General features: G+C 60.8%; 49 protein-coding genes and 1 pseudogene (1 of these 50 running past the window's edge). 19 read left to right on the forward strand and 31 right to left on the reverse strand.

The window, feature by feature from the left end:
* Positions 1-223: 223 nt before the first annotated feature.
* A complete protein-coding gene (locus tag V5E99_RS24795) occupies positions 224-796 on the forward strand; it encodes a PadR family transcriptional regulator (RefSeq protein ID WP_499804869.1) in 573 nt (190 codons plus the stop codon).
* The gene (locus V5E99_RS24800; protein ID WP_499804870.1) at positions 793-1,578 is read left to right on the forward strand and encodes a siderophore-interacting protein; all 786 of its coding nucleotides are present in this window, start codon (positions 793-795) and stop codon (positions 1,576-1,578) included. The genes V5E99_RS24795 and V5E99_RS24800 overlap by 4 nt, the downstream gene beginning before the upstream one ends.
* Before the next feature lie 89 nt (positions 1,579-1,667).
* Here V5E99_RS24800 and V5E99_RS24805 read toward each other — a convergent pair whose 3' ends face one another.
* The 3 genes from V5E99_RS24805 to V5E99_RS24815 form a co-directional block, all read right to left on the reverse strand.
* Positions 1,668-2,273 (reverse strand): Pr6Pr family membrane protein, encoded by a 606-nt coding sequence (locus V5E99_RS24805; protein ID WP_499804871.1) that lies wholly within the window; start codon positions 2,271-2,273, stop codon positions 1,668-1,670.
* A 47-nt stretch (positions 2,274-2,320) separates the two neighbouring features.
* Entirely contained in the window at positions 2,321-2,551 is a 231-nt protein-coding gene (locus V5E99_RS24810; RefSeq protein ID WP_499804872.1) for a VF530 family protein, read from the reverse strand.
* Between the two features lie 152 nt (positions 2,552-2,703).
* Positions 2,704-4,095 carry an aminotransferase-like domain-containing protein gene (locus V5E99_RS24815; protein WP_499804873.1) on the reverse strand — a complete coding sequence of 464 codons (1,392 nt, stop codon included), beginning with the start codon at positions 4,093-4,095 and terminating at the stop codon, positions 2,704-2,706.
* A 348-nt stretch (positions 4,096-4,443) separates the two neighbouring features.
* On the opposite strand from V5E99_RS24815, the gene V5E99_RS24820 reads away from it, so the two are divergent.
* From V5E99_RS24820 to V5E99_RS24850, 7 genes are all read left to right on the forward strand, one after another.
* Positions 4,444-5,649: a benzoate/H(+) symporter BenE family transporter gene (locus V5E99_RS24820; protein ID WP_499804874.1), complete on the forward strand. Its 1,206-nt coding sequence runs from the start codon at positions 4,444-4,446 to the stop codon at positions 5,647-5,649.
* Positions 5,646-6,818: an NAD(P)/FAD-dependent oxidoreductase gene (locus V5E99_RS24825; protein ID WP_499804875.1), complete on the forward strand. Its 1,173-nt coding sequence runs from the start codon at positions 5,646-5,648 to the stop codon at positions 6,816-6,818. The genes V5E99_RS24820 and V5E99_RS24825 overlap by 4 nt, the downstream gene beginning before the upstream one ends.
* A 28-nt stretch (positions 6,819-6,846) precedes the next feature.
* A complete protein-coding gene (locus V5E99_RS24830) occupies positions 6,847-7,278 on the forward strand; it encodes a Rid family detoxifying hydrolase (RefSeq protein WP_499804876.1) in 432 nt (143 codons plus the stop codon).
* Positions 7,279-7,373: 95 nt separating this feature from the next.
* On the forward strand, positions 7,374-8,627 hold the full coding sequence (gene thrC, locus V5E99_RS24835; RefSeq protein WP_499804877.1) for a threonine synthase: 1,254 nt from the start codon (positions 7,374-7,376) through the stop codon (positions 8,625-8,627).
* Between the two features lie 11 nt (positions 8,628-8,638).
* A complete protein-coding gene (gene glyA / locus V5E99_RS24840) occupies positions 8,639-9,877 on the forward strand; it encodes a serine hydroxymethyltransferase (protein WP_499804878.1) in 1,239 nt (412 codons plus the stop codon).
* A 355-nt stretch (positions 9,878-10,232) separates the two neighbouring features.
* Entirely contained in the window at positions 10,233-11,570 is a 1,338-nt protein-coding gene (locus tag V5E99_RS24845) for a carbohydrate porin (protein WP_499804879.1), read from the forward strand.
* Positions 11,571-11,776: 206 nt separating this feature from the next.
* On the forward strand, positions 11,777-14,188 hold the full coding sequence (locus V5E99_RS24850) for a glucose/quinate/shikimate family membrane-bound PQQ-dependent dehydrogenase (protein WP_499804880.1): 2,412 nt from the start codon (positions 11,777-11,779) through the stop codon (positions 14,186-14,188).
* 72 nt (positions 14,189-14,260) lie between these two features.
* On the opposite strand, the gene V5E99_RS24855 is transcribed toward V5E99_RS24850, so the two are convergent.
* The 5 genes from V5E99_RS24855 to V5E99_RS24875 all read right to left on the reverse strand — a co-directional run bounded on the left by V5E99_RS24855 (position 14,261) and on the right by V5E99_RS24875 (position 18,842).
* A complete protein-coding gene (locus V5E99_RS24855; protein WP_499804881.1) occupies positions 14,261-14,446 on the reverse strand; it encodes a hypothetical protein in 186 nt (61 codons plus the stop codon).
* Between the two features lie 91 nt (positions 14,447-14,537).
* Positions 14,538-14,957 (reverse strand): group I truncated hemoglobin, encoded by a 420-nt coding sequence (locus V5E99_RS24860; RefSeq protein ID WP_499804882.1) that lies wholly within the window; start codon positions 14,955-14,957, stop codon positions 14,538-14,540.
* Positions 14,957-15,820: a DUF3034 family protein gene (locus V5E99_RS24865; protein WP_499804883.1), complete on the reverse strand. Its 864-nt coding sequence runs from the start codon at positions 15,818-15,820 to the stop codon at positions 14,957-14,959. The genes V5E99_RS24860 and V5E99_RS24865 overlap by 1 nt, the downstream gene beginning before the upstream one ends.
* Before the next feature lie 3 nt (positions 15,821-15,823).
* A complete protein-coding gene (locus V5E99_RS24870; protein WP_499804884.1) occupies positions 15,824-18,181 on the reverse strand; it encodes a putative bifunctional diguanylate cyclase/phosphodiesterase in 2,358 nt (785 codons plus the stop codon).
* Positions 18,165-18,842, reverse strand: a complete 678-nt coding sequence (locus tag V5E99_RS24875; RefSeq protein ID WP_499804885.1) for a methylamine utilization protein — start codon at positions 18,840-18,842, stop codon at positions 18,165-18,167. The genes V5E99_RS24870 and V5E99_RS24875 overlap by 17 nt, the downstream gene beginning before the upstream one ends.
* Positions 18,843-19,276: 434 nt before the next feature.
* On the opposite strand from V5E99_RS24875, the gene lon reads away from it, so the two are divergent.
* The 5 genes from lon (at position 19,277) to cmoB (ending at position 24,813) form a co-directional block, all read left to right on the forward strand.
* Positions 19,277-21,694 (forward strand): endopeptidase La, encoded by a 2,418-nt coding sequence (gene lon, locus V5E99_RS24880; RefSeq protein ID WP_499804886.1) that lies wholly within the window; start codon positions 19,277-19,279, stop codon positions 21,692-21,694.
* A gap of 218 nt (positions 21,695-21,912) precedes the next feature.
* Positions 21,913-22,305 carry a protease inhibitor I42 family protein gene (locus V5E99_RS24885; protein ID WP_499804887.1) on the forward strand — a complete coding sequence of 131 codons (393 nt, stop codon included), beginning with the start codon at positions 21,913-21,915 and terminating at the stop codon, positions 22,303-22,305.
* 2 nt (positions 22,306-22,307) lie between these two features.
* Entirely contained in the window at positions 22,308-22,949 is a 642-nt protein-coding gene (locus V5E99_RS24890; protein ID WP_499804888.1) for a lysoplasmalogenase, read from the forward strand.
* A 167-nt stretch (positions 22,950-23,116) separates the two neighbouring features.
* Entirely contained in the window at positions 23,117-23,860 is a 744-nt protein-coding gene (gene cmoA / locus V5E99_RS24895) for a carboxy-S-adenosyl-L-methionine synthase CmoA (RefSeq protein WP_499804889.1), read from the forward strand.
* Positions 23,857-24,813, forward strand: coding sequence for a tRNA 5-methoxyuridine(34)/uridine 5-oxyacetic acid(34) synthase CmoB (gene cmoB / locus V5E99_RS24900; RefSeq protein ID WP_499804890.1), 957 nt, complete (start codon positions 23,857-23,859; stop codon positions 24,811-24,813). Before cmoA ends, cmoB begins: the two co-directional genes overlap by 4 nt.
* 90 nt (positions 24,814-24,903) lie before the next feature.
* Here cmoB and tadA read toward each other — a convergent pair whose 3' ends face one another.
* The 7 genes from tadA to treP form a co-directional block, all read right to left on the reverse strand.
* Entirely contained in the window at positions 24,904-25,398 is a 495-nt protein-coding gene (gene tadA, locus V5E99_RS24905; RefSeq protein WP_499804891.1) for a tRNA adenosine(34) deaminase TadA, read from the reverse strand.
* A complete protein-coding gene (locus V5E99_RS24910) occupies positions 25,398-26,774 on the reverse strand; it encodes a multicopper oxidase family protein (RefSeq protein ID WP_499804892.1) in 1,377 nt (458 codons plus the stop codon). The genes tadA and V5E99_RS24910 overlap by 1 nt, the downstream gene beginning before the upstream one ends.
* A 211-nt stretch (positions 26,775-26,985) precedes the next feature.
* Positions 26,986-27,276: a PTS sugar transporter subunit IIB gene (locus tag V5E99_RS24915; protein ID WP_499804893.1), complete on the reverse strand. Its 291-nt coding sequence runs from the start codon at positions 27,274-27,276 to the stop codon at positions 26,986-26,988.
* Positions 27,277-27,278: 2 nt separating this feature from the next.
* On the reverse strand, positions 27,279-29,807 hold the full coding sequence (gene ptsP / locus V5E99_RS24920; RefSeq protein WP_499804894.1) for a phosphoenolpyruvate--protein phosphotransferase: 2,529 nt from the start codon (positions 29,805-29,807) through the stop codon (positions 27,279-27,281).
* 162 nt (positions 29,808-29,969) lie between these two features.
* Positions 29,970-31,193, reverse strand: a complete 1,224-nt coding sequence (locus tag V5E99_RS24925; protein ID WP_499804895.1) for a maltoporin — start codon at positions 31,191-31,193, stop codon at positions 29,970-29,972.
* Positions 31,194-31,287: 94 nt separating this feature from the next.
* Positions 31,288-32,937 (reverse strand): alpha,alpha-phosphotrehalase, encoded by a 1,650-nt coding sequence (gene treC / locus V5E99_RS24930; protein ID WP_499804896.1) that lies wholly within the window; start codon positions 32,935-32,937, stop codon positions 31,288-31,290.
* Between the two features lie 146 nt (positions 32,938-33,083).
* Complete coding sequence (gene treP, locus V5E99_RS24935; protein ID WP_499804897.1) at positions 33,084-34,526, reverse strand: PTS system trehalose-specific EIIBC component; 1,443 nt, start codon at positions 34,524-34,526, stop codon at positions 33,084-33,086.
* 237 nt (positions 34,527-34,763) lie between these two features.
* Between treP and treR the strand changes: the two genes are divergently transcribed.
* Positions 34,764-35,468, forward strand: a complete 705-nt coding sequence (gene treR / locus V5E99_RS24940; RefSeq protein ID WP_499804898.1) for a trehalose operon repressor — start codon at positions 34,764-34,766, stop codon at positions 35,466-35,468.
* A 72-nt stretch (positions 35,469-35,540) separates the two neighbouring features.
* On the opposite strand, the gene guaA is transcribed toward treR, so the two are convergent.
* The 4 genes from guaA to V5E99_RS24960 form a co-directional block, all read right to left on the reverse strand.
* Complete coding sequence (gene guaA / locus V5E99_RS24945; RefSeq protein WP_499804899.1) at positions 35,541-37,118, reverse strand: glutamine-hydrolyzing GMP synthase; 1,578 nt, start codon at positions 37,116-37,118, stop codon at positions 35,541-35,543.
* 82 nt (positions 37,119-37,200) lie between these two features.
* Positions 37,201-38,667: an IMP dehydrogenase gene (guaB, locus tag V5E99_RS24950; protein WP_499804927.1), complete on the reverse strand. Its 1,467-nt coding sequence runs from the start codon at positions 38,665-38,667 to the stop codon at positions 37,201-37,203.
* Between the two features lie 245 nt (positions 38,668-38,912).
* The gene (locus tag V5E99_RS24955) at positions 38,913-39,461 is read right to left on the reverse strand and encodes a hypothetical protein (RefSeq protein WP_499804900.1); all 549 of its coding nucleotides are present in this window, start codon (positions 39,459-39,461) and stop codon (positions 38,913-38,915) included.
* 185 nt (positions 39,462-39,646) lie between these two features.
* The gene (locus V5E99_RS24960) at positions 39,647-40,414 is read right to left on the reverse strand and encodes a sulfite exporter TauE/SafE family protein (protein ID WP_499804901.1); all 768 of its coding nucleotides are present in this window, start codon (positions 40,412-40,414) and stop codon (positions 39,647-39,649) included.
* 100 nt (positions 40,415-40,514) lie between these two features.
* Here V5E99_RS24960 and V5E99_RS24965 point away from each other — a divergent pair, with 100 nt between their 5' ends.
* From V5E99_RS24965 to leuA, 4 genes are all read left to right on the forward strand, one after another.
* Complete coding sequence (locus V5E99_RS24965) at positions 40,515-41,399, forward strand: LysR family transcriptional regulator (RefSeq protein WP_499804902.1); 885 nt, start codon at positions 40,515-40,517, stop codon at positions 41,397-41,399.
* Positions 41,400-41,527: 128 nt separating this feature from the next.
* The gene (gene xseA, locus V5E99_RS24970) at positions 41,528-42,916 is read left to right on the forward strand and encodes an exodeoxyribonuclease VII large subunit (protein ID WP_499804903.1); all 1,389 of its coding nucleotides are present in this window, start codon (positions 41,528-41,530) and stop codon (positions 42,914-42,916) included.
* 3 nt (positions 42,917-42,919) lie between these two features.
* A complete protein-coding gene (locus tag V5E99_RS24975) occupies positions 42,920-43,741 on the forward strand; it encodes a peptidoglycan DD-metalloendopeptidase family protein (protein ID WP_123410243.1) in 822 nt (273 codons plus the stop codon).
* Between the two features lie 442 nt (positions 43,742-44,183).
* Positions 44,184-45,857 (forward strand): 2-isopropylmalate synthase, encoded by a 1,674-nt coding sequence (gene leuA / locus V5E99_RS24980; protein WP_499804928.1) that lies wholly within the window; start codon positions 44,184-44,186, stop codon positions 45,855-45,857.
* A 162-nt stretch (positions 45,858-46,019) separates the two neighbouring features.
* Here the strand turns inward: leuA and V5E99_RS24985 are convergent, their stop codons facing one another.
* The 12 genes and pseudogenes from V5E99_RS24985 to iscX all read right to left on the reverse strand — a co-directional run.
* A complete protein-coding gene (locus V5E99_RS24985; protein WP_499804904.1) occupies positions 46,020-46,811 on the reverse strand; it encodes an amidohydrolase in 792 nt (263 codons plus the stop codon).
* Positions 46,799-47,947, reverse strand: a complete 1,149-nt coding sequence (locus V5E99_RS24990; protein WP_499804905.1) for a pyridoxal phosphate-dependent aminotransferase — start codon at positions 47,945-47,947, stop codon at positions 46,799-46,801. Before V5E99_RS24990 ends, V5E99_RS24985 begins: the two co-directional genes overlap by 13 nt.
* 336 nt (positions 47,948-48,283) lie before the next feature.
* A pseudogene (gene der, locus V5E99_RS24995) lies at positions 48,284-49,666 on the reverse strand (ribosome biogenesis GTPase Der); the annotation flags it as partial.
* Between the two features lie 135 nt (positions 49,667-49,801).
* Positions 49,802-50,953 carry an outer membrane protein assembly factor BamB gene (gene bamB / locus V5E99_RS25000; protein WP_499804906.1) on the reverse strand — a complete coding sequence of 384 codons (1,152 nt, stop codon included), beginning with the start codon at positions 50,951-50,953 and terminating at the stop codon, positions 49,802-49,804.
* On the reverse strand, positions 50,946-51,587 hold the full coding sequence (locus V5E99_RS25005; protein ID WP_499804907.1) for a tetratricopeptide repeat protein: 642 nt from the start codon (positions 51,585-51,587) through the stop codon (positions 50,946-50,948). The genes bamB and V5E99_RS25005 overlap by 8 nt, the downstream gene beginning before the upstream one ends.
* Before the next feature lie 40 nt (positions 51,588-51,627).
* Entirely contained in the window at positions 51,628-52,917 is a 1,290-nt protein-coding gene (hisS, locus tag V5E99_RS25010; protein WP_499804908.1) for a histidine--tRNA ligase, read from the reverse strand.
* 37 nt (positions 52,918-52,954) lie between these two features.
* Positions 52,955-54,064, reverse strand: coding sequence for a flavodoxin-dependent (E)-4-hydroxy-3-methylbut-2-enyl-diphosphate synthase (gene ispG, locus V5E99_RS25015; RefSeq protein WP_499804909.1), 1,110 nt, complete (start codon positions 54,062-54,064; stop codon positions 52,955-52,957).
* Positions 54,065-54,067: 3 nt separating this feature from the next.
* The gene (locus V5E99_RS25020) at positions 54,068-55,084 is read right to left on the reverse strand and encodes a RodZ domain-containing protein (protein WP_499804910.1); all 1,017 of its coding nucleotides are present in this window, start codon (positions 55,082-55,084) and stop codon (positions 54,068-54,070) included.
* Entirely contained in the window at positions 55,084-55,842 is a 759-nt protein-coding gene (gene pilW, locus V5E99_RS25025; RefSeq protein ID WP_499804911.1) for a type IV pilus biogenesis/stability protein PilW, read from the reverse strand. Before pilW ends, V5E99_RS25020 begins: the two co-directional genes overlap by 1 nt.
* A 12-nt stretch (positions 55,843-55,854) precedes the next feature.
* Positions 55,855-57,003, reverse strand: coding sequence for a dual-specificity RNA methyltransferase RlmN (rlmN, locus tag V5E99_RS25030; protein WP_499804912.1), 1,149 nt, complete (start codon positions 57,001-57,003; stop codon positions 55,855-55,857).
* Positions 57,004-57,031: 28 nt separating this feature from the next.
* Positions 57,032-57,457 (reverse strand): nucleoside-diphosphate kinase, encoded by a 426-nt coding sequence (gene ndk, locus V5E99_RS25035; RefSeq protein ID WP_007916882.1) that lies wholly within the window; start codon positions 57,455-57,457, stop codon positions 57,032-57,034.
* 88 nt (positions 57,458-57,545) lie between these two features.
* A protein-coding gene (iscX, locus tag V5E99_RS25040) for a Fe-S cluster assembly protein IscX (protein WP_201206454.1) crosses the window boundary here: on the reverse strand, positions 57,546-57,671 show its 3' portion. The gene runs 75 nt beyond the window's last position; only the last 126 of its 201 coding nucleotides appear in the window; the start codon falls outside the window, past its right edge; it ends in the stop codon at positions 57,546-57,548.

Genomic DNA, 57,671 nt, shown 5'->3' on the forward strand with positions numbered 1-57,671 from the left:
CTAAAGGCACTTGGCAAATATAAACCTTACATTAATAGAGTGATAACTTTAACTTCGAAGTTACCCTCTTCAAACTGAAAAAATATCGGTCGGTTATGTCGCGTTCGTCCGTGCAGCGCGTTTCACCGCTCGTCGGCACACGCCACGGCGCTGAAAAAAACGCCTTGCGCTCGTCTTAAGATATATCTTAAGTTGTATCTAAACATGACGAGAGAACACAAAAATGAGAGACCATCATTCCCACCGCGAACACGGTGACGGCCGCGACGGCTTCGAGAAACGCCCTGGCCGCGAGCGCGGCGGACGCGGCCCACGGGTCTTCGCCCCCGGCGATTTGAAATTGCTGCTGCTGGCGCTGATCGCCGAACAGCCATGCCACGGCTATGACCTGATCCGCCAGATCGAGGGCATGTTCGACGGCGCCTACAGCCCCAGCCCCGGCGTGATCTACCCGACCCTGACCTTTCTGGAAGAAAGCGAAATGATTACCGGCGATGCCGAGGGCGGCAAAAAACGCTACAGCGTGACCGACGCCGGGCGCCTGTCCCTGAGCGACCAGGCGATTGCCCTGGAAGGTGTGCGGATGCGCATCGACGTGAGCAAACGCTCGCTGCGCGGCCATGATCGCCCGGCGGAAATCCACGAAGCGGTGCACAACCTGCGTCACGCACTACAACTGCATCACGGGCGCTGGAGTGCGGCAGAAATCCTGCGCGTCGCCGCCCTGCTCAACGACACCGCCAAAGCCATCGTCGACGGCCCCGCCGTTCAAGCCGCCCAGGAGACAGCCGAATGACTGCAGTCCAGACCCCAACCATTCACCGCGTCATGCACGAAATCAAACGCCGTCGCCTGGAAGTGCTGCGCGTGGTCGACCTGACCCCGCGCATGCGCCGCATCACCCTCGGCGGCCCGGAGCTGGCGGGTTTTGTCAGCCTCGGCAGCGACGATCACGTCAAACTGATATTCCCGCAGAACGCGGCGGAAACGGCAGCGCTGGAAAACCTGATCCTCGGTGCCGGTAAAACCGACCAGCCGATGCCGACCATGCGCGACTACACGCCACGGCGCTATGACCTGGACACGCTGGAGCTGGACATCGATTTCGTCCTGCACGGCGACGGCCCTGCCTCGACCTGGGCCGAGCAGGCTACGCCGGGGCAGTTCCTGCACATCGGCGGGCCACGGGGCTCGATGATCGTCCCGGACATCTTCGACAGCTACTTGCTGATCGGCGACGAAACCGCCCTGCCCGCCATCGCCCGGCGCCTGGAAAGCCTGGCGGCCAATCGGCGGGCGCTGGTGATCATTGAGGTGGAGAACGGCAAGGAACAGCAGCACCTGGAAAGTGCCGCGCAGGTGCATGTGATCTGGGTGTTACGCGAGGGCGGCAAGGACAACCTGCTGACCACGGTCAAACAGATTCAGGTGCCGAGCGGTGATTTGTACGCCTGGGTGGCGACCGAGACCAAGGTGTCACGGCAGATCCGCCGGGTACTGCTGGATGAACATGGGCTGGATGATCAGTTCGTCAAAGCGGCGGGTTACTGGCGGGCTGATGGCAGCGACGAGGAATAACGCTTGAAAGATCGCAGCCTGCGACAGTGCCTACAGATGCGGGTAATTCCCCTGTAGGAGCGCCGCAGGTTGCAATCTTGGCTTTGCAGTCAGCGACGACGGTATCGATCCAAGCCCACGATCACCAACGCAATCACCACAAACCCCGCCAATATCCCCCCGGCATTGATAAACACCTGTGGATAACCCAGGGTGCCGACATCAATGAACGGATACGGGTAAGCACTCAGCAAATGCCCGCGCAGCAGCGCATAGGCGAAATACACCAGGGGATAAATCACCCACAACCCGATGTGCCCCAGACGCAGCGTGCCTTTGGGCACACACCACCACCAATAGAGCAGAAACAGCAGCGGCATGATGTCGTGCAGCAATTCATCGGCGAGCAATTGCCAGCCTTCGGGGTGCCACAGATGGCGTAATAACAGGCTGTAGGCGAGCCCGACCACGGCAATGCTCACCGCGATCCCGCTGCTGACCGCCGGCCGCAAAAACCAGCGCCGCGCCGCCGAATCCCGCGACGTCACTTCACAGGTCAGCACCACGGCCACCAGGGTGTTGGTCAATACGGTAAAGAAGCTGAAGAAGCTCATCAGCCCGCCCATCAGGCTGGCGCCGATTTCCCAGCGTGTGCCGAGAATCAGGTACAGCTGAACACTCAAACCCACCCAGCCCAGTACCGCCGCCACGTTCACGCAACGACGCCTCGCGGCAGACCCCGGCGTCGATAAGGCGAACATGCTCAGAGCGGACGCTTGGTGCGCATCAACTTGACGTACAGGCGTTCGACCTTCTCCCGCGCCCACGGGGTTTTGCGCAGGAAGGTCAGGCTCGACTTGATGCTCGGGTCACTTTTGAAGCAACGAATATCGATGCGCTCGGCCAGCCCCGACCACTCGTAGTGTTCAACCAGGCCGTTGAGGATCTGTTCCAGGGTCACGCCGTGCAGCGGGTTGGTGTTCTGTTCGGTCATGCCGGGCCTTTGCGCGAAGAAAGAATAAGAAGCCGCGCACCTTAGCCGAGGGGTTCGCCGGGTGGAAGCGCTCTGTTAACTGTAGGTGAAGCTGAAAAGATCGCAGCCTTCGGCAGCTCCTACGGTTTGCGTTCGCGTGCGACCGTGGCGGCTCAGTAATAACGGCGCGGGTCGGAGTCGATCAGGCTGGCCAGTTTGGTCAGGGCAAAACGCAATTCGTCCTGGCTGGTGGGCGACATCAGCACCAGCCGCACACAGCGGGTAATCCCGGAGCGTTCGGCCTGGAACTGCGTGCCGCTCAGCACCAGCACCCCGTTGGCCCGGGCGAGCATGGTGAACTCGTCGCTGGTCCACGGCTCGGGCAGCGTCAGCCAGACGTGGTAGGAGTAGGGCTGGGTCTTCATTTCGAAATTGGCGAAGATTTCCCGGGCGATCGCCTGGCGCCCGGCGGCTTCGTTGCGCTGGATGCGGATCAGTTTTTTGTCCAGGCCTTCGGTGATCACATTGCTGGCCAGTTGCGCGGTCAGCGGCGACGGCATCCACACGCTGCTGCGCACCATCGAGGTCAGGCGCGAGAGCAATTTGGGCGGGCTGTAGATGTAGCCGACGCGCAACGCCGGCATCACCGATTTCGACAGGCTGGTCAGGTACACCGAACGGTCCGGCGCAAACGCCGACAGCGGCTTGATCGAAGGGTCGGTGGCGAGGAAGCCATAGATGTCATCGTCGAGGATGATGAAGTCGAACTCTTCGGCCAGTGCGGCAATTTGTGCCCGGCGTTTTTGCGACATGATCGCCGCCGTCGGGTTCTGACAGGTCGCCACGCACACCAGCATCGCCGGTTTCTCTCGCTGGCACAGTTCACGCAACGCTTCGGGGATGATCCCTTCGCCGTCCATCGGCACGCCACGCAAGCGCCGCTCCAAGCCATGGGCCAGGGAAATGATGCCGGGGTAGCAAAGCTCTTCGCAGAGCACCAGGTCACCGGCGTTGGTCAGCGCGCTCATCGCGACCATCAAGCCATGCTGGGCGCCGGCGGTGATCACCACTTGCTGCCATTGCGCGTCGGGCAACGAATGGCGCAACCACTGTGCGCCGGCCTCGCGGTGCGCCGGGTGACCACCGTCCGGCGCGTAATCCAGGGCGCGGGCGAAATCGGTGCTCTTGGCCATGCCCACCAAGGCGCCGCGCAACCAGTATTCGAGGGTTTCGCTGTAGGGCTTGATGATCGACAGGTCGAGCAGCTCGGACTGCCCCAGGTTCAATGGCGCGGCGGCACTGTTGCTCGCGGGCAGTTCCAGTTGCTTCTGGTTGAGCACATAGGTCCCGCGCCCCACTTCCCCCTGCACCAGACGCCGCCGATGAGCTTCGCTGTACGCGCGGCTGATGGTGCCCGGCGTGACATTCAGGGTCGTGGCCAGCTCCCGCAAGGTCGGCAGGCGATCACCTTCGTTCAATACGCCATTGCTGATATCGCGCGCCAATGCATCGGCAATCGACAAATACATCGGCTGGCTGAACTCGCTTAGTTGGGGAACCCACATGAATGATCACTGCCCATCGTAGAAATGATGAATATCCGAGCATATCACATGGAGGTTAGGCAACTAATAAATCGACCCAATCGATAAATTGAGTCGATTGATGCAGCGATTGAATCGATAGACATCCCTAAGAACAGAAATTTTCATAATAATTAATAGTCTTATAAATCAATAAATTAAGCGCCTAATAGCAAAAAAAACAGGCACTGATAGCAAAAAAACATCTCGTAACAACCCCACCAGCTATTGAATCAACTCAATTCATTCAAATACACTCATCTCGAATCGAAGCAATCGACTCAATCCCCCTGATCACTGCGCGACTCTGCCGCGCCAAGTCGAGACATCATGGACACACTCAGAAAGGATCTATCCCTGTCAGCCGTCATTGCGGGCTTTATTGCCGTGATCATTTCCTATGCCGGCCCGTTGATCATCGTGTTTCAGGCTGCCAAGGAAGCGCACCTGCCCAACGACGTGGTGTCTTCGTGGATCTGGGCGATTTCCATCGGTAGCGGCCTGACAGGCCTGTTCCTGAGCTGGCGCCTGCGGGTGCCGGTGATCACCGCGTGGTCGACACCGGGCGCAGCGCTGCTGGTGTCGATGCTGCCCACCGTCACCCTGCCCCAGGCCATCGGCGCTTATGTGGTTGCGTCGGTGATCATTGCCGTGGTCGGTTTGTCCGGCGCCTTCGACAAACTGATGAGTCGTCTGCCCAAAGCCATTGCCGCCGCCATGCTCGCGGGCATCTTGTTCCGCTTTGGCGCCGAGCTGTTCACCTCGATCAAGCTGCAACCGGCGCTGGTGCTGTCAATGATCGCGGCGTACCTGATCTTCAAACGCTTTTCGCCGCGCTACGCGATTCTCTCGGTGCTGATTATCGGCTGCGCGGTGGCCGCCTCGTTCGGTGAACTGAACAGCGGTGCAATCACCATCGCCGTGGCCCACCCGGTATTCATCGCGCCGGAATGGAGCTGGCACGCGATCATCAACATCGGCCTGCCCCTGGCGCTGGTGACCCTCACCGGCCAATACGTACCGGGCATGGCGGTGTTGCGCACCTCGGGCTACAACACCCCGGCGCGTTCGATCATTTCGGTCACCGCGATTGGTTCGATCCTGATGGCCCCGTTCGGCTCCCACGGCTTTAACCTGGCGGCGATTACCGCCGCCATCTGCACCGGCCGCGAAGCCCACGAAGACCGCGACAAACGCTATATCGCCGGCATCGCTTGCGGGGTGTTCTACATCCTGATGGGCACCTTCGGCGCGACCCTGGCCTCGGTGTTCTCCGCCCTGCCGAAAGAGTTGATTGCCTCCCTCGCCGGCCTGGCCTTGTTCGGTGCAATCAGTGCCGGTTTGACCGGTGCCATGGCCGACGAGAAACAACGGGAAGCAGCGCTGATCACCTTCCTGGTCACCGCTTCGGGCATGAGTTTCCTCGGTCTGGCGGCGGCGTTCTGGGGGTTGATCTTCGGCCTCGTCGCCCACTTTGTGCTGACCTACACCCGGGAAAGCAAGGCCGCCGCACTCGCCGAGGGCAGCCGACCATGACCGCTCGTTACGATTTCATTGTGGTCGGTGGCGGCATTGCCGGGGTATCGGCGGCCTATGAACTGGCGGCCCACGGCAGCGTCTGCCTGCTGGAACAGGAACAGCAACTGGCGTATCACACCACGGGCCGTTCGGCGGCGATCTCGATGGAAAGCTACGGCAACCAACAGATCCGCTCACTGACCTGCGCCTCGCGACGGTTTTTCGAAAACCCGCCCGAGGGCTTGGCCGAGCATCCGCTGTGGTCGCCACGGGGTGCGTTGATCGTGGCCCAGGCAGCGCGGATGGACAAACTGGCGACCCGTTTCAACGCGGTACTCGGGCAAGTCCCGACGGCCAAGTTCCTCGACGACAAACAGGTGCTGGAGTTGGTGCCGTATCTGGCCGAAGGCGCCTGGAGCGCCGGGATCTACGAACCCAGCGCTTTCGATCTGGATGTGCACGGCATTCACGGCGCCTACCTCGGCGGCCTGCGCGCTCGCGGCGGGGTGATCAAGCGTGAAGCCGAAGTGCTGCGCGGCGAACACCGCGCCGGTCACTGGACGTTGCACACCCGCGATGGCCAGCAATTGGAAGCGGCCATTGTGGTCAACGCCGCTGGCGCCTGGGCCGATGAATTCGCCGAGCGCTGCGGCGTGCCCAAGGTCGGTGTGCGCCCGTTGCGCCGCACGGTGCTGGCGGTCGATCCGCAATGCGACGTGCACCACACGCCGTACCTGGGCACGGTCGACGAAGACATTTTCATCAAGCCCGAAGCCGGGCGCCTGATCGTTTCACCCTGCGATGAAAGCCCTTCGCTGCCCTGCGATGCGCTGCCGGAAGAGCTGGATTTGGCCATCACCATGGATCGCCTGCAAAGCACCACGCGCCTGCGTCCACGGTCGATCATCAACAAATGGGCGGGCCTGCGCACGTTCGTCGCCGACCGCTCGCCGGTGCTCGGCCAAGACCCGCAACAAGAGAGTTTTATCTGGCTCGCCGCCCTCGGTGGCTACGGCATTCAAGCCGCGCCCGCCATCGCCCGGCTGTGCAGCCACGCGGCGTTGGGCATCGCCATGCCGGCGGACCTCGCCGCCCTGCAACTCAATTACCAGCATTTTTCCCCGGCCCGTTGCCGCGACGCGGAATTTTCGAGCCTGGCCGTCAAACAGGTTGCCGATTTGCATTAACCCCACCCACTTAACAAGGAACGTCACCATGCAAACCAACGCTCAACTCAAGACCGCCGCCAAACCTTTCCTTGGCGAAGAAAACGTTATTTTCACCGACAAGGCGCCACTGCCGCTGGGTACGTATTCCCAGGGCATCAAGGTCAGCCACGGGCAGACCATCTACCTGTCGGCGCAAACCCCGGTGTCGGCGCTGAACAACGAGGTATTGGCCACGGATTTCGAAGGCCAGTTGCGCCAGACCCTCGACAACCTGCAGCAAATGGCCGAAGCGGCCGGCGGTACCCTGGCGAACGTGGTCAAGGTCACCGCGTTCATCACTGACTTGAGCGAATTCCCGACCCTCAACCGCGTCATGGAGGAGTACTTCACCAAGCCCTATCCGGCCCGCACCACGGCCGGCGCCAGCGCCCTGGCGCGCAATACCCTGGTCGCCATCGACGCCATCATGGTGGTCTGAAACACCTTCTGTCAGCGGAGTGCCCGTCGGTCCGGCGTAATGGACCGACGTCGGCAGGGAAAGCACCAGCACAGCGTACTTTCAGGGGGTTGGCCATGAAGAATTCGTACAGAGAGTATGTGTTGCAGTGCCTGGTTTGCGATCGCAGTTACCAGCCGCATGAGGTCAGCTATTTCTGCCCTCATTGCAAAATCGATGGTGCCCTTGATGCGCTTTACGATTACCCGACGCTCAAGCGCGAATGGTCCAGGGACAGCCTGGCCCACGACCACGCCCGTGGCATGTGGCGCTATGACCGGCTGATGCCGTTGAGTTCGACGCAGTTCATTCCGCCGTTACTGGTGGGCAACACGCCGCTGTATTCGCGCCCCGAACTGCTCGGCAAGGGTGCGCGGATCAAAGTCTTTATCAAGGATGAATCCCGCCAGCCCACCGGTTCGCTGAAGGATCGCGCCAGCGCCCTGGCGGTGGCCCACGCCATGCAATCCAGGGCGCGCACCGTGGCAGTGGCCAGCACCGGCAACGCCGCGTCGGCCCTCGCCGGGATGAGCGCCAGCCTGGGTTTGCACAACGTGATTTACCTGCCCAAAAGCGCGCCCCGGGAGAAGCTGGCGCAGATGCAGGGCTACGGTGCCGAGATTGTGCTGGTGGACGGCCAATACGACGAAGCCTTCGAGCAATGCCTCAACGCCTGCGAAACCCACGGCTGGTACAACCGCACCACCGGCATCAATTCGTACATGAGTGAAGGCAAGAAAACCGTGGCCTTCGAGATGTGCGAGCAACTCAACTGGCAGGTGCCGGACCTGGTGTTCGTGCCGGTCGGCAATGGCTGCATTCTCGGCTCGGTGTACAAGGGCTTTTTCGACCTGCTGCAACTGGGCTGGATCGAGCGCATTCCCCGCTTGATCGGCGTGCAGGCCGAACACAGCAACTTCATGTACCGGGCCTGGCGCAGTGATCGGCCGATGCAGCAGATCGAACGCATTGCGCCCACCAGCCTGGCCAGCAGCATCAACGTGGCGTTGCCGCGCGATCGCCTCAAAGCCATGCGCGCAGTCACCGCCAGCGGCGGCGAGTTCATCTGCGTCAGTGACCCGAGCATCGTTGCCGCCGCCTCGCGACTGGCCGCCAGCACCGGCGTGTTTCCCGAAGCCGGCGCCGCCAGTGCCTTCGCCGGCCTGCTCAAATACGCCGAAGAACACCCCGACACCCCGCAGACCGCCGTGATCCTGATCACCGGCAGCGGCCTGAAAGACACCTCCATTTTTCTATCCGACTCGACCAGAAGCCAGCCACGGGTGCAGCCGCATCACGCGCCGGCAGCGCTGGCCGAAGCGCTTACCTGAGGAATCACCCCATGAGCCTGCAAAATTTCGACCCCGCCGTTGCCCGCCTGATTGACCGCGAACGCAATCGCCAGGAAACCCACCTGGAGCTGATCGCTTCGGAAAACTATGTCAGCGAAGAAGTGCTCCAGGCCCAGGGCTCGGTGCTCACCAACAAATACGCTGAAGGCTATCCGGGCAAGCGTTACTACGGCGGTTGCAAGGTGGTCGACGAGATCGAAAACCTGGCCATCGAGCGCGCGCGCAAACTGTTCAACTGCGAATACGTCAACGTCCAGCCGCACTCCGGCTCCCAGGCCAACCAAGCGGTTTTCCTCGCCGTGCTGGAGCCCGGCGACACGATTCTGGGGATGTCCCTGGCCCACGGCGGTCACTTGACCCACGGCGCCTCGGTGAATTTTTCCGGCAAGTTCTACAAGGCGTTTTCCTACGGGCTGGAGAAGGAAACCGAGACCCTCGACTACGCCGAAATGGAAGCCCTGGCCCGCGAACACCGGCCGAAGATGATCATTGCCGGCGCCTCGGCGTATTCGCGGACCATCGACTTTCAGCGCTTTCGCAACATCTGCGATGAGATCGGCGCGTACCTGATGGTCGACATGGCGCATTACGCCGGGTTGATCGCTGCGGGCGTGTATCCGTCGCCGGTAGGCATTGCTGACTTCATCACCTCCACCACCCACAAAACCCTGCGCGGCCCGCGCGGTGGCCTGATCCTGGCCAAGGCGCAATACGCCGCGCTGCTGGATAAGACGATTTTCCCGGTGTACCAGGGCGGGCCGCTGATGCACGTCATCGCCGCCAAAGCCGTGGCGTTCAACGAAGCCTTGAGCGATGGCTTCAAGCATTACCAGCAACGGGTGATCAACAACGCCCGGACCATGGCCGACATCCTCACCCGCCGTGGTTTGCGCGTGGTATCCGGCGGCACCGATTGCCACATGTTCCTGCTCGACCTGCGCTCGATGAACATCACCGGCAAAGACGCCGAAGCGCTGCTGGAAAGCGCCCACATCACCCTGAACAAAAACGCGATCCCCGATGACCCGCAAAAACCGGCGATCACCAGCGGCATTCGTATCGGCACCCCGGCCCTGACCACTCGTGGTTTTGGTGAAGCGGAATGCGCCGAAGTGGCGAACCTGATCGCTGACCTGCTGGAACAACCGAACAACGCCGCGCTGCTGGACAACACCCGGCGCCGGGTGATGCACCTGTGTGAATGTTTTCCGGTGTATCTGTTGAGCTGATCAACACCCGCCCCCCCAATCCCCGTAGGAGCGAAGCTTGCTCGCGAAGGCGCCGGTTCAGTCAACATCAATGTTGAATGTCGGGACGCCTTCGCGAGCAAGCTTTGCTCCTACCGGGTGTATTTTCTGCCTGCGGCGCCCTGTCGCAGACGACTGTTACCAAATCCGAAACGATCCATGTCAGTAAAAGCGCTTTCTCTCTTTGTTACAGATCATTATCCTGCCGCCCTTAGCTGAAACGCTTCACCGCCCGTTTCAACGCCTTGCGTTCAGTTCATCCCTTCAAAAAAAGACCCAGAATCAATTCTCTATGCCTTATTTTCCAGCTCCGCGAGACAGCGCTGTCTTAACCCCCGTGCCCCAGCGAAAAGCCCTGAACCTGATCGGCGGCCTCAGCGCTTTCGGCCTCGCCACCTGCGTTCACGCAGCCCCGGCCTTCGATAGCGAATCGCCGTGGATGCTCGGCGACTGGAACGGCACGCGCAGCGAACTTTCGGAAAAAGGCTACGACTTCAAAGTCGATTACACCGGCGAAATGGGCAGCAACCTGCACGGCGGCTACGACCATGACCGCACCGCGCGCTACAGCGACCAGTTCGGCCTCGGCACACACCTGGACTTGCAGAAGATCCTCGGTTGGGACGCCGCCGAATTTCAGTTGACGATCACCGAGCGTAACGGCAACAACATCAGCAACGACCGGATCAACGACCCACGGGTCGGCGGCTTCACCTCGGCCCAGGAGGTCTGGGGCCGTGGCCAGACCTGGCGCCTGACGCAGATGTGGTATCAGCAGAAATTCTTCGACCAGACGCTCGACATCAAGGTCGGCCGCTTTGGCGAAGGCGAGGACTTCAACAGCTTCCCCTGCGACTTCCAGAACCTGGCGTTCTGCGGCTCCCAGGTCGGGAACTGGGTCGGTGGCATTTGGTACAACTGGCCGGTCAGCCAATGGGCGCTGCGGGTCAAATATCACCTGACCCCGGAGCTGTACGCGCAGATCGGTGCTTATGAGCAAAACCCGTCGAACCTCGATCGCGGCAACGGCTTCAAGCTCAGCGGCAGCGGTACCCAAGGCGCGATTCTGCCGGTGGAACTGGTGTGGTCGCCCAAGCTCAACGGCCTGCCGGGCGAGTACCGCGCCGGTTATTACTACAGCAACGCCAACGCCACCGACGCCTACAAGGACAGCAATGGCCAGCCCGCCGCGCTCAGTGGCGAGGCGTATCGCAGCGCGTCGAGCAAGCACGGTGTGTGGCTCGGTGTGCAGCAGCAGGTCACTAGCCGCGCCAGCGATAACTCCCGGGGTTTGAGCGTGTTCGCCAACGGCACGATGCACGACAAGAAGACCAACGCCATCGACAACTATGTCCAGGCCGGCGTCGTCTACAAAGGCTTGTTCGATGCCCGCGCCAGGGACGACATCGGTTTCGCCCTGGCCCGGGTCCACGTCAACCCGGCCTATCGCAAGAACGCCGAGGCGACCAACCAGGCCCGCGCGGTCTACGACTACGACGACCCGTCGTTCCTGCCGCCCCAAGACACCGAATACAGCGCCGAACTCTATTACGGCGTGCACGTGACGAATTGGCTGACCGTGCGCCCGAACCTGCAATACATCCGCCATCCCGGTGGCGTGGACAAGGTCGATGACGCGCTGATTGGCGGGATCAAAATCACTTCGTCGTTCTAACCAACACCACAACCCTTGTAGGAGCGAGGCTTGCCCGCGATGGCGGAGTGTCAGTCGACCCATGTGTTGAATGGGCCGACGCCATCGCGGGCAAGCCTTGCTCCTACGGGAAAAGTTTCACTTTTCTAACTGAACCATGCCCGCGCCGGATCGTCATCTACAGTGAACTTGCGCGGGACTACTTAAACGTCACGGAGAACCACACTATGAGCACTGATGGTGCTTTGAGTCGAAGCCGCCTGCTGCCGAGCCTGCTCGGTATCCTGCTTCTGCTAATGGGCCTGGCCATGCTGGCCGGGGGGATCAAGCTGAGCATGCTCGGCGGCTCGCTGTATTACCTGCTGGCCGGTATCGGCTTCGCACTGAGCGGCGTGTTGCTGATTGCCGCCCGCCGCGCTGCCCTGGGCCTGTACGCACTGGTGCTGTTCGCCAGCACCGTTTGGGCGCTGTGGGAAGTCGGCCTCGATTGGTGGCAACTGGTGCCGCGTCTGTCGCTGTGGTTCGCCCTCGGTGTCGTCCTGCTGTTGCCATGGTTCCGCCGTCCGTTGCTGCGCGATGGCGCCGCACCGCTGGGCACTGCGGCGCTGAGCGTTGCGGTGATTCTGTCGGGCGCCACCGCCGTGGCCAGCCAGTTCACCCATCCGGGTGAAGTCTTCGGCGAGTTGGGCCGCGACACCACTGACCTGACCAGCACCGCCCCGGCCATGCCCGATGGCGACTGGCAGTCCTATGGCCGCACCGAATTCGGTGACCGCTACTCGCCGCTGAAGCAGATCACCCCGGCCAACGTCGGCAAGTTGCAGGAAGCCTGGCGCATCCGCACTGGCGACCTGCCGACCGCCGATGACCCGGTTGAGCTGACCAACGAAAACACCCCGCTGAAGGTCAACGGCATGCTCTATGCCTGCACCGCCCACAGCAAAGTGCTGGCGCTGGACCCGGACACCGGCAAGGAAATCTGGCGTTTCGACCCGCAGATCAAGAGCCCGGTGGGCTTCAAGGGCTTCGCCCACATGACCTGCCGTGGCGTCTCTTATTACGACGAGAACGCTTACGCCAAGGCTGACAATGCTTCGGCCGCCGTCATCTCCGACGCCGGCAAAGCCGTTGCCCAGGCTTGCCCGCGTCGCCTGTACCTGCCGACCGCCGATGCACGCCTGATCGCGATCAACGCCGACACCGGCAAGGTCTGCGAAGGCTTCGGCACCCACGGCACGGTTGACCTGACTCAAGGCATTGGTCCATTCACTGCCGGTGGCTACTACGCCACCTCCCCGGCGGCGATTACTCGTGATCTGGTGATCATGGGCGGCCACGTCACCGACAACGAATCGACCAACGAGCCGTCCGGTGTGATCCGTGCGTTCGATGTGCATGACGGTCACCTGGTCTGGAACTGGGACAGCGGCAACCCGGAGGCCACCGAGCCTTTGGCGCCGGGTAAAACCTACACCCGCAACTCGCCGAACATGTGGTCCCTGGCCAGCGTCGACGAGAAACTGGGCATGGTCTACCTGCCTCTGGGCAACCAGATGCCTGACCAGTACGGCGGCGACCGCATGCCGGGTGCCGAAAAGTACAGCGCCGGCCTCGTTGCGCTGGACCTGTCCACCGGCAAGGTGCGCTGGAACTATCAGTTCACCCACCACGACCTGTGGGACATGGACGTGGGCAGCCAGCCAACCCTGCTGGACCTGAAAACCGCCGACGGCGTGAAGCCGGCGCTGATCGCACCGACCAAACAGGGCAGCCTGTATGTGCTCGACCGTCGCGATGGCACGCCGATTGTGCCGATTCGTGAGATCCCGGTCCCGCAAGGCGCGGTCAAGGGCGACCATACCGCACCGACCCAGGCCCGTTCGGACCTGAACCTGCTGGCCCCGGAACTGACCGAAAAAGCCATGTGGGGCGCCAGTCCGTTTGACCAGATGCTGTGCCGCATCCAGTTCAAGGAACTGCGCTACGAAGGCCAGTACACCCCGCCGTCGTTGCAGGGCAGCCTGGTCTATCCGGGTAACGTCGGTGTGTTCAACTGGGGCAGCGTGTCGGTCGATCCGGTCCGCCAACTGCTGTTCACCAGCCCGAACTACATGGCGTTCGTGTCAAAAATGATCCCTCGCGCCGAAGTCGCGGCGGACAGCAAGCGCGAAAGCGAAACCGCGGGCATCCAGCCCAACACGGGCGCGCCCTACGCCGTGACCATGCACCCGTTCATGTCGCCGTTCGGCGTACCGTGCCAGGCACCGGCCTGGGGTTACGTGACCGGGATCGACCTGACCACCAACAAAGTGGTGTGGAAACGCAAAAACGGCACCAGCCGCGACAGCTCGCCACTGCCAATCGGCCTGCCGATCGGCGTGCCAAGCATGGGCGGCTCGATTGTGACGGCGGGCGGCGTCGGCTTCCTCAGCGGCACCCTCGACCAGTACCTGCGCGCGTATGACGTCAACAGCGGCAAGGAACTGTGGAAGTCGCGCCTGCCGGCCGGCGGCCAAGCCACCCCGATGACCTACACCGGCAAGGACGGCAAGCAATACGTGCTGCTCGTCGTTGGCGGCCATGGCTCGCTGGGCACCAAAATGGGCGACTATGTGATCGCTTACAAACTGTCCGAGTAAGTTCTGGCGGCGGTTAAACGAAAGGCGACGCCCTCACAGGTGTCGCCTTTTTTGGTGCCCACTATTTCTGTCTCACCCATGAACAACTGTGGGATCGGGCTTGCTCGCGAAGACGATTTCATCTTCAACATTGATGTTGGCTGACCCACCGCTTTCGCGAGCAAGCCCGCTCCCACAAGGGATCTGCAGCGCCTGCAAAAATCGCCCGTAGGAGCTGCCGAAGGCTGCGATCTTTTGATCTTGAAAAATCAAAGTCAAAAGATCGCAGCCTTCGGCAGCTCCTACAGGAATTGTGTGCAAAAGATCGATTGGCGTTATTTCTTGATCGTGTGCGAATGATCGGACGGGGTTATTTCTCGATCACGTCCGGGCGCATGGGGGCCAGTCGGGCGATCAGGCGATTTTGTACGGGGACGCTGATGCCCTGCGCGTCCATCGCGGCGATGAGGTCCTCGACCAACGCATTGAAGTCGCTGCGGCTGACGTTCTGGCCCTTGTGACTCTCGGCCATGCTGTCGCCCGTGTACACGCAAGGCCCGCCCGCTTCGACGCAGAACTGTTCGATCAGTTTGTCCCGCAGGCGCTGGATATCAATGCGGCGGAAGCGTTCGACAATTCGCTCGTCCCGGGCAATGTTCAGCAGCATGCCCTCGACTATCCGGGTGATCCCCGGCCGCTCGCCGAGGTCACGGTAGAGGCTGTCATCTTTCGGCGGCTGTTGTGCGCAAGCACTCAATAACAACGCCAGCATCAGCGGCAACATCCGCATCAGAAACTCCCCTGTATCGACAGATACGTGCCGTTCTGGTTATCCAGCGTGGCAATCTCGCCGAGTCGCGCGTAGGCCAACACCACCGACACATGCTTGGTCGGGAAATACCCCACGAACAGATCCGCCCAATCACTTTCCCCGGCGAACGACAGGTTGTCCGGTTTCTCCCGATACTCGACGCCCACCGCCCAGCGCGGGTTGAACAGCAGCGCCACCGAGCCTTCTTTCAACAGGCTGCGGGTATCACGCCGATCACCGCCAAAGCCCAGCAACCCCAACTCATTCGCCCGGCTGTAACGCAGGCTGCCGTTGACCAACAGGTTGTAGCCAAACGCCGCGCCCATGAACAAACGACTGGCGGCCAGATACCCTTCGGTGTCGCTGTCTCGCTTGGCGCCGACCAGGCCCGGAATCAAAAAATCCCGTTGATGTTTGTATTCCAGGCCCAGGGAAACCTGCGGCAGATCGTCGTAGATCACATCGCCAAACAACCGTACTTTCACCCCGAGTACGTCCTGGCCGAGGCTGTCCTCGGGCAGGTTCAACTTATGCACCAGCGAACCGAGATCAAAGCGCTGCCGGGCGAACGACAACTCGACGCGATTGTCGTAGGCCACCGCCAACCCGGCCACGTCCAGCCGATAGTCCGGCAGGTTGACCGTGGTCGCGAACGCGGTGGCGCCCCACTCATTCTGCTCGCCATAACCGGCGAGCACCGCCCACGGCGTGATGCCGCCGCCCGCCGCGCCTTCGAGACTGCTGGCGCCGCCCGTGGCGATCAGGCGACCGTTGTCGGCCATGGCGGTTTGCAGGGTCAGGCCGACGAGGCAGCCGAACAACAGGGAAAAACGTGAGGTCATGAATCAATGAACCATGGAAGTTTGAGCATTGAGGGGCAGCGCCACCCAGGCTTCGAACGCCGCCGCACTCAGCGGTCGACTGATGAGATAACCCTGCGCCGTGTCGCATTGCCAACGTTCGAGCAGGCGCAGGCTGTGGGCATATTCGACGCCTTCGGCCACGACCTTGAGCCCCAGGTTGTGGCTCATTTCGATGGTCGAGCGGACGATCACCGCGTCCTCGCTGGTTTCGTCCAGGTCGCGGACGAAGGATTGATCGATCTTCAACTCCTGCACCGGCAAACGCTTGAGGTGCGCCAGCGACGAGTAACCGGTGCCGAAATCATCCACCGACAAACTGATGCCGCACTCGCGTAATTGATGCAGGACTTTCAACGCCCGCTCCGGCTCGCGCATCACCGCGCTTTCGGTGATTTCGAAAATCAGTTGCTCGGCGGGCAAACGGTAAACCCGCAGCAACGCCGAGACCCGTTCAGCCAAGTCATCGCTGAGCAAATCATCGGCGCAAATGTTCAACGACAACTGCAAACGCAGGCCCCGGCGATTCCATTCCGAGAGCTGGCGCATGCCCTCGCCAATCACCCAATTGGTCAGGGTCTGGATGCTGCCGGTGCGCTCGGCCAACGGGATGAATTCGCCCGGCGAGACCATGCCGAATTGTGGATGCTGCCAGCGCAACAAGGCTTCAGCCTGGCGCACGCGCCCTTGGCGGATGTCCAGTTTGGGTTGGTAATGCAGGAGGAATTCGCCCTTGCTGGCGGCGTGGCGCAAGTCGCGGATCAGGGTGATCTGGCGCCGGTGCGCGAGGTCGCGGCCCTGCTCGTAGAGTTGCAGGCGCCCGGGTATTTGCCCGGCATCTTTCATGGCGATGGCGGCGCGCTCCAGCAAGGTTTGCGCACTCAGGCCATCCACCGGATACGCGGCGATGCCGAGACGACAATCCAGCGTCAGGTCATGCCCGTTGATGCGCTGGGGCTTGAGCAGCAGTTGTTGCAACTGATCGGCCACGGCCACCGCCGCGTCACTGTCCATGCCGTCGAGCAACAGCAGGAACTCATCGGCAATCAGATGCGCGACGGTATCCCCGGGACGCAGTGCGACTTGCAGGCGCTCGCCGGTCTGGCGCAGCAATTGATCGACCGATTCAGGGCCAGCGGACTCGTTAATCGCCCGCAGGTTGTCGATGCCCAAATACACCAGCGCCATCGACCGCTGCGCCGAAATCGCACTGCCCAGTCGCTCCATGGCCAGCGCGCGGTTGGGCAGTCCGGTGAGCGGGTCGTGCAAGGCGTTGTGGGCCAGTTGCAGTTCGCGCTCGGCGATGCCGCTTTGCATGGAATTGAACGCCGTGGCGAGCAGCCCCAACTCATCGCTGCGCTTGAGGCTGACCGGGGTCTGGTAATCGCCCTGGCCAATGCGCTCGGCGGCCGCTGCCAGCGCACGCACCGGTTGCGACACACCACGGGCCAGCAACAGTGCGCCGGCCAACGAACCGAGCAACGCAACCAACGCGATGCCGAGGATTTTTTCATCCAGCGGCGCGAACGCTTGCATCGCCACATCCAGCGGACTTTGCAGCAACGCAATGACCTGGTTGTCGCGACCTTCCGGGGCACTGGCCAGCATCAACGACTGGCCGAGGAAATTCTGATCCTGAAGCTCACTCAACTGCACCTCTGCCCCCTGCCGAGCGCCGAGCATCAAGCGCACCAGGCTGTCGTTCATGGCACCCGGCTGGGTGCTGACCAGTTCGCCGACGTGCTGGCGGTCGACGGTGAGGAATGACACTTGAAGGTTGGTCAACGACTGCAATTCCGCCGCCCAACTGGCGTCCATGCTGAAACCCATCACCACCCGGGCAATCGGCAGCGGCGCCAGCACCGTGGCTTCCACCAGCAAATGCGGTTTGCCCTGCAACGGCACGATGACCATGGTCTGTTGCGTGCGCCGGGCTTCACGCAGCGCCTGGTCGTAGCGGAACGGCGTGCCTTCGACGACATCATCGAGGGTGCTGGCCAGGACCTTGCCGTCCATGCCCAGCAAAATCATGTCGCTGGCATTGATGCGTTTGCCATGGTTGAGCAGCACCGAGGCCATGGTCGCCGCGTCGCCGCTGGCCACCGCATCGCGGAAACCGAAATCCGCCGCGAGCAACTGCGCGCCATCGGCCAACCGCCGGCCGCGCACTTCCAGCAACCGTTCGAATACCCGCGTACCGACTTCCAGTTGCGCACTGGCCTGGCCGCGCACGGCAGAATTGGTCGCCGCCTTCACGCTGAAATACAGCGCGCCGACCACCACCAGCAACAGCAGAATCAGGACACAGGCGACCCGCGCCTGAAAGCTACTGCGCAGTTTCATGGGCGGCTCGCTTGAAGGCATCGCCAAACGCACTCGGTGCCGGCGTCGGTGGCGTTTGCGAAGCCTGGGCTTCGATGGTCAGGGTAAAGCGCTGTGCGAGGCCGGCAGCGGCGATCTTCACCTCACCGCCGTCGACCGGTTGCATGCCTGCCGCTTGCGGATGCCACAGCGTGGCGTGATAGACGCCGGCCGGCGCGTCGAGGGTCAGTCGGCCCTGGGCATCGCTCACGCCGAAACGCGGATCATCGGTGACATACACGTAGCCAAGCATCCAGTCATGGATGTTGCAGCCGAGCACCACCATGCCGGGTTTGTCGAACAGCACCGGATCGGACGGCGTGCCCTCATACAGCCGCAGTTCAAAGCGCTTGGCCGGGGAAAAGGAATACACCTGATGGCGGATGTTGTCGCTGTTGGGGAATTTGATCGACGTGCCGGTGTGCACCGCCAGCACGTGGGGCGCGAACTGCTGAGCGCGTTGGTCCATGTCGGCCTTGAGCGCACCGGCCGGCAAACCGACCGGGCCTTGCAGGGTGACAACCGCGTCGGCCAGCGGCGCGCCGTTTTGATCGTGCATCTGGATGTTCAGCGGCGCGGCACTGGCGGCAGTCGCCATGCAGGCGAGGGCAGTGATGAGTAAAGAGGAAATGAATTGGGCCATGGGGCTTCCAAACAGTCAGGGAGTCGAGATGGCCTGCCTTGGCGTTGTAATGCGCGACACGTGGCGATGATGCCTGAGTTAAGGCTAAGTGCCATCATTGAATACTACAGGACAGATCACCGCTCGTCCGCCAAAAACCTATGCAGACGATCAACATCTGCACAGGTTATCGACCCTGAATTCGAAAGCTTAAGAAAACGACGTAGGAGCTGCCGCAGGCTGCGATCCTTTGATCTTGATCCTCGGCATTTTTAAAGCCGCAGAAAATCAAGATCAAAAGATCGCAGCCTGCGGCAGCTCCTACCGGGGGCGTCTGGCCTTCGATGGGACGACGCTGTCAAAAACCTGAACACACAACCGGAAATATCCCCGGCCATTGAAACCACCCCCCACCTGCCCCATCTAAGACCCATACCCCATTGCGCAGGTGCCCCATGAGCGACCAGCAAGAATTCCCGGAAGACCCGAGCGAATACGCCGAAACCGATAACATCGAACACCACTCCACCGGCAAAGGCCTCGCCCTGCCTGGCCAGAACCTGCCGGACAAGGTTTACATCATCCCGATCCACAATCGCCCGTTCTTCCCGGCCCAAGTGCTGCCGGTGATCGTCAATGAAGAACCGTGGGCCGAAACCCTGGACCTGGTGAGCAAATCCGATCACCACTCCTTGGCTCTGTTCTACATGGACACGCCCCAGGAAGATCCGCGTCATTTCGATACTGCCGCGTTGCCGGAGTACGGCACGCTGGTCAAGGTGCACCACGCCAGTCGTGAAAACGGCAAATTGCAATTCGTCGCCCAGGGCCTGACCCGGGTGCGGATCAAAACCTGGCTCAAGCACCATCGCCCACCGTACCTGGTGGAAGTCGAATACCCGCACCAGCCCACCGAGCCGACCGACGAGGTCAAGGCCTACGGCATGGCGCTGATCAACGCGATCAAGGAACTGCTGCCGCTCAACCCGCTGTACAGCGAAGAGCTGAAGAATTACCTCAACCGTTTCAGCCCCAACGATCCGTCGCCCCTGACTGACTTCGCCGCCGCCCTGACCTCCGCCACCGGTGGCGAGTTGCAGGAAGTGCTCGACTGTGTGCCGATGCTCAAGCGCATGGAAAAAGTCCTGCCGATGCTGCGCAAGGAAGTCGAAGTCGCGCGCCTGCAAAAAGAAATCTCCGCCGAAGTGAACCGCAAGATCGGCGAGCATCAGCGCGAGTTCTTCCTTAAAGAACAGCTCAAGGTCATCCAGCAAGAGCTGGGCCTGACCAAAGATGATCGCAGCGCCGACATCGAGCAGTTCGAGCAACGCCTGACGGGTAAAGTGTTGCCGCCTCAAGCGCAGAAACGCATTGAAGAGGAAATGAACAAGCTGTCGATCCTTGAGACCGGTTCGCCGGAATACGCGGTCACCCGCAACTACCTCGACTGGGCGACGGCCGTGCCGTGGGGCGTGTATGGCGAGGACAAACTCGACCTCAAGCACGCCCGCAAGGTGCTGGACAAACACCACGCCGGCCTCGACGACATCAAGGACCGCATCCTCGAATTCCTCGCGGTCGGTGCTTATAAAGGCGAGATCAGCGGCTCCATCGTGCTGCTGGTGGGCCCGCCGGGTGTGGGCAAGACCAGCGTCGGCAAATCCATCGCCGAATCCCTGGGCCGGCCGTTCTATCGTTTCAGCCTCGGCGGCATGCGCGACGAGGCCGAGATCAAGGGCCATCGCCGCACCTACATCGGCGCGCAGCCGGGCAAACTGGTGCAGGCGTTGAAAGACGTCGAAGTGATGAACCCGGTGATCATGCTCGACGAGATCGACAAGATGGGCCAGAGCTACCAGGGCGACCCGGCCTCGGCGCTGCTGGAAACCCTCGACCCGGAACAGAACGTCGAATTCCTCGACCACTACCTGGATTTGCGTCTGGACCTGTCGAAAGTGCTGTTTGTCTGCACCGCCAACACCCTGGACTCGATCCCCGGCCCGTTGCTCGACCGGATGGAAGTGATTCGCCTGTCGGGCTACATCACCGAAGAAAAAATCGCCATCGCCAAGCGTCACCTGTGGCCAAAACAACTGGAAAAGGCCGGCGTCTCGAAATCCAGCCTGGCCATCAGCGACACCGCGTTGAAAGCCCTGATCGACGGTTACGCCCGCGAAGCCGGGGTGCGTCAGTTGGAAAAACAACTGGGCAAACTGGTGCGCAAAGCCGTGGTCAAGTTGATCGACGAACCGAACGCCACCATCAAGATCGGACCGAAAGACTTGGAAGCCTCCCTCGGCCATCCGGTGTTCCGTAACGAGCAAGTGCTGTCCGGTACCGGCGTGATCACGGGCCTTGCCTGGACCAGCATGGGCGGCGCGACCCTGCCGATTGAAGCGACGCGGATTCACACCCTCAACCGTGGCTTCAAGCTCACCGGGCAATTGGGCGACGTGATGAAAGAGTCGGCGGAAATCGCCTACAGCTACGTCAGCTCCAACCTGAAGTCGTTTGGCGGTGATCCGAAGTTCTTCGACGACGCCTTCGTCCACCTCCACGTACCGGAAGGCGCCACCCCGAAAGACGGCCCGAGCGCCGGCGTGACCATGGCCAGCGCCCTGCTCTCCCTCGCCCGCAACCAGGCGCCGAAAAAAGGCATCGCCATGACCGGCGAACTGACGCTGACCGGGCATGTGCTGCCGATTGGCGGGGTGCGCGAGAAAGTGATCGCGGCGCGGCGGCAGAAGATCTTCGAACTGATCCTGCCGGAGCCTAACCGTGGCAGCTTCGAGGAATTGCCGGACTACCTGAAAGAAGGGATCACCGTGCACTTCGCCAAGCGCTTTGCCGACGTGGCGAAGATATTGTTCTGATAGTCATGTAGTGCCTGGGTGATTGCTTTCGCGGGCAAGCCTCGCTCCTACGGGGTTGTGTGTCGTTCATATTTTTTGCGACCAACACAATTCCAGTAGGAGCGAGGCTTGCCCGCGAAGGCGCCAGCACTGACAACGCACATTCCCAGCGCTGTCACACTTTGTCTCATCTTCAGTTATGCTCGCCGTTCGTCGTGAATGCCGGAGCCACTGACCTTATGTCCCCCACCCGCCTGTTTGTCCCCCTCGCCCTCTCCTTGCTGGCCGCTTGTGCCACGCAGCCGAAACAGAACGTGACCGTGGAAAAACAAAGCCAGTGCCCGGTGAAACTGAGCAACGGACAAAACCTGATCCTGACCCTGCCCAGCAACCCGAGCACGGGTTACCGCTGGGCGATTCAGGACTCGGCCGGCGGCGTATTGCATGCACTCAGCCCCGAGGTCTACAGCAACCCGGAAGACGCCGGCATCGTCGGCAGCGCCGGCCTCTCCACCTGGCGCTTCCAGGCCTTCGCCGCCGGCACCGGGCGCCTGCGCCTGACGTCCCAGCAGCCCTGGGCGCCGGAAGTGTTGCCGGTGCAAACCTTCGATTGCGCAATTTCGGTTAACTGATCGTGGGTTGGCTGATTCTGGCGCTGATGGGCGCGGTGACCTTTCTCTATGGCCTGAGCGTGCATGCGGCGTTGCTCTGCCTGTTGGTCAAGCCGTTGCCGGTGTTGGCGCTGCTCGGCTGGCTGCATGACGCACCGCCCACTGAATATCGACGCTGGATCAGCCTGGGGCTGATGTTCTCTCTGCTCGGTGACGTGTTGCTGGCGTGGCCGGGGGATTTGTTTGTGTTTGGGCTGGGGGCGTTTCTGGTCGCGCATCTGGCGTATTTGAAAGCGTATTTGAGCGATTGCCGACGGCTGGCGTTGTTGCCGTTGGTCCTGGCCCTGATCGTCGGTGCCGTGTTGTTGGGGATTCTGATGTCCCATGGCTTGGGGCCGTTGCTGGTGCCGGTGATTGTTTACGGTGTGGCGATCAGCGCGATGCTCTGGCGCGCACTGGCCCGGCTTGGCAGCGATGTGCCCCGGCGCTCGGCGTGGCTGGCGGCGGCAGGTGCCGTGGCGTTTGTGTTTTCCGACAGCGTGATCGGGATCAGTCGGTTTGTCGTACCGTTCGAAGCGGCGCCTTACGTGATCATCCTGAGTTACTGGGTGGGGCAATGGGGGATTACGGCGTCGGCGTTTGGTCCGAAACCGCCTTTGGCCTGAGAGAAAAGATCGCAGCCTTCGGCAGCTCCTACAGGGGATCGCATTCCAAAGTAGGGGCTGCCGAAGGCTGCGATCTTTTGATTTGGCGGTTTATCAGGTAACCCGCGCATCCCCCGGGCAATTTGGCTAAAATGCCGGCCTTTTCCACCTACGCCGCTGGAACCGCCGTGAGCAAAGAACCCGATCGCCTTTTCGCCCAGCCTTTGGCCCAGGTGCCTGACTTCGCCTTTAACGAGGACGTGGTGCGGGTGTTCCCGGACATGATCAAGCGCTCGGTGCCGGGTTACCCGACCATCGTCGAAAACCTCGGCGTGCTCGCCGCGCAATTCGCCCAGCCCAACAGCGTGCTCTACGACCTCGGCTCGTCCCTCGGCGCCGTGACCCAAGCGTTGCGCCGGCATGTGCGCACCGACGGTTGCCGGGTCATCGCTGTGGATAACTCGGCGGCAATGGTCGAGCGCTGCCGCGAATACCTCAATGGCCAGGACTCGATGTTCCAGGAGTTGCTGCCGGTGCAAGTGATCGAAGGCGACATCCTCGCCCTCGAATTCCAGCCCGCCTCGGTGGTGGCGCTGAACTTCACCCTGCAATTCATCGCCCCGCAGCAGCGCACGGCGTTGCTCTCGCGTATCCGCCAATCGCTGTTGCCGGGCGGCGCGCTGATCCTGTCGGAGAAGCTGCGCTTCAACGATCTGGAAGAACACGCGTTGCTCACCGACCTGCACGTCGCGTTCAAACGCGCCAACGGCTACAGCGAACTGGAAATCGCCCAGAAGCGCAGCGCCATCGAAAACGTCATGAAGCCTGACAGCCTCGAAGAACACCGCGAACGCCTGTTGGCTGCCGGGTTCTCGAAAGTCGTGCCGTGGTTCCAGTGTCTTAACTTTGCCTCGTTGATTGCCTTGCCATGATTGATCTGTCCCCCCTCGCCCGCCGTTTGGCCGGCACGCCGCTGGCCGAATGGGCCAACACCCTGCAAGCGCAACTCGACAAGAAAATGGAAAAGGGTCACGGCGACCTGGAGCGCTGGCAAAGTGCCCTGGACGCGTTGCCGAAGATCCAGCCAAGCCAAGTCGATTTGCTCAACGGCCTGACCCTGGACACCGATTGCGACGATGCAACCCGCGCGCAGATGCGCACCGCGTTGATGGGCCTGTCGCCGTGGCGCAAAGGGCCGTTCGACCTGTTCGGCGTGCACGTCGATACCGAATGGCGCTCGGACTGGAAATGGTCGCGGGTCGCGCCGCACCTGGACCTCAAGGGCAAACGCATCCTCGATGTCGGCTGCGGCAACGGCTACTACATGTGGCGCATGCTCGGCGCCGGTGCCGACAGTGTGATTGGCGTCGATCCGAACTGGCTGTTCTTCTGCCAGTTCCAGGCCGTGCAGCGTTACCTGTCCGAACCGAATGCCTGGCACCTGCCGTTCCCGTTCGAAGACCTGCCGCCGAACATGGAAGGCTTCGACACCGTATTTTCCATGGGCGTGTTCTACCACCGCCGTTCGCCGATCGAGCATTTGCTGGCGCTGAAGGATTGCCTGGTCAAGGGCGGCGAACTGGTGCTGGAGACCCTGGTGATCGAAGGTGATCAGCAGCAGGTATTGGTGCCGGAAGACCGTTATGCGCAGATGCGCAACGTGTGGTTCCTGCCGTCGGTGCCGGCGCTGGAGTTGTGGCTGCGGCGGGCCGGGTTCACGGATGTGCGGTGTGTGGATGTCAGCGTGACCACGGTCGAAGAACAGCGCGGTACGGAGTGGATGAAGTTTCAGTCGTTGAACGATTTCCTCGATCCCGAGGATCACAGCAAGACCATTGAAGGGCTGCCGGCGCCGATGCGGGCGGTGATCGTGGCCCGCAAGTAAAAGCAAGATCAAAAGATCGCAGCCTTCGGCAGCTCCTACGGGGATCGCATTTTAATGTAGGAGCTGCCGAAGGCTGCGATCTTGGCGATGTCAGTCTCGACTAGCTCTTCGGGCCTTGAAGAATTCGCTCAACACCGCCCCACACTCTTCGGCCAACACCCCGCCTTCAAACAACACCCGGTGATTCAAGAAGCCCTGGGTGAAGAACTGCCCCTGACTTTGCACAATCCCGGCCTTGGGCTCCAGGGCGCCGTACACCACCCGGGCGATCCGCGAATGCACGATCAGGCCGGCGCACATGCTGCACGGCTCCAGGGTCACGTAGAGGGTGCTGCCGGGCAAGCGATAGTTGCTGGCGGCCAGGGCGGCGGCGCGGATCGCGACCATTTCGGCGTGGGCGCTCGGATCATTGCCGCTGATCGGGCAATTGAAGCCGCGACCGATGATTTCCCCGTCCTGCACCAGCACCGCGCCCACCGGCACTTCGCCCAGCGCCGCGCCTTGGGCGGCGAGGGCCAGGGCTTCGCGCATAAAGTCGCGGTCGCGGCTGCGGTCGATGATCGCGGCCGGGCGTATCTGACGCATCACGCCACCTCGATGGCGGCCATCAGGCCGGTTTCCATGTGGTCGATCACATGGCAGTGGAACATCCAGATCCCCGGGTTATCCGCCACCAGCGCCACTTGCGCCCGCTCGTTCTTGCCCAGCAGGTAGGTGTCGGTGAAATACGGAATGACCTTGTGCCGGTTTGAGGCAATCACCTTGAAGCTCATGCCGTGCAGGTGAATCGGGTGCTGGTACTGAGTCATGTTTTTCAATTCGAAAATGTAGCTTTTGCCCTTCTCAAGCTTGGCAATCGGGCGGTCGGCGCAGGTCTTGTCGGTGATGTCCCAGGCCTTGCCGTTGATTTGCCACAGGCTCGGCGGCTTGCCGTTATCGACATTGACCGACACCGAACCCACCCATTCGAAATTGAAGTTGAGTTTCTCGGCATTGGCCAGGTCCGGTTCGGCCACCGGGTTGGCGGGCAGCGCGGGCGGCCACACGGTCGGCGCGTCGCTGTTGGCCACCGAGCGGAATGTGCCGACACGCACAGGGCCGTTGCGCAAGGATAGCTCTTCACCGACCGGCGGGGCCTTGATCGCCAGGCAAATGCGCATGCCCGGACCGAGCCAGTATTCCTTGCCTAATGGACGCGGTTCGATGGGGTTGCCGTCCAGCGCATAGATCTGCGCTTCGACACCGGGAATGTTGAGGCGATAGGTCAGGGTGTTGTCGAGGTTGAGCAAGCGCACGCGGGTGATTTGCCCGGCCGGCAAGTCGATCACCGCTTGGGGCACGCCGTTGATGGTCGACAACCGCCCCGCCGTCCCGCCACGGGCCGCTTCACGGGGAATGCTGAACGCGACGAACGCGCCCTCGTCATCGACGTGCCAGCTCTTGAGGCTCAAGGTTTTTTCGTACTTGAAACCGGTGGGCTCGCGCTCTTCGATGATCAGCGGCCCGACCAGGCCACGGCCGAGTTCTTCGCTGCTGTTCACGTGGGGGTGATACCAGTAGCTGCCGGCGTCCGGTACCCGGAATTTGTAGTCGAAGTATTCCCCAGGCAATACCGGAAGCTGCGAGACGTAAGGCACGCCGTCCATTTCCAGCGGCAGGCGGATGCCGTGCCAGTGAATGGTGGTCGCCACCGGCAGGTGGTTGATGAAACGCACCCGCAGCCATTCGCCCTGACGCACGCGTAACTCGGTGCCCGGCGCCGACGGGCCGAACGCCCAGGCTTCGGTTTTGTGCCCGGCCACCAGTTCGACGTCCAGCGGCGCGGCGATCAGTTCATAGTCGTGGCCCGCCTCGGCGTCGGCCATTTTCCCCAGCCAGTAACGCGACGCGCCCCCCGCTCCGACGCCAACGACAACAAGACCGGCCAGGCCACCGAGGATTTGGCGACGGGTAAAGGACATGAACTCAACTACCTCACGTATCAGCGACGGGCCTGGGGCCCGCAAAAGGCGAATACGATACACCTGCGGTTGAGAAACAGTAAGGGTGGGGTGGCGGATGGCCGCAGTCTGCGTGAGACTTTTGAAAAAGATCGCAGCCTTCGGCAGCGCCTACATGGGATTGGCCTACACCCTGTAGGAGCTGCCGAAGGCTGCGATCTTTCGGGTTCACCTACCTCCCAAGTCCTGACAGGAGATGAACAACCCCATCATTGAACAGCATGACCCCCGGCACTCCCGCCCTGTTCAATGCCTGGCGATCCATCCGCCCCACATCCCGCAATTCCACCCGCACCCGCGTCAGCGCCACGGGCTGCTGCGACTTGAGGTTATCCGCACCGCCCAACGCGGCCACGATCTCTGGCGCCAACCCCGGAACAACCGTAACCACGGTCTTCGGCTCATCCATCACCAGGTCCGGGGTCAGTGCCTTCCAGAACGCCCGCTGCATTTTCTCGAACATGCTCAGTTCTCCAGAACCAGTGAAGTATCGACCGTCGCCGCGTGATACAGGCGCAACGCCTCGCGCACCTGCTCGGCGCTTTCCAGGCCCAGCACTTGCTGGGCGATGGCCTGGCAGTCCGTCAGGTTCACTTCACGCACCGCTGCTTTGACCGCTGGAATCAGCGGCACACTGACCGACAACTCATCCACCCCCAGCCCCAGCAACAACGGGGTCGCCAGGGTTTCCGAGGCCAGCGCCCCGCACACGCCCACCCATTTGCCATGGGCGTGCGCCGCTTTGACGGTGTTGGCGATCAGGCGCAGCACCGAGGGGTGAAAGCTGTCCGCCTGACTGGCCAGGCGCGGATGATCGCGATCCATGGCCAGGGTGTACTGGGTCAGGTCGTTGGTGCCGATGGAGAAAAAATCCACCTCCGGCGCAAACAGATCGGCCATCAACGCCGCTGCCGGCACCTCGATCATGATCCCCAGCTTCGGCAGCGCCGTAAGCCCCAACGCCAGCGCCTCTTCTTCCAGCAGTTGCCGGGCCAGTCGCAATTCCGAAAGCTGCGTGACCATCGGCAACATGATGTGCAAACGGGCCAGTGCAGCGCTGCTCAGGATCGCCCTGAACTGATCGCGCAGCAGTTGCGGGCGCTCCAGGCACAAGCGAATCCCGCGCATACCCAGGAACGGGTTGGTTTCACTGTCCATCGGCACGTAGGCCAGCGGTTTGTCGCCGCCGACATCCAGGGTGCGCACTACCAGATTGCGCGTTGGCCCCAGGGCGCGTGCGATGGCGCTGTAAGTGGACGCCTGTTCGTCGTGGCTCGGCGCGTGGTGGCGGTCCAAGTACAGAAACTCCGAACGCAGCAACCCGACGCCCTCACCGCCCAGGCTGATGGCCTGTTCGGTTTCGACCAGCGAAGCGACGTTGGCCGTCACCTCGATGTGATGACCGTCGCGGGTACACGCGGCGAGCGAGGCGTGCGCGAGGTCCTGTTGATGGCGTTTGTGGTGTCGTTCGCGGTTGGCGTGCAATTGTTCGATGACCGCCAGATCCGGATCGAGGTGCAGCTCGCCCTTGTCGGCGTCGAGCAACACCTGCGTGCCGTTGGCGAGGGTCAGCACATGGGCCGGCAACCCGCAAATCGCTGGCAGACCAGCGGCCCGGGCCAGGATCGCGACGTGACTGGTGGCGCCGCCGCCCACCGTGGCGAACCCCAATACCTTGCGGGTGTCGAGCCCGGCGGTCTGGGACGGCGTGAGTTGTTCGGCGATCACGATGGCGCCTTCCGGCAACTCCAAGGCCCGGTCCTGCACACCGAGGATTCGCTTGAGCACCCGTTGGCCGACATCCGCCAAATCCGCCGCGCGCTCCGCCAACAGGGCATTACCCAGGCTTTTGAACAAGGTCGCCGTCGACTCGGTGGCTGCGCGCCAGGCGAATCCCGCGCTTTTGCCTTCGTTGATCAGCACCTGAGCCACTTCCAGCAGACTCGGGTCTTCGAGCAGTTCCTGGTGCGCCTTGAAGATGTCGGCCTGGGCCTCGCCAGCAGCGTTGTCCCGCAACTGTTGCAGGGCCGCCAACGCCTCGGCGAGGCCCCGGGCCAGGTGGTCGCGCTCAGCCTGGGGAGTGGTGCCGAGTTCAATGACGTCCAGGGGGTGTTCAGCGATCTGCACCACGTAGCCAAACGCCGATCCGCCCGACGCGCAAACCCCACGCAACACGCTCAACGATGCCGCCGCAACCTCGTTCGTCGCCACCGGGGCCGTGACCGCTTCACCGCAGCCGCTCACCAACAGTTCGGCCAGGGTTTTGATGGCCACTTCAGCATCCGGGCCGGCCGCGCTGACTTGCACAACGTCACCGTGAGCGGTCTGCAAGGTCATGATCGCGACCAGGGATTTCGCGTTCACGCTCTCCTGCTGTTTATGCAGATAAATACTCGCGGCAAATCGCTTGGCTGCCTGGGCGAACACCGCCGCCGGACGGGCGTGCAAGCCGTTGGGGTTGGCCAGGGTCACCGGTTTGGAGAACAGCGCTTCGCCGTCCTGCGTTTTCTCGTCATCCGTGATTGGCCCGGCGGTGTCCACGCTCAGCAACGGTTGGCCGTTGTCTACGACACCCGATTCAGGCACCAGCCACGTGAACGGTTCACCGCTGACCACGAGCATCAACGTCAACAGGCTGCGGGCATTGAGCGCCACAAAATCGGCATCGAACTCGATCAGCGACTGCCCGACGTCAACCTGCTCACCCTCCTCCACCAACCGGGTGAAGCCCTTGCCTGCGAGGTTCACCGTGTCGAGGCCGATGTGCAGCAACACCTGCACCCCGTTTTCGTCGGTGATGCTGATCGCATGCCCACTGGCCTGCACATTGCTGACCACTCCCGCCAGCGGCGCGCACAAGGTGTTTGAAGTCGGATCGATGCACAGGCCATCGCCGATCACCCGACTGGAAAACACCGGATCGGGGACAAGGTCCAAAGGCATCAATACGCCGGACAGTGGCGCATGCAGCTGCAAAGGTTGGGGTGTGGCCATGACGTCACCTGCTGATCTGTTCTTTTAAAAGACGCTTGCGATACCCGTGTAGGAGCTGCCGAAGGCTGCAATCTTTTGATCTTGATTCTATGCGGCTTTAAAACGCTGAGGATCAAGATCAAAAGATCGCAGCCTGCGGCAGCTCCTACCGGGGTTATGCGTTTATTTCCACCAGTACTCGACCTGCAATCCGACGTTCGCACCGTGGCGCGCGGTACCGAAGACGCCGGTGTCGGACAACGCCGAGCCCGCCGCCAGTTCATTGGCCGCCCGTTTCGCCGCCTCGTTCCAGCTCGCATAGGTGTAATACAGACGCACCTCGGGGCGCGCCCAGAATTCCGGGCCCTTGGGCGACCAGGTCGGGGCGAAGGTGAACTTGCTCAACTTGCGCGTCCCGCCCGGTGCTTCAACCTGATCGTGGCCCAGTTCGGTCACCAGTTTGAACTGCTCGGTGATCGCATACGCCGGGCGCACGCCAAGGGAAATCCAGTTCTGGTCGGCGCCGTCCGGGCGAATGTCTTTCTGATAGACCGCTTCGATCTGCCCGCCAAAACGCGGCGTCACCTGCCAGTCGAAGAACTCCACCACCCGATAGCTTTTGTTGCTGTCGTCGAGCTTCACGTTACCGGTATAGCCCAACCCGGTGCCGGGGCCTTCACCGTACTGGAAGGCCAGTTTGTTCTTGCCGCCGAGAAAACCTTTCTGCACATGCTGGGTGGTAATCGCCCAGCCACGGTGCGCGTCGCGGCTGTCGGGTTTGTCGATGTAGCTCAGGCCCAGCTCCAGCTCGCCGCCGGGGTTGGTCTGGAACCCGGCGACGTTGAAGTCGTGCCGGTTGATGTAGTCCTTCTGGTACAGGTTGTCCTTGCGCGAGAGCGCGTAGCTGTACTTCAGATCACCGATTTTCACGTCCTCGATACCGCCGCCAGTGGCGCTCTGGTTCCAGTAATAGAAGTCGGAAATATGGATGTCATTTCGTTTGTAGTAACGCCGACCGGCCCACAACGAGCCGCCATTGAGGCTCGGCAGGTTCGACCATTGCGCATACATCTGCGGCATGCGCACCGAGCCGTTGTCACCGTTGAAGGTCAGGTCCTTGTCGTACTGGTTATACAACGACGCCATGCCGTCGACGCTCAGCACCGAACCGTCGTCCAGGGTGTAAAGATCCTGGCGCAATTCAAGCTCGGCGTACTGTTCGCATTCGTTGCCCAAACGGTATTTGGTCTGCGCCCCCGGCAGTTGGAAGCACTGCTGCTTGCCGCTGTTGACCGAGGTTCCGACGCCGCTGCGCAAGTAGCCAGCGAACTCCAGCGCCTGGGCCGACAGCGGCAACGCCAGGCAAACACCGGCGGCGACAAGGCTGCGATTTATTGTTGTTTTCAAGAACCACCCCATTATTTTTATTGTGTGATGCAGCAAAAACGGCGCGCAAAACTCCCCCGCGCAGCGTTCTGCGTGTTGTTAAAAACGCTGTTGTTTAGTGGTCGGTCAGGTGCAGCACGAACGACTCAAAGGGCCGCAAAAATACCTGCCCATTGCGCGGTGCACAGTCCGGGTAGTTGCTGATCACCCGACGTTGGGTCATCGACTCACTGATGATTTGGTCCGGCAATTCGACTTCACACGGCGTGCCGTAGAAGTTGTTCAGCACCAGCAAACGCTCACCGGCACCTTCACGCACATAGGCCCAGATTTGCAGGTGTTCGGGCAGCAACTGGCGGTACTCGCCGTCGCACATCAACGCTTCGCTTCGGCGCAAGGCAATCAGCTGACGGTAGTGATGCAGCACCGAATCCGGGTCGTCGAGCTGGCTGGCGACGTTGATCTGCGCGGCGTTGGCCGGCACGCTGATCCACGGTTCGGCCGTGCTGAAACCGGCGTTCGGTTCGGCGTTCCAGTGCATCGGCGTGCGGCCGTTGTCCCGGGACTTCTGCATGATCGCCGCCATGTTGTCGGCATCGCTGACACCGGCCTCACGCTTGAGGCGATGAATGTTCAGGGTTTCGACATCACGGTACTGCTCGATGCGCTCGAAGCCCGGGTTGGTCATGCCCAACTCTTCGCCCTGGTACACAAACGGCGTGCCCTGAAGGAAGTGCAGCGCCGTGCCGAGCATCTTCGCCGAGAGCACCCGGTGCTCGCCGTCATCCCCAAAACGCGACACCACTCGCGGCTGGTCGTGGTTACACCAGAACAGTGCGTTCCAGCCACCGCCGGCCTGCATGCCGGTCTGCCAATCGGAGAGGATGCGTTTGAGCTGGAGGAAGTCGAAATCGGCACGAATCCACTTTTGCAGGTTCGGGTAATCCACTTTCAAGTGATGAAAGTTGAACGTCATCGACAGCTCTTTCGATTCCGGCCGCGAGTAACGAATGCAGTGTTCGAGACTGGTGGAGGACATCTCGCCGACATTGATCAGGTCGTGGCCTTCAAACACTTCGCGGTGCATTTGCTGCAAGTACTCATGGACGTTCGGGCCGTCGGTGTAGAAGCGCCGACCGTCGCTGTTGTCCTCGGGGAAATCCGCCGGTTTGGAGATCAGGTTGATTACGTCGAGGCGGAAACCACCCACGCCTTTGTCGCGCCAGAACCGCATCATCTTGAAGACTTCGGCGCGCACCTGCGGGTTGTCCCAATTCAGGTCGGCCTGGGTGTGGTCGAACAGGTGCAGGAAGTACTGGCCGGTTTGGGCTTCGTACTCCCAGGCCGAACCGCCGAACTTGGATTCCCAGTTGTTCGGCTGGTCGCGCCAGATGTAGAAGTCGCGGTACGGGTTGTCGAGGCTGCTGCGGGCCTGCTGGAACCAGGTGTGCTCGATGGAGGTGTGGTTGACCACAATGTCGAGCATCAGCTTGATGCCGCGCTTGCCGGCCTCGGCGATCAGCAATTCACAGTCGGCCATGGTCCCGTAACTCGGGTCGATGGCGTAGTAATCGCTGATGTCGTAACCGTTGTCGCGCTGGGGCGAACGCAGGAACGGCGTGATCCACAGGCAATCGACGCCCAGCCAGTGCAGGTAATCGAGCTTGGCCACGACGCCGAGCAAATCACCTGTGGGGTTACCGGCGTGGCTGTGAAAACTCTTCGGGTAGATCTGGTAGATCACCGAACGTTGCCAGTCTTGCATGGCGTGATTCCTTCTTGAATTTTGTACAAACCCGGTAGGAGCTGCCGAAGGCTGCGATCTTTTGATCTTGATTCCCGAAGCAATCAAGATCGCTGAAGATCAAAAGATCGCAGCCTTCGGCAGCTCCTACGGGCAATAGCAATCGGTCAGGCGACCCGGTATCCGGGCCGGACAATCTTCATGCTCAACCCGCAGGTCAGAACAAATGGCACGACGATGGCAATCAACATGCCGATCACGAACATCGGAATGAATTGCGGAATGATCGAGATAAAACCGGGCAAGCCACCGACGCCAATGGCCGAGGCCTGGACCTTGTTCAGCGACAGGAAGATGCAGCCCAGCGCCGAGCCTATCAGCGCGGCATAAAACGGAAATTTGTAGCGCAGGTTGACGCCGAACATCGCCGGCTCGGTGATGCCGAAGTACGCCGAAATCGCCGAGGTCGAGGCCATGCTTTTGTCCCGCACGTTGCGGGTCATGTAGAACACCGCCAGCGCCGAACTGCCCTGGGCGAGGTTGGACATGACGATCATCGGCCAGATAAAGGTGCCGCCCTGTGTGGAAATAAGCTGCAAGTCCACGGCGAGGAACATGTGGTGCATGCCGGTGATCACCAGTGGCGCATAGAGCAGGCCGAAAATTGCGCCGCCAACCATGGGAGCCAGGTCGAACAGCGTGACCACGCCTTCGGTGATCAGAATCCCCAGATGCCGGGTGACCGGACCAATCACCGCCAGTGCCAGCACGCCGGTGACGACGATGGTGGTGATCGGCACGACCAGCAATTGAATCGCGTTCGGCACCCGTGCCCGCAGCCATTTCTCGATGACGCTCATGACGTAGGCCGCCAGCAGGATCGGCAGGATCTGGCCCTGATAACCGACCTTCTCGATCTTGAACCAGCCGAAAATATCGAAGTACGGCAGGCTCTGACCGTCGAGCCCGGCCACGGCCTTGCCGTAGTTCCAGGCATTGAGCAAGTCCGGGTGTACCAGCATCAGGCCGAGGACGATGCCGAGGATTTCGCTGCCGCCAAATCGCTTGGCCGCCGACCAGCCCACCAGCGCCGGCAGGAACACAAACGAGGTGTTGGCCATCAGGTTGATCAGGCTCCAGACGCCATCGAGGCTCGGGTAGGCCTCAAGCAGCGTCTTGCCCTCGATGAACATGCCTTTGGCGCCGATCAGGTTGTTGATGCCCATCAGCAGGCCGGCAATGATCAGCGCCGGCAGGATCGGCATGAACACGTCGGAAAACACCCGCACCAGACGCTGCATGGCGTTGATTTTGTCGGCGCTCTTTTGTTTAACGTCGGCGATGGTCGACGCGGCGAGACCGGTTTGCCGGCGCAGTTCGGCGTAGACCTTTTCCACTTCGCCAGGGCCGATGACCACTTGGTACAGGCCACCGGTAAAGAACGAGCCCTTGACCAGATCGATCTGGTTCAGCGTAGCGCTGTTGACCAGGCTCGGGTCCTTGAGGGCCAGGCGCAGGCGCGTGACGCAGTGCGCGGCCTGCTCGAGGTTGTCGCTGCCACCGAGGCTGCGGAGCAGCTCGCTGGCGATATTCGGATAGTCGTGGCTCATGCTTGTTCTTCCGCTGTAGTTTTTTGTTATTGGCAGCACGCCGAAGCGAAAAGTACTCGTCTGTACGAGTTAAAGCAACAACTCGTACAGACGAGTTTGAATTTGTTTATCTTGAACCCGACCGGCGGCGACATTTCCTACCTCCGAAGTCAAAGAAACCTATTGCCGCATGGACAAAGCCCTACCCTGCCCTTAAGGTTCGAAACCTTGAGTACAGCGCGGCATAGAGCCATCCCCATGAGTAAATACAACCAGATCTACACCGATCTGCTTGCCAGCATTACCACCGAACGTCTGGAACGCGGCGCCCGGTTGCCCTCCGAAACCGAACTGATGGACAGCTACCAGGCCAGTCGCGGCACCGTGCGCAAGGCGATCGAGCAATTGCAGGAGCGTGGCTTCGCCCAGAAAGTCCACGGCAAGGGCACCTTCGTGCTGTCGACCAACCCGATCGAATTTCAATTGGGCGGCATCGTCAGCTTCCAGGAAACCTACCCACGGTTGGGCAACGACGTCAGCACCGAAGTGGTCGAGTTCGATCAGATCCCCCTTGAGGGCGCGCTGCTGGAGCACATCCAGGCCGACGAGGGCAGCCTGATCACGCGGATCAAGCGCGTACGGCGAATCGACGGCAAACGGGTAATCCTCGACATCAACCATTTCGTCAGCGATGTGATTCCGGGCCTGACCCGGGACATCGCCGAACAGTCGATCTACGCCTTCATCGAACAGACCCTGCAACTGCAAATCGCCTACGCCCAGCGCACCATCGAAGCGGTCAAACGCAGCAAGGACGATCAGCAGCATCTGGACCTCGACGGCCAAAGCCATGTGATCGTGGTCAGTAACCAGACGTTTTTGCAGGACGGCCGGCAGTTCGAGTACACCGAATCGCGGCATACGCTGGATAAGTTTTACTTCTCGGATGTGGCGCGGCGCTGAAACGCAAAAGGCCCCGTGAATGTGCATTCACGGGGCCTTTTGGGTGTTACGGACGATCAGTTACAGCGGGGATCACTCCCACTCAATCGTCGCTGGCGGCTTGCTCGACACGTCGTAAGTGACGCGGGAGATGCCTTCGATTTCATTGATGATGCGGCCGGACACGGTTTCCAGCAGTTCGTAAGGCAGGTGTGCCCAACGCGCGGTCATGAAGTCGATGGTTTCCACGGCACGCAGGGCCACGACCCAGGCGTAACGACGGCCATCGCCCACCACGCCAACCGATTTCACCGGCTGGAACACGACGAACGCCTGGCTGACTTTGTGATACCAGTCGGCCTTGCGCAGTTCTTCGATGAAGATGTGGTCGGCGCGACGCAGCAGGTCGGCGTATTCCTTCTTCACTTCACCGAGAATCCGCACGCCCAGGCCCGGGCCCGGGAACGGGTGACGGTAGACCATGTCGTACGGCAGGCCGAGTTCCAGGCCCAGACGACGGACTTCGTCCTTGAACAGTTCGCGCAGCGGCTCGACCAGTTTCAGGTTCATCTCTTCCGGCAAGCCACCCACGTTGTGGTGCGACTTGATCACGTGGGCCTTGCCGCTTTTGGCGCCAGCCGACTCGATCACGTCCGGGTAGATGGTGCCTTGGGCGAGGTACTTGATGTTGTCCAGTTTATTGGACTGGGCATCGAAGACGTCGATGAAGGTACGGCCGATGATTTTGCGCTTCTTCTCTGGGTCGCTTTCGCCAGCCAGGTTGTTCAGGAACTGGTCTTCAGCGTTGGCGCGGATCACCTTGACGCCCATGTTCTCGGCGAACATGGCCATCACTTGCTCGCCTTCGTGCAGACGCAGCAGGCCGTTGTCGACGAAGACGCAGGTCAGTTGGTCGCCAATGGCTTTGTGCAGCAGCGCGGCAACCACCGAGGAGTCCACACCGCCGGACAGGCCGAGCAGGACGTTGTCGGTGCCGACCTGGGCGCGAATGTTGGCGATGGCGTCTTCGGCAATTTTCGAAGGCGTCCACAGGGCTTCGCAGCCGCAGATGTCGAGGATGAAGCGCGAGAGGATGCGACCGCCCTGCTTGGTGTGGGTCACTTCCGGGTGGAACTGCACGCCGTAGTAGCCGCGCTCGTCGCTGAACATGCCAGCGATCGGGCAGCTCGGGGTGCTGGCCAGGATGTGGAAGTCCTGCGGCATCTTGGTGACTTTGTCGCCGTGGCTCATCCAGACGTCGAGGCCGAACAGGCCGTCAGCGTCGATGTGGTCTTCGATGCCGTCGAGCAGGCGGCTCTTGCCAACCACGTCAACGCGGGCATAACCGAACTCACGCAGCTCGGAACCTTCGACCTTGCCACCCAGCTGTTCAGCCATGGTTTGCATGCCGTAGCAGATACCGAAGACCGGCACGCCCAGGTCAAACACGGCTTGTGGGCAGCGAGGGCTGTTGGCTTCGTGCACGGACTCGGGACCGCCGGCGAGAATGACGCCTTTTGGAGCGAATTCGCGAATCGCTTCGTCGTCCATGTCGAACGGATGCAGTTCACAGTACACGCCGATTTCACGCACGCGGCGGGCAATCAGCTGGGTGTACTGGGAACCGAAGTCGAGGATCAGGATGCGGTGGGCGTGAATGTCGAGGGCCATGAAGTCAGTCTCGTCTAGTGAATCAGAAACAACTCGGGGCTGAATAGAACAGCCCCGGTTACTTAACTTATTGCTGGAAGGCTCAACCTACGCGGTAGTTTGGCGCTTCTTTGGTGATCTGTACGTCGTGAACGTGGGACTCGGCCATGCCAGCACCGGTGATCCGCACGAACTCAGGCTTGGTGCGCATTTCTTCGATGTCGGCACTGCCGGTGTAGCCCATCGAGGAACGCAGGCCGCCCATCAGTTGATGGATGATGGCGCTCAGGGTGCCCTTGTACGGAACACGCCCTTCGATGCCTTCCGGTACGAGCTTCTCGGCGCCTGCCGAGGAATCCTGGAAGTAACGATCGGAGGAGCCTTGAGCCTGGGACATGGCGCCCAGCGAACCCATACCACGGTAAGCCTTGTACGAACGACCCTGGAACAGTTCGATCTCGCCCGGCGCTTCTTCAGTACCGGCGAACATCGAGCCCATCATCACGCAGGAAGCACCGGCAACGATGGCCTTGGACAGGTCACCGGAGAAACGGATGCCGCCGTCGGCGATCAACGGCACGCCAGTGCCTTCAAGGGCAGCGGCAACGTTGGCGATGGCACTGATTTGCGGGACGCCGACACCGGCGACGATGCGGGTGGTGCAGATCGAACCAGGGCCGATACCGACCTTGACTGCGTCGGCGCCAGCGTCGGCCAGGGCCTTGGCGGCAGCGCCGGTGGCGATGTTGCCGCCGATGACCTGCACTTCAGGGAAATTCTGTTTGACCCAGCGAACGCGGTCGATCACGCCTTTGGAGTGACCGTGAGCGGTGTCGACCACCACCACGTCAACGCCGGCAGCAACCAGTGCCGCAACGCGATCGCCGGTGTCTTTACCGGTGCCGACCGCAGCACCAACACGCAGACGACCTTGATCGTCCTTGCTGGCCAGCGGGTAAGCCTTGGCTTTTTCGATGTCGTTGACGGTCATCATGCCTTTGAGGGCAAATTTGTCGTCGACGATCAGAACGCGTTCGATACGGTGTTTGTGCAACAACTCGCGGACGTCGTTCTTGTCGGCGCCTTCCTTGACCGTGACCAGACGCTCTTTAGGCGTCATCACTTCGCGGACAGTGGCTTCCAGACGATTTTCGAAACGCACGTCACGGGAAGTGACGATGCCGACCAGGTCGCCATCGTGCAGGACCGGAACGCCGGAGATGTTGTGCAGGCGGGTCAGTTCGAACAGTTCACGAACCGTGGCGTCAGCCTCGATGGTGATCGGGTCCTTGACCACGCCGGCTTCGTAACGCTTGACCTTGCGAACTTCGGCAGCTTGCTGCTCGATGGTCATGTTCTTGTGGATGATGCCGATGCCACCTTCCTGAGCCATGGCAATTGCCAGACGGGCTTCAGTGACGGTGTCCATGGCAGCGGAAACCAGAGGAATATTCAGCTCGATGCCACGGGTTAGGCGGGTCTTGAGACTGACTTCGTTAGGAAGCACCTCGGAATAACCAGGCACTAGGAGAATGTCGTCGAATGTCAGAGCTTCTTGGCTGATACGCAGCATCGCGGGGGCTCCCGAGCGGGAAAATGGAAGCGCGCCATTATAGTCAGACACCCCCTCGGGTTCAATGTAAAACTCTGTCTATTATTGGCATTACTGATATACGGGAATTATCGAGCGGATATGCGCGTCCTCTAGCTTTTCGTAGGAGCTGCCGAAGGCTGCGATCTTTTGATCTTCAGCAATTTCAATTACGTCGAGAATCAAGATCAAAAGATCGCAGCCTTCGGCAGCTCCTACGGGGATCAGAGTTCGACTTTCACCCAGCTCACGGGCTGGTCGAGCCAATCGGCGAACTCATCGATAAAGCTCTGCTTGAACCCCGCCTCGGCCCAGTTGTTGAAGATGAAACCGAGGTTGGAAAATCCGCACTCCTGCAAAAACAGAAACCCGTTGATGTCATCTTCATGCCCGCACTCGGGGCAGGTGAAGTTATCGGTGCGCCCCGGCATCCACTCTTCCAGGCTTTCAAACAGCGCTTCGCCGACTTCCTTGCGGCACTCGGCGCACCCTGCTTCTCCCAGGAAACCCTTGGCCGGCGTGTAGATGCAGCGCTTGGTGATGATTTCCAGGCCATTGATCGGCTCGCCGAACGGCAACGCTTCGGGGTGCAGGACCACCGCTCGCGCGCCGTCGGCCAGCGCGTAACCCATGCGATTGCCGGTACGGCCACAGGTGGTCAGTTCTTCTTTGACAATGTTCTTGCGCACCAGCCACCGCACGATCGCCCGGGCCCGGGGTTCGTGCACCGGCAGTGTGGAGATTTTCGGGACGATGATGCTTTGGGAATTCATGGTGCAAGCCTGCTGCGTCGAATGGGATGTTTCTGCGGCGTGGCGGATGACGCCTTCGCGGGCAAGCCTTGCTCCTACAGAATGTATATCGTCGCCAATTGATCGAGCGACTCCGAATCTGTAGGAGCAAGGCTTGCCCGCGATTCGATCTGACGGCCGGCAGCTTAATCCCTGACACGTTCAGGTCAAGTACTCAAATACCGCCCGATCAAGGCAATCCCGCTGGCCAGCACCAACCAGGTCACCAGCCGCACGAACGCCTCCCGGGACAGTTTCATCGTCAACCGCCGACCAATCCACAACCCCAGCGCCATGGCCGGCAACAAGCACACGGCCAATACCAACAAGGGTAGCTCGGCATACACCCCCGCGACGGCAAACAGGCTCAAACGCACCACGGTGCTGCAACTGATCAGCGCACTTTGGGTCGCCCGGGCCGCGTCCTTGGGCAGGCGACTGTTCAAATAGATCGCATATAAAAAGCCGCCACTGCCAAACAACGCGCCGAACATCCCGCCCACCGTCCCCATCGGCACTGCCCAACCGGCGGACAACTGCGTCGGACGGGCTTTGACCCACAGGCTGTAAACCGCATAGGTACTGATAAACAGCCCCATCAACAGCAGCAATAGATCGGACTTGAGGTTCAACAAAAAAATCACCCCCAGCGTGCAGCCCACCGCCATGCACGGCAGCAGTCGCAGCAGCTCGGGCTTGGCCACGTCCCGCCGCGAGGGCAGCAGATTGCCGAACGCCGCGACGAAATCCAGCAGCACCAGCAACGGCACGATTTTCGACAGCGGCATAAACAGGATCAGGATCGGCCCCGCCACCAGCGCGGTACCAAAACCGGCAATGCCAAACACGATATAAGCCAAGGCAATGCCCAGCCCGATCACCAGCCAGTCCGTCGCGGTGAACGGCCATTGGCTCAACATCTCAAACACATTCATTGGCAGGCGTTCCTTGAATTCCTCTGATGACTTTAGCCAGCGCCGAGGGTTGCGACTAATATCTTCAACGTCGCCAACCCATCTCGAAAAGGCATGCCTCGTGCTTTCAACCCGCCAATTGCGTTACTTCGTGGAAATCGCCGAGTGCGGCAGTTTCAGCGCTGCGGCCGAACGCCTGTTTATTGCGCAGTCGGCCCTGAGCCGACAGATCAAGGACATGGAAACTCGCCTGCAAACGCCCCTGTTCGAACGCACCGCACGCCAGCCGCGACTGACAGCCGCCGGCGAAGCATTTTTGCCCCGGGCCAGAAACCTGTTGCTTGAGTTGACCAAAGCCAGCGACCTGGCGACCCAGGTCGGCAACGGCCAACTCGGCACCTTGCGCCTGAGCCATTCCAGCACCGTACCGATGAGCGGCCGCCTGTTGAAAGGCATCAGCGCGTATCTGGATCAGCACGCCGGCGTGTCCATGGACATCGTCAAACTGTCCTCCGAGGCGCAATTGGAGGAGTTGGCCGAAGGTCGGCTGGATGTCGGCCTGCTGCGCTTGCCGGTTCTGCGTCAGCGTGAAGGTGTACAGATTGTGCCTTTATATAGCGAGCGCTTGCTGCTGGCCGTGCCGCCCAATCATCGACTGGCTGTGGATAACTCAGGGCAAGGCATCGATCTGGCGCAGTTGAAGGATGAGGCGTTTATTTCCATTCCCCACCCACAGCGCGGCGGCTTGAGCTATTTGTCTGCCGAGTTGTGCATGCGCCAGGGCTTCTTCCCCAAGGCTGCCCGGGTGGTGTCGCGCAAAACCACGCAACTGCAATTGATCCAGGCCGGGTTCGGTATCGCCCTGCTGCCGGAATCCATGCGCGACATCGCGCCGCCCGACATCCATTTCCTGACGCTGGCCAACCCGGATTGCCAAAGCACGGTCGCCCTCGCCTGCCGGCAAAACCCCAGCGCATTGGTCCAACAATTCATCCAATCCCTGTAGGAGCTGCCGAAGGCTGCGATCTTTTGATCTTCAGCGATTTCAATTGCGTCGAAAATCAAGATCAAAAGATCGCAGCCTTCGGCAGCTCCTACCGGGGATCGTGCAATCCCTTGGAGAATGCCTTTATCATGCGCCCCATGATTAAAGATCCCTTTGCAAGACTCGGCCTGGACCGTGAAGTCCTGACTGTCAGCCAGCTCAACGGCCGCGCGCGGGTGTTGCTCGAAGACGTGTTCAGCAATATCTGGGTCGAAGGCGAAATCTCCAACCTCGCCCGCCCGGCGTCCGGCCATGTGTATTTCACCCTCAAGGACAGCGGCGCCCAGGTTCGATGCGCGCTGTTTCGGCAGAACGCCACCAAAGTTCGCCAAGCGTTGAAGGACGGTCTGGCGGTCAAAGTCCGCGGCAAGGTTTCGCTGTTTGAAGGCCGTGGCGACTATCAACTGATCCTCGACACCGTGGAGCCTGCCGGTGACGGCGCCCTGCGCTTGGCCTTCGATGCGCTGAAAGAAAAGCTCAGCGCCGAAGGCCTGTTCAGTGCCGAACGCAAAGTGCCGCTTCCAGCGCATCCGCAACGGATCGGCATCATCAGTTCGCCCACCGGCGCGGTGATCCGCGACATCATCAGCGTGTTCCGCCGTCGGGCGCCGCAGGTACAACTGACGCTGATCCCGACCGCCGTGCAGGGCCGCGAAGCCACGGCGCAGATTGTCCGCGCCCTGAAACTGGCGGACGCCCGGGGCTTCGACGCGTTGATCCTGGCCCGTGGCGGCGGCTCGCTGGAAGACCTCTGGTGTTTCAACGAAGAAGCCGTGGCCCGCGCCGTGGATGCCTGCGTGACGCCGATTGTCAGCGCGGTCGGGCATGAAACCGACGTCTCGATCAGTGACTTCGTGGCCGACGTTCGCGCCCCGACGCCTTCCGCTGCCGCTGAACTGCTGGCGCCGGACTCAAGTGACCTGGTGCGCCGGGTCGAAAGCCTGCACCGCCGTTTGGTGATGCGCATTCGTGATCGCTTGATGCGTGATCGCCTGCGCCTGGAAGGCATGTCCCGACGTTTGCGCCATCCCGGCGAACGTTTGCGTCAGCAAGCGCAACGCCTGGACGATCTGGACATGCGTATGCGTCGCGCCTTCGAGCGCAGCCTCAATACCCGCCGCGAATGTTTGATTCGCCTGGAAACCCGACTCGCCGGACAACATCCGGGCCGGCAATTGGCGATGTTGCGCCAACGCCTCGACAGCCTCGCCGAACGCTTGCCCCGGGCCATCCGCGAAGGGCTGAAAAGCCGTCGCCTGCAACTGCAAAGCCAGGTGCAGACGCTGCAAGTGGTCAGCCCACTGGCGACCCTCGCCCGTGGCTACAGCATTTTGCTGGACGAGCGCGGCAACGCGATCCGCAGCGCCGAGCAGACCCACAATGGCCAGCGCCTCAAAGCCAAACTGGGCAATGGCGAACTGCAAGTGCGCGTCGAAGACAATCACCTGACGCCTGTCACCCTTTCTTTACTGGATTGATTCATGCCACGTTTTTTAGCTCCGCTGCTGTTGCTGTGCCTGACCTTCAACGCCCACGCCGACAGTTACATCACTCGCCTGCTGAACAAACCGGTGCCGGGCGGCGTGGCGGTGGTGGATTTGGGCACGGCGGCCCAGGCGCCTAAAGCCACGTACCAAGGCAAACCGGTATTGGTGGTCAAGGAACAGAGCAATTGGCTGGCCATCGTCGGCGTGCCGCTGACGGTTAAACCCGGCACCCAGCAAGTCAGCAGCGGCGGCCGTAACCTGAGCTTTACCGTCGGCAACAAGAAATACCCGGAACAGCACATCACGTTGAAGAACACGCAACAGGTCAATCCGAACCCGGAGAACCTCAAGCGTATCGAAGGCGAGCTGGCCGAGCAGATCCAGGCCTATCGCAGCTTCAGCCCTGTCACCCCGAGCAACCTGCTGCTGGACAAACCGGTCAACGGCCCGCTGTCGAGCAAATTTGGCGTGCGCCGGTTCTTTAATGGCGAAGAGCGCAACCCGCATGCCGGGCTGGACTTCGCGGTACCTGCCGGCACGCCGATCAAGACTCCGGCGGCGGGCAAGGTGATTTTGATCGGCAACTACTTCTTCAATGGCAACACGGTATTCGTTGATCACGGCCAGGGCTTTATCAGCATGTTCTGCCACATGTCGAAGATTGATGTGAAGGTCGGCCAGCAACTGGCCCGTGGCGGCGTGGTGGGCAAGGTCGGTTCGACCGGCCGCGCGACCGGGCCGCACATGCACTGGAATGTCAGCCTGAATGATGCGCGGGTTGATCCGGCGATTTTCATTGGCGCGTTTCAGCCCTGATGTTTGGGTGAACGCCCAACCCAACCTGTAGGAGCAAAGCTTGCTCGCGATTGCCGTCATGCGGTGGTTCATACGCACCGCGTTATCGTTTATCGCGGGCAAGCCTTGCTCCTACAGCAATTGCGCACAACGAAATGACTGCGCAATCTACGCAAACAATTAATAGCCACACCGGAATAAAATCTCGCCAAATCCGGCTTTTCGAGTATTCCTCTCAATTTTTTTCGACTGCTTGCCAACCTCAACCCCGGCGGTTAGGGTTGAAGGCATGAAAACCTCTCACACCCTCATTCAGCTTCGCCAGCACCGCAGCCTGTGCCTCGTCAGTGCACGACTGCCGGGCTGAATTGCGGTGCCTCGCCTGACACGTTTTCCCAAACACTTTTGATCCACCGGCAGGCCGCCTTTTTTCGGCCCACACAATAAGGATTTCCCGATGAGCATGCTCAAAGACCCGTCTTCAAAATACCGCGCGTTCCCGACTATCGATATCCCGGATCGCACCTGGCCGTCGAAGACCATCACTGCCGCGCCGATCTGGTGCAGCTCTGACCTTCGTGACGGCAACCAGTCGCTGATCGAGCCGATGGACGCGGTCAAAAAACTGCGTTTCTGGAAAACCTTGGTGCAAGTCGGCGTGAAGGAAATCGAAGCGTCGTTCCCGGCCGCTTCGCAAACCGACTTCGACTTCGTCCGCACCCTGATCGAAGACGGCCACATCCCGGACGACACCACCATTCAGGTGTTGACCCAGGGCCGTGAAGACTTGATCGAGCGCACGTTCGAATCCCTGCGCGGTGCCAAGAAAGCCATTGTTCACCTGTACAACGCGACCTCCCCTTCCTTCCGCCGCATTGTCTTCAATCAGGACAAGGACGGGATCAAGGCCATCGCCGTGAACGCAGCCAAGCTGTTCGTCAAATACGCCGCCCAGCAGCCGGACACCGAGTGGACCTTCGAATACTCGCCAGAAACCTTCAGCGCCACTGAACTCGAGTTCGCCAAAGAAGTGTGCGACGCAGTGATCGAGGTCTGGAACCCGACGCCTGAGCACAAGGTGATCCTCAACCTGCCGGCCACTGTCGAATGCGCGACCCCGAACATCTACGCCGACCAGATCGAATGGTTCGGCCGTCACATCAACCGTCGTGACAGCGTGATCATCAGCCTGCACACCCACAACGACCGTGGCACGGGCGTGGCCGCTACCGAGCTGGGCCTGATGGCCGGCGCCGACCGTGTCGAAGGCTGCCTGTTCGGCAACGGCGAACGTACCGGTAACGTCGACCTGGTCACCGTGGCGTTGAACCTCTACACCCAGGGCATTCACCCTGAGCTGGACTTCTCCGACATCGACGGCGTGCGCAAAGTCGTCGAAGAGTGCAACCAGATTCAAGTGCACCCGCGTCACCCGTACGTCGGCGACCTGGTCCACACCGCGTTCTCCGGCTCCCACCAGGACGCGATCCGCAAGGGCTTCGCCCAGCAGAAACCGGACACTCTGTGGGAAGTGCCGTACTTGCCAATCGACCCGGCCGACATCGGCCGCAGCTACGAGGCGGTGATTCGCGTCAACAGCCAGTCGGGCAAGGGCGGTATCGCTTACCTGCTGGAACAGGAATACGGCATCAGCTTGCCGCGTCGCATGCAGATCGAGTTCAGCCAGGTTGTGCAGCGTGAAACCGATCGCCTCGGTCTGGAGATGACCGCCAAGCAGATCCACTCGCTGCTCCACAGCGAATACTTGCAGGCCAACACCCCGTACGCGCTGGTCAGCCATCGCCTGCAGGAAGAAAACGGCAACAGTGCCGTGGAAGTGGAAGTGTCCAGCAAAGGCCAAGGCGAAACCAACCTGCACTGGCGTGGCAAGGGCAACGGCGCCCTGGAAGCACTGGTGGCCGGCCTGCCGATCCCGGTGGAAATCATGGACTACAACGAACACGCCATCGGCGCGGGCACCAATGCCAAGGCTGCGGCCTACATTGAACTGCGGGTTGACGGCCAGCGTGCGGTGCACGGCGTGGGTATCGATGAAAACATCACCACCGCCAGCTTCAAGGCCCTGTTCAGCGCGTTGAACCGCTCCCTGAGCCAGCCGGAAGCGAAAGCGGCGTAAGCGTCTGCCGCAATGCAAAAGGCCCCAAGGTGAAAACCTTGGGGCCTTTTTGTTTGTGTCGTTTGAAGATCAAAAGATCGCAGCCTGCGGCAACTCCTACGGGGTATTGGCGGTGCACTCAAACAATGTGGGCGCTGCCGAAGGCTGCGATCTTTCCGGGTATCAGGTGAACTCGAAGGTATCGGCATCCAGATTCGCCGGAAACCGCGTGCGATAGGCCGCCAGTTCCGCCGCATCCAGCACCACCTGAAACACCCCATCCGCCTCGCCGGCGCTGAGCAACGTCTCACCCTGGAAATCCAGCACCTGACTGTCGCCGGTGTAAGCAAAGCCTTTGCCGTCGGTACCAATCCGGTTCACCGCCGCCACATAGCAGAGGTTCTCGATCGCCCGGGCCGGCAGCAAACGGTTCCAGTGCTGGCGCCGCGCACCCGGCCAGTTGGCGGTGTACAGCAGCAAGTCAGTGTCCTGGGCATCACGGCTCCAGACTGGAAAGCGCAGGTCGTAGCAAATCAGCGGCCGAATCCGCCAGCCCTTGAGTTCAAACTGCACCTGGCGCTCGCCGGGGGTGTAGTGATTGTGCTCGCCGGCCATGCGGAACAAGTGGCGCTTGTCGTAATGCAGCACTTCCCCATCTGGTCGCGCCCAGAGCAGGCGATTGCGATGACTGCCATCGGCAGCCTGAACGATCACGCTGCCGGTGATGACAGCATCCAGCTTGGCAGCCTGAACCCGCAGCCACTTGGTGGTCGGACCGTTCTCCGCTTCGGCGAGGGTCTCCGATTGCATCGAGAACCCGGTGGTGAACATCTCCGGCAGGATGATCAAATCCGCGCCTTGGGCCTGCTCCAGCAACTGCTCGAAATGCTCCAGATTGACCTGGCGGTCGTGCCAGGCCAGGGTGGTCTGGATCAGCGCGATGTTCAGATTGGGCAGCGAACTCAGATCACGCATAGTTTTTCCGCTGCTTCTCGCAGGGTCTCCTCACGCTTGGCGAAGCACAGGCGCACCAGGCGCTGGCCGACCGGCGGGGTCTGATAGAACACCGAAACCGGAATGCTCGCCACGCCGTGTTCGCGGGTCATCCACAGGGCCATCTCGACGTCGTTGAGGTCCGGGCGAATCTGCGAGTAATCGACCAACTGGAAATAGGTGCCGGTCACTCGGGTAAAGCTGAAACGCGATGGCGCCAGCAGATCGCAGAACAGATCGCGCTTGGCCTGATAGAAACCCGGGAGTTCTTCGACATGCTCCGGGTGCTCGGCCATGTAGTCGGCCAAGGCGTATTGCAGCGGGGTCACACCGCAGAAACTCACGTACTGGTGAACCTTGCGCAGCTCCGCCGTGAGGGCCGGTGGCGCGACGACGTAGCCGGTTTTCCAGCCCGTGACGTGGTAAGTCTTGCCGAACGAACTGACCACGAAGGCACGTTGATACAGTTCCTCATGGGCCAGCACACTGACGTGGGGCACGCCGTCGAACACCAGGTGTTCGTAGACCTCGTCGCTGATCACATAGATGTCGCGATCGCGAATCAGCGCCGCCAGTTGATCCAGCTCGGCACGGCTGATCAGTGCGCCGCTGGGGTTGTGCGGGGTGTTGAGGATGATCATCCGCGTACGCGGGCTCAAGGCCTCAGCGAGCTTCTGGAAGTCGATGGCGAAGTCTTTCAGGCCGAGCTGAACGTGAACGCAACGACCACCCGCCAGCTCGACCGCCGGCTCGTAGCTGTCGTAGGCCGGATCGAACACGATGACTTCATCACCGTTGTGAATAACGGCTTGAATCGCACAGAAGATCGCTTGGGTCGCGCCAGGGGTGACCGTCACTTCGGTGTCGGCATCGACTTGGGCGCCGTAGCTGCGGGCGATCTTCGCTGCAATCTGCTGCCGCAACACCGGCAGGCCGGTCATTGGTGAATATTGGTTATGGCCATTGGCGATATGCCGGCCGACCGCATCGCGCAACGCCTGGGGGCCGTCGAAATCGGGAAACCCCTGAGACAGGTTGATCGCTCCGGTTTGCGCCGCGAGCTGAGACATCTGAGTGAAGATAGTGATGCCGACATTCGGCAGCTTACTGGTGATCATCGGTGATTCCCTGCTCTACACCCGGCTCTAACGGCGGCGCGGGAGAGCCCGAGGATAGCCCAAACGACGCCCATAAAAAAAGGGCGCTCTGGTGAGCACCCTTTTTATGATCGAACCCTGTAGGAGCTGCCGCAGGCTGCGATCTTTTCAGCGATCACACAACCCAAGATCAAAAGATCGCAGGCTTCGCCAGCGCCTACAAAAGCCGATGAGCATTCCCACACATGAATGCAGGAACGATCAGCTGAATCAGCGCTTGTCGCGGCGCTTTTTATCGGCTTTCTTGTGGTGCGACATCATGCGGCGTTTCTTGTTGACCTGACGGTCGGTCAGCGTGGTCTTGTTGCCTTCGTACGGGTTCTCGCCGCCCTTGAACTCGATGCGGATCGGCGTACCGACCAGCTTCAAGACACGACGGTAAGTGTTTTCCAGATAACGAACGTAAGACTTCGGCACCTTCTCGATCTGATTACCGTGGATCACGATGATCGGCGGGTTCGCGCCACCCAAGTGGGCATAACGCAGCTTGATCCGGCGGTTGTTGACCATCGGTGGCGCGTGCTCACCAACCGCATCTTCCAGAATCGTGGTCAGGCGGTTGGTTGGCCAGCGGGTGACCGCAGACTTGAACGAGTTCTGTACCGACGCGTAGAGGTTACCCACGCCAGTGCCGTGCAGGGCCGAGATGAAGTGGATGTCGGCGAAGTCGACGAAGAACAGCCGACGTTGCAGCTCGACTTTCACGAAGTCGCGCTCACCTGGGGTCATGCCGTCCCACTTGTTGATCGCGATCACCAGCGCACGACCTGCTTCAAGGGCGAAGCCCAGCAGGTTGAGGTCGTGGTCCACGACGCCTTCGCGGGCGTCCATCACGAAGATCACCACGTTGGCGTCTTTGATCGCTTGCAGGGTTTTGACCACGGAGAATTTTTCGACTTCTTCGTGGATCTTGCCGCGCTTGCGCACACCAGCGGTGTCGATCAGCGTGTACTTCTCGTCGTTACGCTCGAACGGGATGTAGATACTGTCGCGGGTGGTGCCGGGTTCGTCGTACACGATAACCCGGTCTTCACCGAGCATGCGGTTGACCAGGGTCGACTTGCCGACGTTCGGACGGCCAATGATGGCGATCTTGATCCCGTCTTTTTCGCTCGGGCCAGGAATGCGCTTGGCTTCCTCGCCTTCGGCAACGATCTCTTCTTCGCCGTCTTCCGGCTCTTCTTCGTCTTTCGGGAAGGAGCTCAGGGCGATTTCGAGCATCTGGGTGATGCCACGACCGTGAGCACCAGCGATCGGGATCGCATGGCCCATACCCAACGGGGCGAATTCTGCGCGGGCCATTTCAGGGTCGATGTTGTCGACCTTGTTGGCAACCACGTAGGAACGCTTGTTACGTTTGCGCAAATGCTCGGCGATCATCTGGTCGGCGGCGGTGAAACCGGCCTTGGCATCTACCAGGAACAGAACGACATCCGCTTCTTCAATGGCCAGCAGCGACTGCTCGGCCATTTTTTCGTCCATACCGTGCTCGTCACCGGAGATACCGCCGGTGTCGACCAGAATGTAGGAACGCCCTTGCCACTTGGCCTCACCGTATTGGCGATCACGGGTCAGACCGGACAAGTCGCCGACGATGGCGTCGCGAGTCCTGGTCAGGCGGTTGAACAAGGTGGACTTGCCGACGTTCGGTCGGCCCACCAGGGCGATTACGGGAACCATGCGGCTCTCCACTTCGTTATTTCAGAAAATACAAAAGCCGCTGCGAGGCAGCGGCTGGTGCTCGGGGCAGCGCTTGAAGGCGCCGCAAGCCTTGCAGAACAAGGCTGCTTGGGGGTTAAACCCCAAGCATAGTCGTTACTTAATGGTCAGGGCTTCCAGTTTGCCGCTGTTACCAAATACATAAATCGTGTCACCCACCACCAGCGGACGGGCGCGCAGGCCGTCGCTGTCGATGCGTTCGCGGCCGACGAAACGACCGTCCACCTGGCTCAGCAGGTGCAGGTAGCCTTCCATGTCGCCGACTGCAACGTAGCTGGAGAACACTTCCGGCGCTGACAGTTGACGGCGAGCCAGCGAATCGTTGGTCCACAAAGCTGTGGTGGAACGTTCGTCAACGCCTTCAACGGTGCCCGAAGACAGGCTCACGTAAACGCTGCCAAAACCCTGGGCAACACCGGCATAGCTGGAAGCATCACGCTGCCAGAGCTGACGACCGCTTTCCAGGTCCAGTGCCGCAACGCGACCCTGGTAGCTGGCGACGTACAGTGTACCGCCGGACAGCAGCAGACCGCCGTCGATGTCGACCACGCGCTCCAGTTCCGAACGACCTTGCGGGATCGCAACCCGTTGTTCCCACACCGGCACGCCGTTGGAAATGTCGAGAGCGACCACTTTACCGGTCGACAGGCCAGCCACCGCGAGGCGGTTGGTGACGATCGGCGCACTGGTGCCGCGCAGGGTCAGGACCGCCGGGGTGCTGTCATACAACCAGCGCTGGTTACCGGTGGCGGCGTCCAGGCCGATCAGACGATCGTCCTGGGTTTGAACCACTACAACGTCACCGTTGTTGGCCGGCGGTGCGAGGACTTCGCTGGTCACGCGAGCGCGCCATTTCTCTTCACCGTTGGTGGCGTCCAGGGCAACGATTTCACCCTTGAGCGTACCGATCATGACCAGACCGTAACCCACGCCAACGGCGCCGGAGACAGGCAGTTCGAGATCTTTCTTCCATTTCACGTCGCCATTGCTGCGGTCCATCGCCACCACAACACCGGTGACGTCGCCCGCATAGATGGTATCGCCATCGATCGCCGGAACCAGCATGTTGTAGGTTTCGCCCTGACCGTCACCGATCGAACGACTCCACTGCTTGTGCAGGACCACTTCTTCTTTGAAGTCGACCAGCTCGGCCGGCGGCAATTCTTTTTTGCTGTTGCTGCTGCAACCCGCGGCCAAAATGGCCAGAGCCAGCAATGCTGCATGTTTCCAACGGATCACGTCACGCATCCCCTTTGGCCAGGTCGTCCAGCTTGATTTGTAGGCCACCGACTGCCGCTTCATCCGACAGTGCTGCCTTGGCTTTTTGATACGCCGTGTTGGCCTCATCGGTACGACCCAACTGCACCAGCAGGTCGCCCTTGAGTTCTTCGCGAGTGGCCAGGAACGACTTGTCGGCATCGCCTTCAAGCAGTTTCAGGGCGTCTTCGACCTTGTTCTGCGCGGCCAAAACCTGGGCCAGACGCTGACGGGCAATTTCGCCCAGCGCCGGGTTGGCCGGTTTGTCGGTGATCGCTTTCAGCTCGCTGGCTGCGTCGTCCAGCTTGCCGCTGTCGACCGCAACTTTCGCCACGAACAGGCTACCGTACTGCGCATAGGCAGAACCGCCGAACTCACTGTTGAGCTTGCCGGCCAGATCCGCAACACGGGCTGCGTCAGGCTTGCCGTCCGGCGTCAGCGTGGTTTCCAGCAGTTGCTGATAGAGAATCGAGGCGCCTTGCGACTGATTGCTCTGATACTTGTGAAAGGCCTGCCAGCCGAACACGATAACCAGCGCCAACAGGCCGCCAGTGACCAGGGGCTTGCCGTTACGTGTCCACCAGTCCTTCAAATCCGCCAGTTGTTCGTCTTCGGTACTCGACACCCCAATACTCCTTAATCGCTAAATCGGCTGTTTGACAGCTTCAACCCTGCACGACGCAGGTGGCCAGGTGTGCAGCGAGCGCATCCCAGGCAATGCTTTGTTGTTCGCCCTGGCCACGCAGGGGTTTGAAACCTACCACTTGCTGGGCCATCTCGTCGTCGCCGAGGATCAGCGCATACAGCGCACCGCTCTTGTCGGCTTTCTTGAACTGACTTTTGAAACTGCCGGCGCCCGCATTGACTTGCAGGCGCAGGTTGGGCAACTGGTCACGAACGCGTTCACTCAAGGCCAGACCGGCCAGCTCGGCGGCTTCACCGAAGGCGCAGAGGTAGACGTCGACCTGACGGGAAATCTCTTGCGGGATCTGCTCCAGGGTTTCCAGCAGCAGCACCAGGCGCTCGATACCCATGGCGAAACCAACGCCCGGGGTCGGCTTGCCGCCCATCTGCTCCACCAGACCGTCGTAACGACCACCGGCACACACAGTGCCCTGGGCGCCCAGTTTGTCGGTGACCCATTCGAAAACGGTCTTGCTGTAGTAATCCAGCCCGCGAACCAGCTTCGGGTTGATCACATAAGGAATGCCGGCAGCATCGAGGCGAGCCTTGAGGCCCTCGAAGTGCACGCGGGATTCGTCGTCGAGGTAGTCGGCCATTTTCGGCGCGTCGACCAGAACTGCTTGAGTGTCAGCGTTCTTGGTGTCCAGAACCCGCAAAGGGTTGGTCTTCAGACGGCGCTGGCTGTCTTCGTCGAGCTTGTCCAGGCGAGCGGAAAGGAACTCGACCAGGGCTTCGCGATAACGACCACGGGATTCAGCGGTGCCCAGGCTGTTGAGCTCAAGCTTGACCGCATCACGGATGCCCAGCTCGCCCCACAGGCGCCAGGTCAGCACGATCAGCTCGGCGTCGATGTCCGGACCATCGAGGTTGAAAACTTCGCAACCGATCTGGTGGAACTGGCGATAACGACCTTTTTGTGGACGTTCGTGGCGGAACATCGGACCGATGTACCAGAGTTTCTGCACCTGGCCGCCGCCGGTGATGCCGTGCTCGAGCACCGCGCGCACGCAGGCTGCCGTGCCTTCAGGGCGCAGGGTCAGGGAATCGCCGTTGCGGTCGTCGAAGGTGTACATCTCTTTTTCGACGATGTCGGTCACTTCACCGATGGAGCGCTTGAACAGCTCGGTGAACTCGACGATCGGCATGCGGATCTGCTTGTAACCGTAGTTATCCAGCAAACGCGAGACGGTGCCCTCGAAATGACGCCACAGGGGCGTCTGCTCGGGCAGGATGTCGTTCATGCCACGTATGGCTTGCAGAGACTTGCTCACTATAAATCCTTAAATTCGTTCGGCTCTTCAGTCGGGCTCAGCCGCGCGCGATGACCGCTGCGTCGGCTTCGACCTTTTCGGCCGCTTTCTGGCGGATCAAGCGTTCAAGCTCATCCACCAGATTTTCATTCGTCAATTTCTGTGCTGGCTTGCCGTCGATGTAAATCAGGTTGGGCGTGCCGCCGGTCAAGCCGATATGGGCTTCCTTGGCTTCGCCCGGGCCGTTGACCACGCAACCGATGACCGCGACATCCAGCGGCACCAGCAAGTCTTCAAGGCGCCCTTCCAATTCGTTCATGGTCTTGACCACATCGAAGTTCTGCCGCGAGCAACTCGGGCAGGCGATGAAGTTGATGCCACGGGAACGCAGGTGCAGGGATTTGAGAATGTCGTAGCCGACTTTCACTTCCTCGACCGGGTCGGCCGCCAACGAGATGCGAATAGTATCGCCAATCCCTTCGGCGAGCAGCATACCGAGGCCCACGGCGGATTTCACCGTGCCTGAACGCAAACCACCGGCTTCGGTGATGCCCAGGTGCAGCGGCTGGACGATTTCCTTGGCCAGCAAGCGGTAGGCGGCGACGGCCATAAACACGTCGGACGCCTTCACGCTGACCTTGAAGTCCTTGAAATTCAGGCGTTCCAGGTGTTCAACGTGACGCAGGGCCGACTCGACCAGCGCGGCCGGGGTCGGCTCGCCGTATTTCTTTTGCAGGTCTTTTTCCAGGGAACCGGCGTTCACGCCGATACGGATCGGAATGCCACGGTCACGGGCGGCATCGACCACCGCGCGCACGCGATCTTCACGACCGATGTTGCCCGGGTTGATCCGCAGGCAGTCAACGCCCAGTTCGGCTACGCGCAAGGCGATCTTGTAGTCGAAATGGATGTCGGCCACCAACGGCACTTTGACCAGTTGCTTGATCTTGCCGAAAGCTTCGGCGGCGTCCATGTCCGGCACGGAAATGCGCACGATATCGACGCCAGCGGCTTCCAGACGATTGATCTGCGCCACAGTGGCGGCCACGTCATTGGTGTCGCTGTTGGTCATGCTCTGCACAGCGATAGGCGCATCGCCGCCAACAGGCACGTTACCGACCCAGATCTTGCGAGATTCGCGACGTTTGATTGGAGATTCGCCGTGCATGACTTATTGACCCAACTTCAGGCGAGCAGTCTCGCCACTGGTGAACGGAGCGACATCAACCACTTGCCCGTTGTAGCTGACCTGCGCGCCACGGGCAAAGCCCAGACGCACGGCAAACGGCGGTTTGCCGCTCACGGAAACGTTTTCGCCTTTACGCTTGAGACCGCTCAACAGCACCTTGCCGGTACCATCGGTCACTTGCGTCCAGCAATCGGCGGTGAATTGCAGTTGAACCTGGCCTTGGCCGGCCACGGGTGCCGCCGCGACAGTCGGCGCTGATGCGGCAACAACTGGCGCTACAACGGTCGGTGCCGGTGCAACTGGCGCTGGCGCGGCAGGCGCAGCAGGTGCCGCATTGTGAACCGGTCCCGCTGGCGCTGCGGCCGGGGCGACAGGTGCAGGCGCTGGCGTGCTCGGTTCTGCTTCGGCCGGGGCTTCAGCCGAGGTCTCGGCTTGCGGCAAGGCGAGTGCGGTGGCACCTTCAGCCTGACCTTGCGCGACGGCCTGGTCTTCCGGCTCGTCCAGCGGATGGATCTGAGTGGTGCCGTCGGCGCCTTCGACTTCAACGTGTTCCGGGGCCAGGCTGGTCAGGTCTTTGGTGCGCTGCGAGGTTTGATCCTGCCACCAGACGAAACCTCCGCCAACCACTGCAATCAGCAACAGCAGGCTGACAATTCGCAAAATGGTGTGGGAAACCCGAACTGGCTCTTCGATACGACCCAGGCTATGGACGTTGCTGCCCTGGGAATCGGTGCCGGTGGATTGGTCGAACTGCTGGACCAGTATGGTCTGGTCCATGCCGAGCAATTTGGCATACGCGCGAATGTAACCGCGAGCGAAGGTATGCCCTGGCAGCTTGTCGAAAGCGCCGGCTTCCAGATTGCCCAGGGAATTGACGGTGAGGTTGAGCTTGAGCGCCACTTCGGCCAGCGACCAGCCATTGCTTTCGCGGGCCTGGCGCAAGGTCTCACCGGGGTTAACGCGATTCGCTGCTACAACTTCGGGATGCGCCGCTTTCATCATTGCTCCGACAGGTATTGCTGATATTCCGGCGTACCGGGATAGAGTCGTTTTAATTGCAGGCCAAAACTGGCGGCCTTGTCGCGATCTTCAAACACTTTTGCCAGCCGAACGCCGAGCAATAGACTACGTGCATTTTGTTCGGTGAGCAGGCTAAAACGATCGTAATAGTCACGCGCGGGCACATAATGCCTGTCTTCGTAAGACAACTCAGCCATTTCCAGCAATGCGCGTGGTTGTTGGCGGTTCAAACGCAGGGCTTTTTCCAGTTGCTGCTGGGCCAGATCACGCTGGCCAAGCTTGGAAGCGGTCATGCCCAGGCTCTCGAACACTCGCGAACGCTCAGGATACAGGGTATCGGCGGCGGCCTGCTCAAAGCGTTCGTATGCTTCCTTGTATCGTTTTTCTTCGTACAGAAAACTGCCGTAGTTGTTCAGGATGCGCGCATCGTTGGGGCGAGAAGACAACGCCTTGCGAAAATGCTGGTCGGCGAGTTCCGGCTCCATCTCGGCCTGGAACACCAACCCCAGCGCCGCGTTGGCATCGGGGTCCGAGTCGTCCAGGTCCAGGGCCTTTTTCAACGGCACTTTCGCCCGCTCGGTCATCCCTTGCTGCAAGTACCCCAGCCCCAGCTGCACATAGGCGGCTCGCGCTTCGTCGCGGCCCTTGCTGGTCTTCATCGGGTTGAAATCGCCCGACAGGACACAACCAGCACACAGGCTGGCCAACAGCACAAGCAGCGCAAAGCGCAGGGACATAGAGATCCTCTCTTAGTTGTTATTCGCGGCGTTCTGCGCCAGATCGTTCTCGGCGCTCAATTCACGCACCGCGATATAACGTTCGCTGCGACGGGTGCGATCCAGCACCTGCCCTACCAATTGGCCACACGCGGCATCGATGTCTTCGCCGCGCGTGGTGCGCACGGTGACGTTGTAGCCGGCATGGTGAAGCTGATCCTGAAAACGGCGAATGGCGTTGTTGCTTGGACGCTCATAGCCGGAATGCGGGAACGGGTTGAACGGAATCAGGTTGATCTTGCACGGGATGTTCTTGAGCAACTCGATCATCTCGACCGCATGCTCCACCTTGTCATTGATGTCCTTGAGCAAGGTGTACTCGATGGTCAGCACGCGTTTTTCGCCCAGGGACGACATGTAGCGCTGGCACGACTCGAGCAGCATCTTAAGCGGATACTTCTTGTTGATCGGCACCAATTGGTTACGCAATGCGTCATTGGGTGCGTGCAGCGACAACGCCAGGGATACGTCGATGTGCTTGGACAGCTCATCGATCATCGGCACCACGCCCGATGTGGACAGGGTCACGCGGCGCTTGGAAATCCCGTAGCCCAGGTCATCCATCATCAGATGCATGGCGGCCACGACGTTGTCGAAGTTCAGCAGCGGCTCGCCCATGCCCATCATCACCACGTTGGTGATGGCACGCTCAGCGGTCGCCGGGATGCTGCCGAACGATTTATTGGCAATCCACACCTGGCCGATGACTTCGGCGGCGGTGAGGTTGCTGTTGAAACCTTGCTTGCCGGTGGAGCAGAAACTGCAATCCAGGGCACAGCCTGCCTGGGACGAAACGCACAAAGTGCCACGTTTGCCCTGGGGAATGTACACGGTCTCGACGCAGCTGCCGGACGCCACGCGCACCACCCATTTACGGGTGCCGTCGGTGGAAATGTCCTCGCTGACGACTTCAGGACCCCGAACTTCAGCAATCACCTTGAGCTTGTCGCGCAAGGCTTTGCTGACGTTCGTCATGGCGTCGAAATCATCGACGCCAAGGTGGTGAATCCATTTCATTACCTGACCGGCACGGAAACGCTTCTCCCCGATTGAGTCGAAGAATTTTTCCATTTCCAGCTGAGTCAGACCCAGCAGGTTAGTTTTTACAGTCGATGTAGTCATGGATTCACCTTCACTCATAAGCCAATGCTTAGCGAGTGGTTACTTCAGTAGCTGCGAAGAAGTACGAGATTTCGCGAGCAGCAGCGGCTTCGGAGTCCGAACCGTGTACAGCGTTGGCGTCGATGGAATCAGCGAAGTCAGCGCGGATGGTGCCGGCAGCCGCTTCTTTAGGGTTGGTAGCGCCCATCAGCTCACGGTTCAGAGCGATAGCGTTTTCGCCTTCCAGAACCTGAACGACAACCGGACCGGAGATCATGAAAGCAACCAGGTCGCCGAAGAAACCACGAGCGCTGTGCTCAGCGTAGAAGCCTTCAGCTTCGGCTTTGGACAGTTGCTTCAGTTTCGAAGCTACAACGCGCAGGCCAGCTTTTTCAAAACGAGTGGTGATCTCGCCGATAACGTTTTTTGCAACAGCGTCAGGCTTGATGATGGAGAAAGTACGTTGAACAGCCATGGTGTAACTCCAGAAACGGTAATTTGTGAAAAATTAAACCCGCGAATTATACGCGGGTTCTTGGGTATTGCCTAACCTGCAGCGTGGCTCAGTCGCGTTCTTCGATCCAGTGGGCCTGAATGGCCTCCAGGACCTTCTCGCCACAGTGCTCAGGCTTGTCGTCGAACTCGGGCAATTCCATCACCCATTTACGCAGATCGACGAAGTTGACCGA

Origin of the sequence: Janthinobacterium sp. LPB2021202312-11-4, from assembly GCF_037049705.1 — a bacterium.
Classification (GTDB): domain Bacteria; phylum Pseudomonadota; class Gammaproteobacteria; order Pseudomonadales; family Pseudomonadaceae; genus Aquipseudomonas.

Excerpts from the sequence above, each read along its gene's own strand:
- V5E99_RS24795 (WP_499804869.1), top strand. The coding sequence starts at position 224 with ATGAGAGACCATCATTCCCACCGCGAACACGGTGACGGCCGCGACGGC.
- V5E99_RS24800 (WP_499804870.1), top strand. The coding sequence starts at position 793 with ATGACTGCAGTCCAGACCCCAACCATTCACCGCGTCATGCACGAAATC.
- V5E99_RS24810 (WP_499804872.1), bottom strand. The coding sequence starts at position 2,551 with ATGACCGAACAGAACACCAACCCGCTGCACGGCGTGACCCTGGAACAG.
- V5E99_RS24815 (WP_499804873.1), bottom strand. The coding sequence starts at position 4,095 with ATGTGGGTTCCCCAACTAAGCGAGTTCAGCCAGCCGATGTATTTGTCG.
- V5E99_RS24820 (WP_499804874.1), top strand. The coding sequence starts at position 4,444 with ATGGACACACTCAGAAAGGATCTATCCCTGTCAGCCGTCATTGCGGGC.
- V5E99_RS24825 (WP_499804875.1), top strand. The coding sequence starts at position 5,646 with ATGACCGCTCGTTACGATTTCATTGTGGTCGGTGGCGGCATTGCCGGG.
- V5E99_RS24830 (WP_499804876.1), top strand. The coding sequence starts at position 6,847 with ATGCAAACCAACGCTCAACTCAAGACCGCCGCCAAACCTTTCCTTGGC.
- thrC (WP_499804877.1), top strand. The coding sequence starts at position 7,374 with ATGAAGAATTCGTACAGAGAGTATGTGTTGCAGTGCCTGGTTTGCGAT.
- glyA (WP_499804878.1), top strand. The coding sequence starts at position 8,639 with ATGAGCCTGCAAAATTTCGACCCCGCCGTTGCCCGCCTGATTGACCGC.
- V5E99_RS24850 (WP_499804880.1), top strand. The coding sequence starts at position 11,777 with ATGAGCACTGATGGTGCTTTGAGTCGAAGCCGCCTGCTGCCGAGCCTG.
- V5E99_RS24860 (WP_499804882.1), bottom strand. The coding sequence starts at position 14,957 with ATGCGGATGTTGCCGCTGATGCTGGCGTTGTTATTGAGTGCTTGCGCA.
- V5E99_RS24865 (WP_499804883.1), bottom strand. The coding sequence starts at position 15,820 with ATGACCTCACGTTTTTCCCTGTTGTTCGGCTGCCTCGTCGGCCTGACC.
- V5E99_RS24870 (WP_499804884.1), bottom strand. The coding sequence starts at position 18,181 with ATGAAACTGCGCAGTAGCTTTCAGGCGCGGGTCGCCTGTGTCCTGATT.
- V5E99_RS24875 (WP_499804885.1), bottom strand. The coding sequence starts at position 18,842 with ATGGCCCAATTCATTTCCTCTTTACTCATCACTGCCCTCGCCTGCATG.
- lon (WP_499804886.1), top strand. The coding sequence starts at position 19,277 with ATGAGCGACCAGCAAGAATTCCCGGAAGACCCGAGCGAATACGCCGAA.
- V5E99_RS24885 (WP_499804887.1), top strand. The coding sequence starts at position 21,913 with ATGTCCCCCACCCGCCTGTTTGTCCCCCTCGCCCTCTCCTTGCTGGCC.
- cmoB (WP_499804890.1), top strand. The coding sequence starts at position 23,857 with ATGATTGATCTGTCCCCCCTCGCCCGCCGTTTGGCCGGCACGCCGCTG.
- tadA (WP_499804891.1), bottom strand. The coding sequence starts at position 25,398 with ATGCGTCAGATACGCCCGGCCGCGATCATCGACCGCAGCCGCGACCGC.
- V5E99_RS24910 (WP_499804892.1), bottom strand. The coding sequence starts at position 26,774 with ATGTCCTTTACCCGTCGCCAAATCCTCGGTGGCCTGGCCGGTCTTGTT.
- V5E99_RS24915 (WP_499804893.1), bottom strand. The coding sequence starts at position 27,276 with ATGTTCGAGAAAATGCAGCGGGCGTTCTGGAAGGCACTGACCCCGGAC.
- ptsP (WP_499804894.1), bottom strand. The coding sequence starts at position 29,807 with ATGGCCACACCCCAACCTTTGCAGCTGCATGCGCCACTGTCCGGCGTA.
- treC (WP_499804896.1), bottom strand. The coding sequence starts at position 32,937 with ATGCAAGACTGGCAACGTTCGGTGATCTACCAGATCTACCCGAAGAGT.
- treP (WP_499804897.1), bottom strand. The coding sequence starts at position 34,526 with ATGAGCCACGACTATCCGAATATCGCCAGCGAGCTGCTCCGCAGCCTC.
- treR (WP_499804898.1), top strand. The coding sequence starts at position 34,764 with ATGAGTAAATACAACCAGATCTACACCGATCTGCTTGCCAGCATTACC.
- guaA (WP_499804899.1), bottom strand. The coding sequence starts at position 37,118 with ATGGCCCTCGACATTCACGCCCACCGCATCCTGATCCTCGACTTCGGT.
- V5E99_RS24955 (WP_499804900.1), bottom strand. The coding sequence starts at position 39,461 with ATGAATTCCCAAAGCATCATCGTCCCGAAAATCTCCACACTGCCGGTG.
- V5E99_RS24960 (WP_499804901.1), bottom strand. The coding sequence starts at position 40,414 with ATGAATGTGTTTGAGATGTTGAGCCAATGGCCGTTCACCGCGACGGAC.
- xseA (WP_499804903.1), top strand. The coding sequence starts at position 41,528 with ATGCGCCCCATGATTAAAGATCCCTTTGCAAGACTCGGCCTGGACCGT.
- V5E99_RS24975 (WP_123410243.1), top strand. The coding sequence starts at position 42,920 with ATGCCACGTTTTTTAGCTCCGCTGCTGTTGCTGTGCCTGACCTTCAAC.
- leuA (WP_499804928.1), top strand. The coding sequence starts at position 44,184 with ATGCTCAAAGACCCGTCTTCAAAATACCGCGCGTTCCCGACTATCGAT.
- V5E99_RS24985 (WP_499804904.1), bottom strand. The coding sequence starts at position 46,811 with ATGCGTGATCTGAGTTCGCTGCCCAATCTGAACATCGCGCTGATCCAG.
- V5E99_RS24990 (WP_499804905.1), bottom strand. The coding sequence starts at position 47,947 with ATGATCACCAGTAAGCTGCCGAATGTCGGCATCACTATCTTCACTCAG.
- bamB (WP_499804906.1), bottom strand. The coding sequence starts at position 50,953 with ATGCGTGACGTGATCCGTTGGAAACATGCAGCATTGCTGGCTCTGGCC.
- ispG (WP_499804909.1), bottom strand. The coding sequence starts at position 54,064 with ATGCACGGCGAATCTCCAATCAAACGTCGCGAATCTCGCAAGATCTGG.
- V5E99_RS25020 (WP_499804910.1), bottom strand. The coding sequence starts at position 55,084 with ATGAAAGCGGCGCATCCCGAAGTTGTAGCAGCGAATCGCGTTAACCCC.
- pilW (WP_499804911.1), bottom strand. The coding sequence starts at position 55,842 with ATGTCCCTGCGCTTTGCGCTGCTTGTGCTGTTGGCCAGCCTGTGTGCT.
- rlmN (WP_499804912.1), bottom strand. The coding sequence starts at position 57,003 with ATGACTACATCGACTGTAAAAACTAACCTGCTGGGTCTGACTCAGCTG.
- ndk (WP_007916882.1), bottom strand. The coding sequence starts at position 57,457 with ATGGCTGTTCAACGTACTTTCTCCATCATCAAGCCTGACGCTGTTGCA.